Here is a 56144-nt window from a genome sequence, read left to right as displayed (position 1 = left end):
ATGGTTTCAGTCAGGGTATTCCACGCGCCGCACTCGCTGCACTGGCCGGCCCACTTGGGAAAGGTCGCGCCGCACTCCGTGCAGCCGTACATGCGCTTGGCCTTTGCCATTTGAGAACCTCCAACCGAAAAACCGCGATGATAGCTCAGCGCGGCGCCGGGGTCCGGATTTCACCACTGGCCAATCGTGAAGCACTGTTGCCGATCGGGTCCTCGGCGTTGAGATCGGCGCCTTTGGCTTTCAACGCATCCAGCAACTCGACACGCTTGAACAAGCCGGCGTACATGGCCGCAGTCTGCCCGGCGCCATTGCGTTGGTCGGGGTTGCAGTCGGTGGCCAGCAGGCGCTGGGCGATTTTAAGTTCGCCCTTGAAGATCGCGCCCATCAGCGCGGTGTTGCCGCGTTTGTCCTGCACACAGGCGTCGGCGCCGGCGTTGAGCAAACGTTCCACGAAAGGACCCTGGCCGTGGTAGGCGGCGAGGATCAGCGCGGTGTAACCCTTGTCGTCCTGCGTATTGAGGCTGTAGCCGGACTCGATAAAGGTATTGAGCATGTCGAGGTCGCCACGGCGGGCGGCGTCAAAGTAATAATCCTGAAGCTGCGCCTTGAGTGCCGCAGGTTCTGGGGATTCGGCATGGGCGACAAACGCCAGCATGGCCATCAGCAAACCGATAGAAATTCGCATAGGGTTCTCCTGTCAGAGATCGACGCCCCAGGGAGCGTCGATCGGAACCAACGGATCAGTCAGTCAGTTTTTCAGCCAGCGCCTTCACACGCGCCAAGTCACCCTTGGCGACCTTGGCCACGCCGGTGCCGTACTCCGGGTCGGCTTTGTAGAGGAACGACAGGATGATGTGCTTGCTCTCGTCATCGGTGGTGGCCAGGGAGCCGCCAAAGTTTTCGATCAAGTCCTGACGCTCTTTCTTGCTATAGGAGCGGTACAGATCACCGGCCTGCTTGAAGTTCTGCTCACGCTGGATCTTCGCCTGCTGAGTGCTACCTGACAGCGGCAACTGGCTGTAGCGCGCAGTTTGCGGCTCTTCCCGCGGCATCAGGCGGCTCGGCTGGTAGTTCACACCGGTGGTGGTCTTGCCGGTATTCATCGCGCCATCCTGGTTACCGTTGTTGACGGTCACCCGGGGGGCGTTGATCGGCAGTTGCAGGGCGTTCGGCCCCAGGCGGTACATTTGTGTGTCGGCATAGGAAAACACCCGACCTTGCAGCAAGCGGTCTTCCGACGGTTCGATGCCGGGTACCAGGTTGGCCGGAGCCATGGCGACTTGCTCGGTTTCCTGGAACACGTTGGCCGGGTTGCGGTTCAGCACCATTTGCCCGACTTTGCGCTCCGGCACATTCGGCCAGATCTTGGTGGCGTCCAGCGGGTCGAAATCAAACTTGGCCAGGTCTTCGGGCTTGAGCACTTGCACATACAAATCCCACTTGGGGAAATCGCCCTTATTGATATGGGTGACCAAGTCATTGGTCATATGGCTGTAATCACGGCCCTGTACTTCGGTGACTTGCTTGGGATCAAGGTTCTTGATGCCTTGCAGGCTCTTCCAGTGGAACTTGACGTAGTGCACTTCACCCTTGGCGTTAATCAACTTGTAGGCATGTACGCCATTGCCGTCCATTTCCCGGTAACTGGCCGGGGTGCCGGAGTCAGAGTACAACTCGGTCAACGTACGGGTGGACTCCGGTACATGGGAGAAGAAGTCAAAACGGCGTGAGTCGTCGTCCAGGTTAGTGCGTGGGTCCGGTTTGAAGGCGTGGACCATATCCGGGAACTTGATGGCGTCGCGAATGAAGAACGTCGGGAAGTTATTGCCCACCAGGTCCCAATTACCCTCGGCGGTATAGAACTTGGTGGCGAAGCCACGTGGGTCACGCAGGGTTTCCGGGGAATGGTTGCCGTGAACCACCGCAGAGAAGCGCACAAACACGGGGGTGGTTTCACCGGCGGCGAACACTTTGGCCTTGGTCAGGTCGCTGAGGTTATCCGTGACCGTGAAGGTGCCATGGGCGCCGGTGCCACGGGCGTGTACCACACGCTCCGGAATGCGCTCGCGGTCGAAGCGTTGCAGTTTCTGAATCAACTGCACGTCTTGCAGCAGTACCGGGCCGTTGGCGCCGGCGGTTTGTGAGTTCTGGTTGTCACCGACGGCTGCACCGTTGTCACGGGTCAGGTTGGCGGCTTGCACGGAGAGGGAAAGCAGGCTGGCGGTCACCAGTGCCAGCGCACTGCGCGCCGATACCGGCTTGCGGCGAATGAGAGTGTTCATCAAGGTTTCCTCTGGTTTTTTTAGTGCACATTCAGTTGTGCTTACCAGAGGCTAGTGACCTGGGAGTCAGAAGATAAATAGAAAAACGCCACAGGGCCGATTAAGAAAATAATGTGGTAAACCACTGAATTCAGGCGTATTTCGCGCGCGATTGATGGCACTTTGCAAACTAATTACGATTTAATGTGTCGATAAAAGCCGTCAGTGTTAACAGTTGTGTCAAGCAAGCCTGCTGTGACTGACTTACACTGACCTCCACCCTTCTCATCTGTAACAAGGAATAACCTATGGGCGTGATCAGTGAGTTCAAGGCCTTCGCGGTCAAAGGCAATGTCGTCGACATGGCCGTCGGTATCATCATCGGTGCCGCCTTCGGTAAAATTGTTTCCTCGTTTGTAGGCGACGTGGTGATGCCTCCTATCGGCCTGCTGATCGGTGGCGTGGACTTCGCGGACCTGGCGGTGCAACTCAAGGCCGCACAAGGCGGCGCTCCGGCGGTGGTACTGGCCTATGGCAAGTTCATCCAGAGCATCATCGACTTTGTGATCATCGCGTTCGCGATCTTCATGGGGGTGAAGGCCATCAATCGTCTCAAGCGCGAAGAGGCGGTGGCTCCAACCTTGCCACCGACGCCGACCAAAGAAGAAGAGTTGCTCACCGAGATCCGCGACTTGCTCAAGGCTCAGAACAACAAGCCGCTTTAACCGATGCAACCCAAAGGCGCCCTTCGAGGCGCCTTTTTTCTACCAGTAGTTTTCCACGGCCACCTGGCCCGGACGACGGCTCAGGCTCAGTTGCAGATCACGCTGCTTGAGCAATTGGCGTGTGTCGTCGACCATTTGCGGGTTACCGCAGATCAGTACGCGAGAGTGTTCCGGGGTTAACTCGACACCGGCCGCACGCTCCAGCTCACCATTTTCGATCAAGGTGGTGATGCGCCCATTCAGCGCGCCCGGGTGCTGTTCACGGGTGACAATGGGGATATAAGTCAGCTTGTGGGCGTGCTCAGCCAGGTACTCCCGCTCGCCCAGCGTGTGGATCAACGATTGGTAGGCCAATTCCTTGGCCTCGCGGGCGCTGTACACCAGCACGATACGCTCAAATTTCTCCCAGACTTCGAAGTCCTGCAGCATCGACAGGAAGGGTGCCACACCGGTCCCCGTGCCCAGCAGCCAGAGATCACGCCCATCCACAAAGCGGTTCAGGGTCAGGAAGCCGGTGGCCTGACGCTCGACCATCAGCGTATCCCCCACCTGCAAGCGGCTCAGCTCGCTGGTGAATTCGCCCCCCGGGACGACAATCGAAAAAAAGTCCAAGTGCTCGTCAAAGGGCGCAGACACGATGGAATAGGCGCGCCATACGGTGCTGCCATCCGCCTTGGTCACCCCCAAGCGCACGAACTGGCCGGCGGTAAACCGAAAGCCGGGATCGCGCGTGGTGCGCAGGGTAAACAGACTGGGGGTCTGCGACTGCACGTCGAGCAAGGTCTGGCGGGTAAATTTCTCAGCACTGGCCGTCATGGGGAACTCCGTTTTGCACAGAGCCCTAGTGTCCCTCAAAGCAGCGCGCGCAAACACCGCTGATTTGTACTGGCATTGCCGAAGGGGTCGTGATGCGCACCGGTATAGATTGCGTCAAGATCAATAACAGTTGCCGAATAACGGCACATTAGTTCAGACAAACTATTTAGCTATTAGCCCAGTGACCTTCTAACGATAGATGGAACAGCGCCCCAATGCGCCATCAGTCTGACACTATCCACAACTCGTTAAATTCCATAAAGAAGTTGTTGGGGAGAAAACTTCCTGTACAAGCCAACAATAGCCGTACAAGAAAATACTCAACTCACTTCTAGTTAAACAGAACATTTTTTCCACGGATCTGTAGGCGTTGTCCTACACTAATTTTCGTGCAGTGTTGGGAGGAGGACGTACCCACGCCACGCAAAATCCATGGAGAGTTACAAATGGTGAAATGGCGCAATACCCGGCTCCCCAAACTGGAAGGTGAAAACGAGATTACCAGTGTATTTGACATGGTCCTTAACCGTACCAATGAACTCGGCTTCCAATTTTGTTCCTTTACTATGAGTACCCAACTCGCAGACGACCAAACAAAACCTATTCAAGTCAATAACTACCCAGAGAAATGGAACGAGCTGTATCAACAGGCGCACTTCTTCCCCATCGACCCTGTTGTTGCGCACTGTAAACGCTGTGTCCTGCCTATCGTCTGGGACCAAAAGGCATTCGACTCCTCACCCAACTTATGGTCGTTGGCCCAAACATTTGGTGTGGACTGTGCCTGGACGCAGCCGGTGCACGACTTCCAGGGTGTCTACAGCATGCTGACCCTCGCACGCAGCAGTGGTGAAGTGAGCCCGCAGGAGCTGTATGAAAAAGCCGGCCAGGTGTTATGGCTTTGCCATGCAATGCACTCGGTGGTCGCACGCAAGTACACCGATGAGCCCAGTGCGTCGCCCTGCTGCAAACTGACCCCACGGGAGACGGAAATCCTCAAATGGTCAGCCTTGGGCAAGACCGCCGGGGATATTGCGACCATTCTGTGCCTGTCAGAGCGCACCGTAGGCTTTCACATCAAAAGCACGTTCAACAAACTGGGGGTCAACAACAAGATCGCCGCCGTCCTCAGAGCCTCCAAAGCGGGGTTGTTTTAGCCGGCACGGAAACACCGCATGTCATCAGGCTCAAAAAAAAGTACCATTTACGACCCATTCTGAGTGTTGAGCGGCGCCTTCAGGTGTCACCTCGTAGTTCACTCAGACGGTTCCGCCGATGATCACCCAGAGCCTCCCCCGCCATGCCCCTGCTCCACAGCCCGTTCGCCCAGCTCGATCTGATCCGCCAACCCGAGCAACATAACGATCCGCTGCAAGCCTTCGATGCCGCCGACGAGTACCTGCTCGACTATCTGGCGCAGCAGCAGCCGGCGGCAGCCACTCGCGTGCTGGTGCTCAATGACAGCTTTGGCGCCTTGGCTGCCAGCCTCCAGGGGCAGGTGCAAGTGACCTCCAGCGGTGATTCGTTTCTTGCAGCCTTGGGGTTGGAAAAAAACCTGGTGCGCAACGGCAAGACGTTTGATGCGGTGCCGTTCATCCCGGCCAGCCAGGTGCCCACAGGGCCGTTCGACCGGGTGCTGATCCGCGTGCCGAAAACCCTGGCATTACTGGAGGAACAGTTGATCCGCCTGCAGGGTCAGCTGGCACCGGGTGCCGAAGTGATCGCCGGGGCGATGATCAAGCACCTGCCACGGGCTGCGGGGGAATTGCTGGAGCGCTACATCGGGCCGATGCACGCCTCGCTGGCGGTCAAGAAGGCACGCTTGTTGATTGCGACCGTCGAGCAGCGGCCCACCGCCCTCTCGCCCTATCCCACCCGGTACACCCTCGACGCCCCGGCCATCGAACTGCTCAACCACGCCAACGTATTCTGCCGTGAAGGCCTGGATATCGGCACCCGCGCCTTCCTACCCCACCTGCCGAAAAACCTCGGCAACGCTCACGTGGCGGACCTGGGCTGCGGCAACGGTGTATTGGCAATCGCCAGCGCCTTGCAAAACCCCGCTGCGCACTACACCTTGGTGGACGAGTCCTTTATGGCGGTGCAATCGGCCGCCGAGAACTGGCGCGCCGCGCTGGGTGAGCGCGACGTGGAGATACGCGCAGGCGACGGCCTGGCCGGCCAGGAGGCGCAGTCGCTGGACGTGGTGCTCTGCAACCCGCCTTTCCATCAGCAACAGGTGGTCGGCGATTTCCTCGCGTGGCGCATGTTCCAGCAGGCGCGGGAAACCCTGGTCGTCGGCGGTGCTCTTTACATCGTCGGCAACCGTCACTTGGGCTACCACACCAAACTGGCCCGGTTGTTCCGGGGTGTCGAGCAAATCGCCACCACGCCAAAATTCGTGATTATCAAAGCGCGCAAATAAAAAAACCCTGCCACTCGTGCAAATGGCAGGGCTGAAAGCCGGGCCGTGAGGCCCGGATTGGGATGTCAGTGCGTGGTCAAGCCGGCCGCGTTCATGAACAGGCGCATCAGGCTGGCCACGATGAACAGGGCCAGCACGCTGCCGGTCCAGATCATCGCCAACCACCCCAGGCGCCGCCACAACGGCTGTTTCTCGGCCTGTTCAATCTCGTGCAACGTCGGTTTGCCGGACATGGGACGACCCTCCTAGTGGTAACCGTCTTCATGGGTGACCTTGCCGCGGAACACGTAGTAGCTCCAGAAGGTGTAGCCCAGGATGAACGGAATGATGAACAACGTGCCCACCAGCATGAAACCCTGGCTCTGCGGCGGTGCGGCGGCATCCCAGATCGAAACTGATGGCGGGATGATATTTGGCCACAGGCTGATCCCCAGGCCGCTGTAGCCGAGGAAGATCAACACCAGCGTCAGCAGGAACGGCGTGTAATGGGCATTACGTGCCACTGCGCGAATCAGCCCGTACATGGTCACCAACACCAGGATCGGCACCGGCAGGAACCAGAACAGGTTCGGCAAGGTGAACCAGCGCGAGGCGATTTCCGGGTGCGACAGGGGCGTCCACAGGCTGACGATACCGATCACCGCCAACACCACGAAGGCCAATGGCCGCGCCAGGTTGTGCATCTGCTCCTGCAACTTGCCTTCGGTTTTCATGATCAGCCAGGTGCAACCCAGCAGGGCATACGCAACCACCAGGGCGACACCGCAGAACATCGTGAACGGCGTCAACCAGTCCAGCGAGCCGCCGGCGAACTGACGATTCACCACCGGGATGCCGTCAATGAACGCCCCCAGCGCCACGCCCTGGAAGAACGTCGCGGCAATCGAGCCGCCGATAAACGCCTTGTCCCACAGGTGGCGCTTGTGGTCCTTGGCCTTGAAGCGGAACTCGAACGCCACGCCACGGAAGATCAGCCCGACCAGCATCAGGATCAGCGGCAGGTACAGCGCCGACAACACCACCGAATAGGCCAGCGGGAAAGCGCCGAACAACGCCGCGCCGCCCAGTACCAGCCAGGTCTCGTTGCCGTCCCATACCGGGGCGACGGTGTTCATCATGACGTCACGGTCGACTTTGCCCGGAATAAACGGGAAGAGGATGCCGATACCCAGGTCGAAGCCGTCCATCACCACGTACATCATGATGCCGAAGATGATGATCACGGCCCAGATCAGCGGAAGATCAATACCCATCTCAATTCCCCTTGTGCTGGATGTCGGCGTGTTGGTCATCACTGCTGTCATCGGCCGCCGACAACGGACGCGCCGGTGTGCGTTTCTGGCCAGGGCCACCGTGGGTTGGCTCGGTACTTTCGTGAGTAACCGGACCTTTGCGTACCAGACGCATCATGTAACCCAGACCTGCGCCAAACAGCGCGAAGTACACCACCACGAACAACACCAGAGTGATCGTCATCTGCGCCAGGCTGTGTCCGGAGGACGCATCCGCCGTGCGCATCAAACCGTAAACCACCCACGGCTGGCGGCCAATTTCGGTGGTGAACCAGCCGGCGAGAATCGCGATCAACCCGGACGGGCCCATCCACAACGCCAGGTACAGGAACGGTTTGCACGAGTACATTTTGTCGCCCTTGCGCAGCCAGAGGCTGAACAAGCCGGTGAAGATCATCAGGAAACCCAGGCCAACCATGACCCGGAACGACCAGAACACGATGGTCGAGTTGGGGCGGTCCTCAGGCGGGAACTCCTTGAGCGCCGGCACCTGCTTGTCCAGGGAGTGGGTCAGGATCAGGCTGCCCAGGTACGGAATTTCCACCGCGTACTTGGTTTTTTCGGCCTGCATGTCCGGCCAGCCGAACAGGATCAGCGGCGTCGGTTCGTTGCCGACGTTTTCCCAGTGGCCTTCAATCGCGGCAATCTTTGCCGGTTGGTGCTTGAGGGTGTTGAGGCCATGGAAGTCGCCGATGACCGCCTGGATAGGCGCGACGATCAGGGCCATCCACATGGCCATCGACAGCATGGTGCGGATTGCCGGGTTGTCCTTGCCACGCAACAAGTGCCAGGCCGCCGAGGAGCCGACGAAGAACGCGGTGGCCACGAAGGCCGCCGTGGCCATGTGTGCCAGACGGTAAGGGAACGACGGGTTGAAGACCACCGCGAACCAATCGGTCGGGATCACGCGTCCGTCAACGATCTCAAAGCCCTGGGGCGTCTGCATCCAGCTGTTGGACGACAGGATCCAGAACGTGGAGATCAACGTACCGACGGCCACCATCACCGTGGCGAAGAAGTGCAGCTTGCGCCCCACTTTGTTCCAGCCGAACAGCATCACCCCCAGGAAGCCTGCTTCCAGGAAGAACGCCGTGAGCACTTCATACGTCAACAGCGGGCCGGTAACGGAGCCGGCGAAGTCCGAGAAGCGGCTCCAGTTGGTGCCGAACTGGTAGGCCATGACCAACCCGGAGACCACGCCCATGCCGAAGTTGACGGCAAAGATCTTCGACCAGAAGTGGTAGAGGTCACGGTAGGTGTCGTTGTGGGTCTTGAGCCACAAACCTTCCAGCACCGCAAGGTAACTGGCCAGGCCGATGGTGATCGCCGGGAACAGGATGTGAAACGAGATGGTGAACGCAAATTGAATTCGGGCGAGATCTAGCGCCTCCAAACCGAACATAAGTTTTCCTCTGTCAGGTAATACCGGCTGCTGGCGGGAGCCTGCACCCACTGCCCCCACGGATATGGAGCCTGGCGAATTTCAATTCGTTTCTTTTTTTTACCCACCACGCGGGGATTCTGGCCTTGCGGCCGCCAGAACAATTCCGGGGCCGGTTTTGATCTGGATCAAGCATTGCTGAAAGAGTAGTCCCATTTTCGTTGCAGGACGGCGTGGTCTTTTGCCGCGTGACAGACTGCCTCAGCTCAGTTCCTGCAACCATCTGTTACAACTTGATGATAATCTCGGCCTTTCTCCGGCCCTGACCTGAACTCCCGATGCCAAGCGAACCCCTGTTGCTGCTGCGCCATCACCGCCCTTTCATCGCGTTCTGGCTGGCGCGGATCTTTACCGCCAGCGGCTTCCAGATGCTCACCGTGGCGATTGGCTGGAACCTCTACCAACTGACCGGCAACGTGCTGGACCTGGGCTTGGTAGGTCTGGTCGAATTTGTGCCACGCGTACTGTTCATGCTGCATACCGGGCATGTGGCCGACCGTTATGAGCGCCGCAAGGTGGCCGCCATCTGCCAGACCGTGCAGGCGTTGATTGCCCTGAGCCTGGCCATCGGCGGCCTGACCGGCCACGTGACCCGCGAGATGATCTTCATCCTCGCGTTCCTGTTGGGTGCCGCGCGCTCCTTTGAAATGCCCACCACCCAGGCACTGCTGCCGAGCATCGTGCCCAGCGCCTTGTTCCCGCGGGCGGTGGCGTCCTCCCAGTCGGCCCAGCAACTGGCGACCATCGTCGCGCCGGCGCTCGGCGGTTTGCTGTATGCATTCGGCAGCGTGTGGGTCTACGGGCCTACCGTGGTGCTTTACCTGATTGCCTGCACGCTGACCCTCAACCTGCCCGCCCGCCAGACCCCACTCAATAAAGGCAAGGCCACCCTGGATTCGCTGCTGGCCGGCATCCGTTTCATCCGCAGCCGCCCGGACATCCTCGGCGCCATTTCCCTGGACCTATTCGCCGTGCTGCTGGGCGGCGCCACCGCGTTGCTGCCGGTGTTCGCCAAGGACATCCTGCTGACCGGTGCCTGGGGCCTGGGCCTGCTGCGCTCGGCACCGGCGGTGGGTGCGTTGTTGATGTCGTTGTGGCTGGCGCGGTTTGCCGTGGACCGGCACGTGGGACGCGTGATGTTCACCGCCGTAGGCGTATTCGGCGTGGCGACTATCGCCTTCGGCCTGTCGACCTCGTTCTGGTTCTCCCTGGGGGTGCTGGTGGTGTTGGGCGCGGCGGACATGATCAGCATGGTGATCCGCGCCTCGTTCGTACAACTGGAAACCCCGGATGAAATGCGCGGGCGCGTCAGTGCGGTCAACGGCCTGTTCATCGGCGCGTCCAATCAACTCGGCGAGTTCGAGTCCGGGATCACCGCCCACTGGTTCGGCACCGTGCCCGCCGTGGTCATGGGCGGGGTCGGGACATTGCTGGTCACCGGGATGTGGATCAAGCTGTTCCCGACCCTGGCCAACCGCGACCGGATGCATGTTCCGGTCGAAGAGGCCAAGGTTTAAAGCACCTTATCCAGGGTGATCGGGAAGTCCCTGACCCGCTTGCCGGTGGCGTGGTAGACCGCATTCGCGACGGCTGCCGCCACCCCGACAATGCCGATTTCACCGACCCCCTTGGAACCCAGGGCATTGACGATCTCGTCGTGTTCTTCGACGAACAGCACGTCAATGTCACCGATGTCGGCGTTTACCGGGATGTGGTACTCGGCCAGGCTGTGATTCATGTAACGACCCAGCTGATGGTCAACCTGGGTTTCTTCGTGCAGCGCCATACCGATGCCCCACACCACCCCGCCGAGAATCTGGCTGCGGGCCATCTTGGGGTTCACCACACGCCCGGCCGCAACCGCGCTGACCACCCGGCTGACGTGCACAGTGCCGAGGTCTTCGTCCACCCGCACCTCCACGAACACCGCTGAATGGGTGGCGGTGGCGTAGCCTTCGCGCTTTTTGTCGGGCTCGCTGTCGACCTGGACTTCCAACGCCTCTTCACCGCTGTCCTTGACCAACTGCGCCAGCGAAACACTGACATCCCCGCAGTGCAGTTGACCGTCTTCGAAGCGCACCGCTTCAGCCCCTTTAAAAACCGGGTAAGTCTGCCGGGCGATTTTCAGCAACTTGGCGTTCAACGCTTCGCACGCTTGCTGAACGGCAGTCCCGACGGAAGACACAGTAAACGAGCCCCCTTGCAGCGGCGCCGTGGGCAACGATGAATCCCCCAACAGAAACGCCACGTCCTTGACCGCCACCCCACTGGCCTGCGCCGCAATCTGGGTCATCACGGTATAAGTTCCGGTGCCGATATCCGTGGTGGCGCTGCTCACCGTCAGCTTTCCTTGCGCGTCGATCCGCGCCTTGGCGCTGGCCTTCATCTGCATGGCCTCCCACACACCGCCGGCCATGCCCCAGCCGATCAACTGCCGGCCCTCCCGCATGCTGCGCGGCTCCGGGTTGCGCCGCTGCCAGCCGAAACGTTCGGCGCCTTCGCGGTAGCACTCACGCAGCGCTTTACTCGACCAGGGTTTGTCTTCGTTCTGGTTGCGCTCGGCGTAATTGATCAGGCGCAGTTGCACCGGGTCCATGCCCAAGGCACACGCCAGTTCATCCATGGCGCATTCCAGGCCGATCACACCCAGGGCGGCGCCGGGTGCGCGCATGTCCAGCGGGGTGAATACATCGAGTGGCACCAGTTTGTAGGTCAGTTGCACGTTGTCGCAGTGGTAGAGCATGCCGCTCCATTCAACCACGTGCTCACTGAAATCCTCGAAACGCGAAGTCTGGCCGATTGCGGTATGCCCAAGTGCCAGCAATTGCCCGTTGGCGGCGGCGCCCATTTGCAGGCGCTGCAAGGTGCGCGGGCGGTAGCCGAACGTGAACATCTGTTGACGCGTCAGAGTGACCCGTACCGAACGCTTGAGCGCCAGCGACGCCATCACCGCCAGCGGCAATTGATATTGCGGACGCAAGCCCGAGCCGAACGCCCCGCCGACGAAAGCGGCAAAGATGCGCACCTGGCTTTTATCCAGGCCGAACACCTTTTGCACATAGGCCTGGCAGTTCTGTGGCCCTTGGGTTTTGTCATGGATATGCAGGGTGCCATCCGGCTGATACAGCACCGTACTGGCATGCGGCTCCATAGGGTTGTGATGCTCGATGGGCGTGCTGTAGTGCAGATCCAGGCTGACGGCGGCGGCGCTCCACTGCGCCTGAAAGTTGCCACGCGGCTTGGGCGGCGTTTGCGGGGAAGCGTGGGCCTGCTCCTGCATCGCCAGCAAGTCGGTCTCGAAAGCTTCGCGCTCGTACTCGATATGCACCAGCGAACCGGCATGCCGCGCCAGCTCCAGGTTATCGGCGATCACCAGGGCCAATGGCTGGCCGCTATAGAGCACGCGGTCGTTGTACAACGGGCGAAACGGCGAACCGTCCGCGGCATCGGCATCGGCAAACGCGTCGTCGTAACTGGCGAGTTTCGGCCGGTTGAGGTGATCGAGCACCATGACCACGCCGGGCAATGCCAGGGCTCTGGACGCATCAATCCTGACCACTCGCCCCTTGGCGATAGTGCTGGATACCACGCTGCCGTGGAGCAGGTCCTGACCGGCAAACTCACCGGCATAACGTGCCTGGCCCGTCACCTTGAGCAGACCATCGACGCGGTCCAGGGGCTTTCCGATAGCGGTCATGGGCGTTCTCCTGCGACAGCGGCATCGCTCAGGGCGCGGATAATCGCCCGACGCGCCAGCTTGATCTTGAAGGCGTTGTGTTCCAGCGGCTCGGCATCCTGCAACAAGGCGTCAGCGGCACTGCTGAAGGTTTCGCGGCTGACCGTACGGCCGATCAGCGCGGTTTCCACCGCTCGGTCCCGCCAGGGTTTGTGCGCCACGCCGCCAAGGGCCAGGCGGGCGTCGACGATGGTGTCGCCATCCAGCTCCAACGCGGCGGCAACCGACACCAGGGCAAACGCGTATGACGCACGGTCGCGCACTTTCAAATAATGACTGTGGCCCGCCAGACGGTCGGCCGGTAACTCAATGGCCGTGATCAGCTCATCATCGGCCAACAGGTTGTCGCGCTGCGGCGTGTCGCCCGGCAAGCGATGGAAATCGGCAAACTCAATCACACGCGAACCGCCACGCCCCTCCACATGCACCCGTGCCTCCAGGGCGGCCAGGGCGATACACATGTCCGAGGGATGGGTCGCCACGCACTGCTCGCTGGCGCCGAGAATGGCATGAATGCGGTTCAAGCCGGTTCGCGCCGGGCAGCCACTGCCCGGCTCACGCTTGTTGCAGGGCACGCCGGTGTCATAGAAGTAATAGCAACGGGTGCGCTGCAACAGGTTGCCGCCGGTACTGGCCATGTTGCGCAACTGCGGTGACGCACCGGCGAGGATCGCCTGGGACAGCAAAGGGTAACGGGCTTCGATCAACGGGTGCCAGGCCAGGTCAGCGTTGCTGACCAAGGCACCGATCATCACGCCACCACTGGCCGTAGGTTCAACGCCATGCAGCGGCAGGCCGGTGATATCGATCAAGTGTTCGGGCCGGCTGATGTTCTCTTTCATCAGGTCCAGTAAATTGGTGCCGCCGGCAATAAAGCGCGAGGCGGCGCTACTCAGCCGCACCGCTTCATGTACGTCGGTCGGCTTGCTGTACTGGAACGGGTTCATGGTTTGTCTCCCAGCACGACCGCTTCAATCGCGTCGCGGATGTTGCTGTAGGCACCACAGCGGCACAGATTGCCGCTCATCAGTTCCTGGATCTGCGCGGGGTCCTGGGCCCGCCCCTCATTGGCCAGGCCAACGGCAGAGCAAATCTGCCCGGGCGTGCAATAGCCACACTGGAACGCGTCATGCTTGATAAACGCCTGCTGCATCGGATGCAGCTCGTCGCCGTCAGCCAAGCCCTCGATGGTGGTCAACTCGGCACCGTCGCACATCACCGCCAGGGTCAGGCAGGCATTCACGCGTTTGCCGTCACGCAACACGGTGCAGGCACCACATTGGCCGTGGTCGCAGCCCTTTTTGCTGCCGACCAGGTCGAGTTGTTCGCGCAGCAGGTCGAGCAAGGTGGTCCAGGGCAACACGTTCAGCTGGCGCTGCTGGCCGTTCAGGGTCAGGTGTATCGGGTGGCTGACGAACGGTCGGGCCGCCGCGTCATTGGGGATTGCGCTCATAAACACCTCACGGGTTGAAGTCCGTTCGCGGCGTTCGGGAAAGTCGCCGTCTCTGGGGTACGACTACCCGTGGTTATGAGCGTTCAAGAGGATTGATCAGCGGATATTGAGCATCACCTTCAAGGCATTTTGCGGGCCGTTGATCGACGTATTGCTGAACTCGAACCACCCCTGGGCTTCGACATTCAAGTCAAACACATAGATGTAGCCCATCAGCGTGCCCACGCCATTGCACGCCTCGCTGATATTGCCGACCTGGCACACCGGCGTGCGCCGCCCGTCCAGCTCGGCGCCATTGAAGCGACCCATGGGGCTGTTACCCAGGCCGACCTCCATCACCGAAACCTGGGTCGGGCCACGGTGCTCGCACATCTGGGTACTCTGGGCGCCTTCCGGGACTTTCTCGCTGCAACGCGCCGACTCGACCTTGAACACCCGCACCTCGCTCAAGGGCGGTGCAGCTGCGCCCCACGCTGGTGCCGCGCCCCACCACAGGCTGAGACTGGCGATCAGAGCTAGACTCCACGCGTTGGCTTTTTTCATGCTGTTAACGACCCTGCCTTGAACGTCGGCGCAGTATGCCTCAAGGCCATGATCCACAGCCATGCATCGCCGAGCCAACCCCGTGCGCCACACGGCCTCGGCTGCTGGTATGATGCGCCGCTTTTTCCGATCCTCTCTGAAACCACAGGCGCTTGGCGCAGTTTGTGCTTTGACTTAGAGGTCAACAAATAACGACGCAAGATAGCGTCACAGGGAGCCGGCATGCTGGAAAAGCTGTTTCAACTCAAAGCACACAACACCAACGTGCGCACCGAGATTCTCGCGGGTATCACCACGTTCCTGGCGATGGCCTACATCCTGTTCGTGAACCCGAGCATCCTCGGCGAAACTGGCATGGACAAGGGCGCCGTGTTCGTCGCGACCTGCCTGGCGGCCGCCATTGGTTCGACGGTAATGGGTCTGATCGCCAACTACCCGATCGCCCTGGCACCGGGCATGGGCCTCAACGCCTTCTTTACCTACACCGTGGTGCTGCACATGGGCCACACCTGGCAGGTTGCCCTGGGTGCGGTATTCATTTCGGCGGTACTGTTCTTCCTGCTGTCGATCTTCCGTATCCGTGAGTGGATCATCAACAGCATCCCGCTGCCGCTGCGCTCGGCGATTGCCGCCGGTATCGGCCTGTTCCTGGCGCTGATCGCCCTGCATAACGCCGGTATCGTGGTCAGCAACCCGGCCACCATGGTCGGCCTGGGCGACCTGAAACAACCGGCGCCGATCCTCGCCACCCTCGGTTTCGCGCTGATCGTGGCGCTGGAAGCCCTGGCCGTGCGCGGCGCGGTGCTGATCGGCATCCTGGCGGTGACCATCGTCTCCATCGTCATGGGCTTCACCCCGTTCGGCGGCGTGACCTCGATGCCACCCTCGCTGGCCCCGACGTTCCTGCAACTGGATATCAAAGGCGCGTTGGATATCGGCCTGGTCAGCGTGATCTTCGCGTTCCTGTTCGTCGACCTGTTCGACAACTCCGGCACCCTGATCGGCGTCGCCAAGCGCGCCGGGCTGATGGGCAAGGATGGCCACATGCCGAAAATGGGCCGTGCGCTGATCGCCGACAGCACCGCCGCCATGGCCGGTTCCCTGCTGGGCACCTCGACCACCACCAGCTACATCGAGTCCGCCGCAGGCGTAAGCGCCGGTGGCCGTACCGGCTTGACCGCCATCGTGGTGGCGATCCTGTTCCTGCTGGCGCTGTTCTTCTCGCCACTGGCCGCCAGCGTACCGGCCTTCGCCACCGCACCGGCGCTGCTGTTCGTGGCCGTGTTGATGACGTCGGGCCTGGCGGAAATCGACTGGGATGACATTACCGTGGCAGCACCGGTGGTGATCACCGCCCTGGCGATGCCTTTCACTTACTCCATCGCCAACGGCATCGCCTTCGGTTTCATCGCCTGGACCGCCATCAAGCTGCTTTCGGGCCGCTACCGTGAGCTGAACCCGGCACTGGTGATCCTGTCGATTCTGTTCGTGATCAAGCTGGGCTGGTTCAACGCATGACTTTTGACGCCGCACGCTACACCGCTCAACTGCAAGACAAGGTCACGCGCTTGCGTGACCTGCTGGCACCGTTCGACGCACCCGAGCCACAGGTCTTCGATTCGCCGCTGCAGAACTTCCGCCTGCGGGCGGAGTTCCGCCTGTGGCGCGAAGGTGGTGAACGCCACTACGCGATGTTCTCCCAGGACGACAAGCGCACGCCGATCCTGATCGAAGAGTTCCCCATCGCCAGCCACCGCATCAACCAGTTGATGCCGCAACTCAAGGCCGCCTGGCAAGCCAGCGCCGCCCTGAGCCACAAGCTGTTCCAGGTGGAGTTCCTCACCACACTGGCTGGCGACGCGATGATCACCCTGTGCTATCACCGCCCACTGGATGAGCATTGGCACACCGCCGCCAAACAGCTGGCCGCCGACTTGAATGTCAGCATCATCGGCCGCTCCAAGGGCAAGCGCGATGTGATCGGCCATGACTACGTGGTGGAAAAACTCGAAGTCGGCGGCCGTACCTTCAGCTATCGCCAACCCGAAGGCGCGTTCACCCAGCCCAACGGCACGGTGAACCAGAAGATGCTCAATTGGGCGTATGAAGCCTTGGGCGATCGCCCGGATGACTTGCTGGAACTGTACTGCGGCAACGGCAACTTCACCCTGCCGCTGGCCACCTGCGTGCGTAAGGTGCTGGCCACCGAGATCAGCAAAACCTCCGTGAACGCAGCGCTGGCCAACCTCGATGAAAACGCTGTGGATAACGTCACCCTGGTGCGCCTGTCTGCCGAAGAACTCACCGAGGCGCTCAATGAAGTGCGTCCGTTCCGCCGCCTGCAAGGTATCGACCTGAAGAGCTATGAATTCGGCAGCGTGTTCGTCGACCCGCCCCGCGCCGGCATGGACCCGGACACCTGCGAGCTGACCCGGCGCTTCGACAACATCCTGTACATCTCCTGCAACCCGGAGACCCTGGCCGCGAACATCGCGCAACTGCATGACACGCACCGCATTACCCGCTGTGCAATGTTTGACCAGTTCCCGTGGACGCACCATATGGAGTCCGGCGTGTTGTTGACCCGACGCTGACCCGTGCGCCGCCCGTATTCGGGCGGCGCACCTTCTGCAGCGACTGCCCTGGATTAATGGTTCGATAATCGAACACATGCCAACCCGGGCATACTGCCGTCGATTGACCAAATTAACCATTCAGTACATTTTACCTCCACAACGAACAATAATTGTGGAGACACCCCATGCCGCCCCTCATCCTGGTGCTCAACGGCCCCAATCTCAATCTGCTCGGCACCCGTGAGCCGGCCACCTACGGCCATGAAACCCTGGCCGACATCGCTGCCCTGTGTGGCCGCAGCGCTGAACAACTGGGGTTGAAACTGGAGTTTCGCCAGACCAACCACGAAGGCGAACTGCTCGACTGGATCCACGGCGCCCGCGCCCGTTGCGCCGGGATCGTGATCAACCCGGCCGCCTGGACCCACACCTCGGTCGCGATTCGTGACGCACTGGTGGCCAGTGAAGTGCCGGTGATCGAAGTGCACTTATCCAATGTGCATGCGCGTGAGGCGTTTCGGCATCACTCCTTTGTATCGCCGGTCGCCACCGCAGTGCTGGCCGGCTTCGGCAGCCACGGCTACCACTTGGCCCTGAGCCACTTCAGCCAGTTGCTAAAAGGATCGACCCGATGAAACCGCGCATCCTCGCCGGCCTGATCGGCTCGGGCATCCAGGCCTCCCGCACCCCGGCGCTGCATGAGCAGGAAGGTGACGCCCAAGGCCTGCGTTACCTGTATCGCCTGATCGATCTTGCACCGCTGCACCTGGATATCAACGCCCTGCCCGAGCTGCTGCGCGCCGCCGAGTTGATGCACTTCACCGGGCTGAACATTACCTACCCGTGCAAGCAGGCGATCCTGCCGTTGCTCGATGAACTCTCCGACGAAGCCCGAGGCATCGGCGCGGTCAACACCGTGGTATTCAAGGCCGGCAAGCGCATCGGCCACAACACAGACTGCCTGGGGTTTGCCGAAGGGTTTCGGCGCAACTTCAATGATGTCGCGCGCCAACGCGTGGTTCAGATGGGGGCCGGCGGTGCGGGAGCGGCCGTGGCCCACGCACTGTTGGCCGAAGGCGTACAGCACTTGAGTATTTTTGACGTGGAGATCAGCCGCGCCCGCGACCTTGTCGATAACCTTGCGCAGCGTTTCGGCAGCGGGCGTGCCCAGGTCGGCAGCCACTTGGAAAGCGCCATGGCCGAAGCCGATGGGTTGGTCAACACCACACCGATGGGCATGGACAAACTGCCGGGCACGCCGGTGCCGCCCGCGCTGTTGCGGGCTGAATTATGGGTCGCGGAAATTGTGTACTTCCCCCTGGAAACCGAACTGCTGCGCGACGCCCGCGCCTTGGGTTGCCGCACCCTGGATGGCGGCAACATGGCGGTGTTTCAGGCGGTGAAGGCGTTTGAGTTGTTCAGTGGCAAGGCGCCAGACGCCGACCGCATGTTGGCGCACTTCCAGAGCATGAATACCTGACCGGCAAAAAAATCCCAATGTGGGAGCGGCTTGCCCTAATGCCAGTCAGTTAAGCGATAGCGCGGACGATGGTTAACCTGTGGGAGGGGGCTTGCTCCCGATAGCGGCAAGTCAGTCGAAAAACTGCTGACTGGCACAACGCTATCGGGAGCAAGCCCCCTCCCACATGGGTCCTGTTTCAGCCTTAGGCCTGCAAGTAACGCATCACCGAATCACAAATCATCTCGCGGTGGCGCTGCTTGATCGCCTCGTCCGACAGCTCGATCTGAAAAATCTCACTGAACGTATGGCGGTTGGACACCCGGTAAAAGCTGAAAGAGTTGATCAGCAGGTGCACGTCCAACGGCTCCAGCCCCTCGCGGAACAGCCCCATCTCGGCCCCCCGACGCAAAGTGGCGCCCAGCGCTTCAAGGATGTTGCTGTTCATCGCCTTGATCGCATCCGAACGCTTCACGTATTCGGCGTTGTGGATATTCTCGATGCTGACGATACGCACGAAATCCACGTTCTGGTCGTGGTGATCAAAGGTGAACTCCACCAGGCGCCGGATCGCTTCACGGGGCTCCAGCGCGGTGAGGTTCATACGGGTTTCGGTATTACGGATGTCGCCGTAGAGCTTCTCCAGTACTTCGACGTAGAGCTGCTCCTTACTGCCGAAGTAGTAATAGATCATGCGTTTGGAAGTGTGGATGCGCTCGGCGATCGCATCCACGCGAGCGCCGGACAGGCCCTGTTGAACGAACTCGACGATGGCTTCCTGAAGGATGTTTTCGCGGGTCTTTTCCGGATTGTTCTTACGACTCTTGCGCGGTGCTTCGGAGGTCATGGTGCGCTCACGGCCAGTGTTATGCAGGCGGTGATTATGGGCCGCGCCGCCCGCCGAAGGAAGCACCCGACACGCCGTTATAAACGCGCCTGCCGCGCCGCGCCGCTACGGGATTTGGCCATCGCCGCCAGACGTACCGCCACGTTGGCCGCGCCATAGCCGGCGTAACCGTTCTTGCGCTGGATAATCTCGAAGAAAAACCGCCCTTCGAACGCCTCGGTGTACACATGAAACAACTCACCGCCCTGGGCGTCGCGGTCGTACAGCACGTTGTAATACGCCAACTCGCTGAGGAACTCATCGTCGAAATCAAACCGCGCCGCCAGGTCGTCATAGTAGTTGAGCGGGATATCCAGCAACGGCACACCCGCCGCCTTCGCCCGGCTCACCTCGGCGAAAATATCCGCGCAGTCGAACGCAATGTGGTGCACCCCCGAGCCTCGATAGCTCGATAGTGCATGGGAAATGGCGGTGTTGCGGTTCTCAGAAATATTCAACGGCAGACGGATCGAGCTGCAACGGCTACGCAGTGCACGGCTTTTCACCAGGCCGTAAGGGTCGGGCAACACCACTTCGTCATCGGCCTCGAAATCCAGCAGGCTCTTGTAAAACAGCACCCAACTGTCGAGGCTGTCGGCCGGCAAGGCCATCGCCATATGGTCAAGGCGCAGCAGGCCGCCGCTGGAAAGCGCTGCCGGCTGCAGGTTGAAATCAGTGTCGTACAAGTCGCCTTCGCTTGGGTCCACCAGGTAAATCAGGCTGCCATCCGGTGCGCGAACCGCGCCCAGTTCCAGCTCGTTGGGCCCCACCAATCCGCGATACGGCTGGCCTTTGTAGGCCACTGCCCGTGCCATCGCCTTGGCACTGTCCTTGACCCGAATCGCCGTGGCACACAACGATGGCCCATGGGCCTCGAAAAAATTGTGCGCGAAGGAATACGGCTCACAGTTGAGGATCAGGTTGATATCCCCCTGGCGCAACAGGCTCACACTCTTGGAACGGTGCTGCCCGGCCTTGACGAAGCCCAGGCGCTCCAGCCATTGAGTGAGCCTGGCCCCGAGGTTTTCATCCACGGCGAACTCCAGGAACTCGATGCCACCGTATTCGCTGGCGGGCGGGGTATCGAACAGGATATCGACGGGCTGGGCAGGCGCTTGCTGCTGGAGGCGTTCACGGGTTTTCTCTTCCAGGTACAGCAGCGAGCGCAAGCCGTCTGCCGCATTCGCCCGGGTGGGTGCCGCGCGGAAACCATCGTTGAAGATCTCCAGGGATAACGGCCCGGTGTAGCCGCTCTGGATGATCGGTGCGAGGAACCCCGCCAGGTCGAATTCGCCCTGCCCGGGGAAGCAACGGAAGTGCCGGCTCCACTCCAGCACGTCCATGGCCAGGATCGGCGCGTCAGCCATTTGCACAAAGAAGATCTTGTCGCCGGGGATCTGCGCGATCGCGCTCGGGTCGCCCTTGAGCGACAAGGTGTGGAAGCTGTCGAGCAGCACGCCGAGGCTGGGGTGATCGACCTGGCGCACCAGTTTCCACACTTGCTGCCAGGTGTTGACATGCTTGCCCCAGGCCAGCGCTTCATAACCAATGCGCAGGCCACGGCGCCCGGCGTGTTCGGCCAGCAGGCTCAAGTCGTCGAGCAAAATGCGTTCATCGCCCACGCAATCGGCCGAAGCATTACTGCACACCAGCACCAGGTCGGTGCCCAGTTCCTGCATCAAGTCGAACTTGCGCTCGGCCCGTTCAAGGTTGCGCGCCAGGCGGTCGCGGCGGCAGCCTTCGAAGTCGCGGAAGGGCTGGAACAAGGTGATGGCAATGCCCAGGTCGGCACACATTTGCCTGACTTCCCGCGGGCTGCCGTCGTAATACAACAAGTCATTCTCGAAGATCTCGACCCCGTCAAACCCGGCGGCGGCAATGGCTTCAAGCTTTTCCGGCAGAGTACCGCTCAAGGAAACGGTGGCAATGGAACGTTGCATGGGGCGACTCCCGGCAATTGTTGTTTGTGGCAAATTATTCGCCCCCAGCCTACACGCAGCAATTAAAATGTACGAACCGGTTAGTTTTTGGTGCGATTATCGAACACTAAGCCCCTTTGGCGAATTGACGATTTTTTAACCGCTACGCACCATCGTTCTCGCAGCTACACCCGAAAAAGAAGCCCAGCACACACCATAACAATTTCAAAAACGGGTACCACCTCATGCCTTCGCAAAACTCCGTCCTGGCCGCGCGCCCGGGCAACCCGCACGCCGGCATCGGCGACAAGATCCGCGGCGCCCTGGCCGTGGGTAAAACCCGCTGGGGCATGCTGGCCCTGGTGTTCTTCGCCACCACACTGAACTACATCGACCGCGCCGCCCTGGGCGTGATGCAACCGATCCTGGCCAAGGAAATGAGCTGGACGGCGATGGACTACGCCAACATCAACTTCTGGTTCCAGGTGGGTTATGCCATCGGTTTTGTACTGCAAGGCCGGCTGATCGACCGCATCGGCGTCAAGCGCGTGTTCTTCTGCGCGGTCTTGCTGTGGAGCCTGGCCACCGGCGCCCACGGCCTGGCCACCTCGGCGCTCGGCTTTATGGTCTGCCGTTTTATCCTCGGCATCACCGAAGCCGCCAACTATCCGGCCTGCGTCAAGACCACGCGCCTGTGGTTCCCGGCGGGTGAGCGCGCAGTCGCCACCGGCATCTTCAACGCCGGCACCAACGTCGGTGCGATGCTGACGCCGATGCTGCTGCCGTTGATCCTGCACGTGTGGGGCTGGCAGGCGGCGTTCCTGTGCATGTCGGCACTCGGCGGGATCTGGCTGGTGTGCTGGGGCCTGAAGTACTACAACCCGGAAGACCACCCCACCGTTAAACAATCCGAACTGGATTACGTACAGCAGGAACTCGAACCGGAACAACCTCGCGTCCCGTTCAGCCGCATCCTGCGCATGCGTGGTACCTGGGCCTTCGCCCTTGCCTACGCGATGACCGCACCAGTGTTCTGGTTCTACCTGTACTGGCTGCCGCCGTTCCTGAACCAGCAATACAACCTGGGCATCAACGTGACCCAGATGGGCATTCCGCTGATCATCATTTACCTGACCGCCGACTTCGGCAGTGTGGGTGGGGGCATTCTGTCGTCGTTCCTGATCGGCCGCGGGATGAACCCGATCAAGGCGCGGTTGCTGTCGATGCTGCTGTTTGCCTGCTGCATCATCGGTGTGATCATGGCCGCCGGTTCCAGCCAGCTGTGGGTCGCAGTGTTTGCCATTTCCCTGGCCATCGGCGCGCACCAGGCCTGGACCGCCAATATCTGGAGCCTGGTGATGGACTACACGCCCAAGCACATGATGAGCACGGTGTTCGGTTTCGGTGGCATGTGCGCGGCGATCGGCGGCATGTTCATGACCCAGATCGTCGGGCATATCCTCACGGTCACGAACAACAACTACACGGTGCTGTTCACCCTGATCCCGGCGATGTACTTCATTGCCCTGACCTGGATGTACTTCATGGCACCGCGCAGGATTCCTACCGTAGACGTCTGAGCTACCACCCTCTGAACTATCTGCGCCGCTGCTGCCAGGCAGCGGCCAGCCCGCTCATGCAGATCACCCCGATCCCAACCACCGTGGTCAGGTCCGGGGTGTGATTGAACACCAGCCAGCCCAACAACCCTGCGAACACGATCTGGCAATAGCCGAATGGTGCCAGCAAGGCCGGCGCCGCGAAGCGGAACGCCTGGGTCAACAGCAGGTGCGCCGTCATCCCGCACGTACCCAGCGCCAGCATCAGCACTGCGTGCCATAGCGTGGGGATTTGCCAGAAGAACGGCACCATGGCACTCATCACCAGGGTATTGCACAGGCCGGCGAAGAAGTTGCTGGTGGTCGGTGTGTCGTATTGGCTGAGGATGCGCGTGAGCAGTTGGTAGAAGCAGAAAAACAGCGCCGAACACAGCGGCAGCAACACCGCCGGGGTAAACAACTCGCCCCCCGGATGGATGATCACCAGCACGCCGACAAACCCGCAGATCACCGCCAGCCACTGTCCACGCGTGACATGCTCGCCGAGCAGCGGCACGGACAGCGCCGTCACCAGGATCGGCGCGAGGAAGTTCACCGCCGTGGCTTCCGCCAACGGGATGTAATGCAGCGCCGTGGTGAAAAACAGGCTGGTGCCTAGCAGGCACAAAGCGCGCACCACCTGCATCCCTGGCCGTTTGCTGCGCAATACCCGCAAGCCCGATTGCGGCAGGAAGATCCCGGCCATCAACAGGGTGTGCACCAGGTAACGCGCCCACACCACCATCACGATCGGATAGAACCCGGCCAGGTATTTGGACAAGGCGTCGTGGCTGGAAAACAGAAAGGTCGCCACCACAATCAGCAAAATGCCTTTGAAGGGACGGTTGACGCCGGAAAGGGGGGTGCTGACGGTCATTGAATTCTCTTGCATGGCGGGCTGAACGCTGAGCACTGAACATGGCAGCACTCAACCCGGTAATCTAGCAGCCGGGTCGGAGTCTGCCCCAAGAGCATAACCAAACACCGTGCGAACAGCGCACTAAATCACGGTATTCGAGTCCAACGCAGCACGTTTGCCCAAGGGCTGCACACTTTTTGATCAAGGCCATGTCGCTATGAAAAAAATACTCTTTGTTCTGCCTGCCCTTGCCCTGCTCACCGCCTGCAATAAAGAGCCAACGCCCGCGCCCAAACCCGCTCCCGCCTCGGTACAGGCCACGCTGGTACCGGCAACCCCGCCGACCGATAAATGGGTCGGCAAGTGGATCGGCGTCGAAGGCTTGAGCCTGACCATCGCCAAGGACGACAGCATCGGCCGTGGGCACTACCTGCTAACCATGAAATACGGCCTGGATAACGACGACGCCGGCACCTTCAAAGGGGAAGCCAACGAAGACGGCATTACCTTTACCCGCCCCGACGGCCCGCAGCAATTGAGCGCCGGCGACGGCGAGGCCACCGGCCTGAAATGGCTGGCGGATAAAAAGGACTGCTTGATTGTCGATACCGGCGAAGGTTATTGCCGCGATTAACGGCCATACTCTTTCCCAATTAATGTAAGACCGTTTACCGAGAGGATTGCCCCCATGCTATGGAAAAAAGGCCGACGCAGCGACAACGTGGTGGATGCCCGCGATGACAGTGGCGGCGGTGGTGGAGGCATACGCTTTGGTGGCGGCAAGGGCCTGAGCCTCACGGCGATTGTGCTGATCGTCGGCATAGGCTGGCTGACCGGCCAGGACCCGCTGCAGATCCTCGGCCAGTTGACCGGCCAGATGGAACAAGCGCCCTCGGTGAGCACGCAAACCCGCCAGGCCCCGCCGGCCAACGACCAACAGGCTGACTTCGTGCGCGCGGTCCTGGGCGACACTGAGGACACCTGGGGCCAGGTATTCAAGGAAAATGGCCTGGTCTACAAAAACCCCAAGCTGATTCTGTTCCGTGGCCGGGTCAACTCCGCGTGTGGTAGCGCCACCTCGGCCAGCGGCCCGTTCTACTGCCCGGCCGACCAGCAAGTCTATCTGGACCTGGATTTCTTCCGGGAAATGTCGCAACGCTTCCAGGCTGCCGGCGAGTTCGCCCAGGCGTATGTGATCGCCCACGAAGTCGGGCACCATGTGCAAACACTGCTGGGCATCTCCTCCAAGATCCAGGCCGCGCGCCAGCAAGGCCGGCAAATGCAAGGTGACGGCGGTTTGCTGGTACGCCAGGAGCTGCAGGCCGACTGCTTCGCCGGGGTGTGGGCCAACCGTGCGCAAAAACGCCTGAACTGGCTGGAGCCCGGCGACATTGAAGCCGCACTGAACGCCGCCAACGCCATTGGCGATGACCGTTTGCAGCAACAGGGTCAAGGGCGCGTCGTGCCGGACTCGTTTACCCACGGCACCTCGGCACAGCGCGTGCGCTGGTTCAAGACCGGCTTTACCGAGGGGCAGATCACTCAATGCGATACCTTTGCCGCCAAGAGCCTCTAAATGAACCAACGACTGGGTCTACTGCTGGGCTTGATGATCAGCTGTTCCACCAGCGCCTGGGCCGCCGAGCAAGCGCACGGCGTCAAAGTGGTCAGCCCCGAGCGTTTCCATCTGCAGGCGGGTGACCTGAGCCTGGGCCTGAGCCAGGACTGGCGCCAGCCGCTGCCCGATGTCACCCGTGCCCTGATCATCGTGCACGGTCGCTTGCGCAATGCGCAGACCTATCTCAAAAGTGGCGAAGATGCCGCCGCACACGCAGGCGTTGCCAGCCATACCCTGGTGATCGCACCGCAGTTTCTCAACGAGCTGGACGTGCAACGCAATCATCTGGATAAGCAGGTGCTGCGCTGGCACGGCAATGACTGGATGGCCGGCGAACTGTCGACCGGCCCGGGCCAACTCAGCTCCTACGGTGCGCTGGACCAGGTCATCAAGCACCTGGGCAACCGCAAACTGTTCCCGGCGCTGAAAGAAATCGTGGTCGCCGGCCACTCCGGCGGCGGCCAAGTGGTGCAGCGTTTTGCCCTTACCGGCCACGATCACCCGCTGCTGCAAACCGAAGGCATCAGCCTGCGTTACGTGGTGGCGAACCCCTCGTCGTACGCCTATTTCAGCCCGCAGCGCCCAGTGAAGTTCGATGTGGCCAGTTGCCCAAGCTTCAACGAATGGAAGTACGGCATGCAGCACCTGCCCGCCTACGCAACAGGCCAGGGCGCCGAGCAGCTTGAGCAGGCTTACGTGTCACGCGACATCACCTACCTGCTGGGCCAGCAGGACACCGACCCGAACCACCCGGCCCTGGATAAAAGCTGCGAAGCCGAGACCCAGGGCGCGTACCGGCTGGTTCGTGGGCACAACTACTTTGACTACCTCAAGACGCGCCATCCGCAACTGAGCCATAAGCTGGTGGAAGTACCGGGCGTGGGCCATGACGGCGACAAGATGTTCACCTCGCCTGCGGGCGAGAAGGTGCTGTTTACCCAGTAAGCACTGAATAAACCAACTCAAAATGTGGGAGGGGGCTTGCTCCCGATGGACTGCGTAGCAGGCCCATTTTTGAGGCCGCTGCGCGGCCTATCGGGAGCAAGCCCCCTCCCACAGGTTATCCATCGTCCGCTCTATCTCTTAACTGACAGGCATTAGGGCTTGCCCCCTCCCACACTTCGCTTTTTCAGTGGCTGGCCTGGATCATCCGGCGCAATGCCACACAGTCTGCGGCATGCCAATCCGCCAACGCTGGCCACGGGTTCTCCGGCAAGTTCACCAACACCGTCCGGGCTCCCGCCGCCCGGCCGCAATCCAGATCAAAGCGGTAATCTCCCACCATCACCATCCGGCTCGGCGAAACATCCCAGGCCGCCGCCAGCTTCAGCAAGCCGCCCGGGTCTGGTTTGGGCGGCGCATCATCACGGCCTAATACATCCTCGGCGGCAAAGCAGTCCGCCAAGCCAATCGCCTCCAGGGTGATATGCGCCAGCTCCCGCGCATTGCGGGTCAGGATGCCCAGGCGATAACCACGCCCGGCCAGCTCGCGCACCAGCTCCACCGCGCCTGGCGCGGCAACCGAGCCCACCGCCAACTCGCGCTCATGCTCTAGCAACCAGGCATGCTTGGCCGCTGCCACATCGGCCGGCAACGCCGCCAGGTGGGTGAGGATGTCGTCCTCCGGCGGAATGTCCAGGGCCACGCGAATGGCCGCAAAATCATGCACGGCCACCGTGAGGGTGCCGTCCATGTCAAAGACCCAATGTTGGATATGCGCCAGGCTCATGCCCAATCCTTGCGATGACGAATCAAGCCTTCCTGGGTCACCGAGGCCACCAGCTGCCCGGCGCGGTTGTACACGCTGCCACGGGAGAAACCACGGGAGTTGCCCGCCCATGGGCTGTCCATGGCGTAAAGCAGCCAGTCATCGGCACGCAGGTCCGCGTGGAACCACAGCGCATGATCGAGGCTGGCTACCTGCATATCTTTCTGCCACACGGTCTTGCCGTGGGGTAGCAGCGAGGTGGTCAGCAGACCGAAGTCCGAGGCGTAGGCCAGCAGGTATTTATGCAGCGCGGGCAAGTCGGCCAGGGCGCCGTCGGCACGAAACCATACGTACTTGACCGGATCGGACGGCTGCGGGTTGAACGGGTCTTTCTCGGTCACCGGGCGCACTTCGATCGGCTTGGGGCACAGCAGCTTGTCGCGCATGTGCTCGGGGATCAGGTGGGCGCGTTGCTGGGTCAGTTCCAGCTCGGAGGGCAGGTTTTCCGGGCCGACCACCACAGGCATCGTGCTCTGGTGCGTAAAACCTTCCTCGTCATATTGGAACGAGGCGCTGCAGGTGAAGATCGGGTTGCCCTTCTGGATCGCGGTGACGCGGCGCGTGCTGAAACTGCCGCCGTCACGTACGCGGTCCACCGAGTACACCACCGGCAATGCGGCATCGCCCGGGCGCAGGAAATAGCCATGCAGGGAATGCACATGCCGCGCGTCTTCTACGGTCTGGCTGGCCGCCGACAGCGACTGGCCGAGCACCTGGCCGCCGAATAGTTGGCGAAACCCCAGGTCCTGGCTGCGGCCACGAAAGAGGTTTTCCTCGATCGGCTCCAGGGTCAGCAGGTCCACCAGATCTTCCAATACTTGGCTCATAGAGCAACTCCTACAATCTATGGGGCATTCCGGTCTGCTTATCCGTGCAGCGTGTCCAACCATTGGGCGCGGGTGATGCGATACAAAACATGATGGCGCAGCGGGTCATCGGCTGCGACCTTGGGGTGTTCAAAATCTGCCTGGGGATCGTAATGCATACCGATGGCCTGCATGACTTTTTGTGATGGCAGATTGGACTCAGTGGTGAAAGCCAGGATCTCATCCACCTGCAAACGATCGAAGCCGCAACGCAAGGCGGTCCAAGCCGCCTCGCTGGCATAACCCAGGCCCCAGTGTTCGCGGGCCAGGCGCCAGCCAATCTCCACGGCCGGGGTAAAGTCAGCCTCGAAGTTGACATTCTGCAGCCCGGTCAGGCCGATAAACTCGCGAGTGTCCTTGCGCTGCAAGGCCCAAAAACCAAAGCCGTACTCGGCAAAGTGCCCGCGAATCCGCCCGATCAACGCAGCCGTTTCCAGGTGGCTCAATTTAGCCGGGAAATAGCGCATCACCTGCGGGTCCGCGCACATGCGCGCAAATTCCGGCAGGTCGCTGTCGCGCCATTGGCGCAGCACCAGGCGTGCGCTTTCCAATTCCAGTATCGGCTCCATGGGTCCCCTCCCTTGCCATGTGCGTGAGTGTACAACGCGGGTAAGATGCGTCGCAGGTTCCCGTCAGAAAATCCCATGCCCCTGCCATTGATCTATCACGATGACTACAGCCCCGAGTTCCCGGCGGACCATCGGTTCCCCATGGACAAATTCCGCCTGCTGCGCGACCACCTGGTCGACAGCGGCCTGACCGAAGACCGCCAGTTGCTGCGCCCGCAACTGTGCCCACCCGAGATTCTGGCCCTGGCGCATGACCGAGGATATATCGAGCGCTATATGAGCGGCGAGTTGTCCCGTGAAGACCAGCGGCGCCTCGGCCTGCCCTGGAGCGAAGCCCTGGCCCGGCGCACCGTGCGGGCGGTCGGCGGCTCGCTACTGGCGGCGGAGCAGGCATTGGAACACGGCCTGGCCTGCCACTTGGCGGGCGGCACCCATCACGCCCATTACGATTACCCGGCGGGCTTTTGCATCTTCAACGACCTGGCGGTGATCAGCCATTACCTGCTGGCCAGCGGCCGGGTCAACCGCGTGTTGATCTTCGATTGCGACGTGCATCAGGGCGACGGCACCGCGCGTATCCTCCACGACACGCCGGAGGCGATCACGGTGTCGCTGCATTGCGAAAAGAACTTCCCGGCACGCAAGGCCCAAAGCGACTGGGACATCCCGCTGCCCATGGGCATGGGGGACGCCGACTACCTCAAGGTGGTGGACGACGCACTCAACTACCTGTTGCCGCTCTACCAGCCGGACCTGGTGCTGTACGACGCCGGCGTTGACGTGCACAAGGACGACGCCCTCGGCTACCTGAAGCTGACCGACGCAGGTGTCGCCGCCCGCGACGAAAGCGTGATGCGCCACTGCCTGGGCCGTGATATTGCGGTAATGGGCGTGATCGGCGGCGGTTACAGCAAAGACCGCCCCGCCCTGGCCCGTCGCCACGGCATCTTGCATCACAGCGCCCAGCGGGTGTGGGCGTCATCAGGTTGTCATTAAACCCTGGGCGTTACCCACAATGCCTGTGGAACCACCTGTGGATAACTTGAGCGTAAGCGTCTGAACGCTGCTTTACATAAGGCTTGTAGGAAGCTGTATGTTTTTTGATCAGGCGTTTGCGCTGTCGTCGGGTAGAATGCTCGGCCTATTCAAGCGACCGTAGCCCTGCCCCATGCCCGATACCCCTTCCCAACACGTCATCATTATCGGCGGCGGCCCTGCCGGGCTGATGGCCGCTGAAGTCTTGAGCCAGGCAGGCGTGCGGGTCGACCTCTACGACGGCATGCCGTCGGTGGGGCGCAAGTTCCTGCTGGCGGGTGTAGGCGGCATGAACATCACCCATTCGGAAGCGTACCCGGCGTTCCTGTTGCGTTATGCCGAACGCGCCCCGCAAATGGCGCCATTGTTGCGCGCGTTTGGTGCCCAGGCGTTGTGCGAATGGATTCACGGCCTAGGCATACAGACCTTTGTTGGCACTTCGGGCCGCGTCTTTCCTACGGACATGAAGGCCGCCCCGCTGTTGCGCGCCTGGCTCAAGCGCTTGCGCGACCAGGGCGTGGTTATCCACACCCGCCATCGCTGGGTGGGTTGGGCCGCAGACGGCGGGCTGGTTATCCACAGCCCGGACGGCGAAAAAACTGTCCACAGCCCAGCCGTATTGCTGGCCCTCGGTGGCGGCAGTTGGTCGCGCCTGGGTTCCGACGGTGCCTGGCTTAAGCTGTTCGAAGATCAAGGCTTGCCGTACGCCCCTTTGCAGCCGAGCAATTGTGGTTTCGAGGTGTCGGCCTGGAGCGACTTGATGATCAGCAAATTCGCCGGTGCACCACTGAAAAACGTCGCCATCGGCCTGGCGGATGACAAGCCGCGGCTGGGGGAATGTGTGGTCACCGCCACGGGCATCGAGGGCAGCTTGATCTATGCGCTGTCAGCACCGATTCGCGAAGCGATCAATCGCGACGGTTCAGCCACCGTGCATATCGACCTGCTACCGAGCAAGCCGCTGGACAAGGTGCAAGCCGCCTTGGCCAAGCCCCGTGGCTCGCGTTCGATGAGCAAGCACTTGCACAGCCAGTTGGGCCTGGATGGGGTCAAGTCGGCCTTGTTGCGGGAGCTGACGCCAGCTGAACACTTCAATGATCCGACGCAGTTGGCGGTGGCTATCAAGGCACTGCCGTTGACACTGGTTAAAACCCGGCCAATCGATGAAGCGATCAGCACCGCGGGCGGCGTGCCGTTCGAGGCGTTGGATGAGCGCTTGATGCTCAAGCAGTTGCCGGGGGTGTTCTGTGCGGGAGAGATGCTGGACTGGGAAGCACCGACGGGCGGGTACTTGCTGACGGGGTGTTTTGCCAGCGGCAAAGCGGCGGGGCATGGGATGCTGGAGTGGCTCAAGCGCTGAGATTTGTGGTGATTTTAATGCCGCCATCGGGGGCAAGCCCCTCCCACATTTTGAACGGTGAACAGATTCAAAATGTGGGGGCTTGCTTCTGATGAGGCTATCAGTCACGCAGCAAACTACTTCTTCTTACGCGGCCCGGTGTTAAACACCGGCACCTTGCGCACCGGTTTGATCGATGGCTCCGCCGGCGCCACTTCGCCACTGTCCACCCATTTGCCCAGGTTACGTTTGCCGCCACCGCCCGAGGCCTTGGGCTTCTTCGGTTTTTTCGGTTTCTTTACCACTTGCCCACTGGCGTCGGTGTCCGGCACGCGGTGCTCGGGCTCGAAATCCGGCTCGACTTTGCGGGTCAAGGTCTGACGCGTCAGCATCTCGATGGCCGACAGCATGTTCACTTCATCGGCACACACCAGGGAGATCGCCTCACCGGTGTTGCCCGCACGCCCGGTGCGGCCAATACGGTGGATGTAATCTTCGGCGACGATCGGCAGGTCGAAGTTGACCACCAGCGGCAAGTCTTCGATATCCAGGCCACGGGCGGCCACATCGGTGGCCACCAGGATCTGCACCTCGCCGGCCTTGAAGCGGTCCAGCGCCCGTTGGCGGGTGGCCTGCGGTTTGTCACCGTGGATCCCATCGGCATTGACGCCCAGGCCCTGCAACTTATCCACCAGTGCATCCACGCCGTTGCGGGTCTTGGCGAACACCAGTACCTGCTTCCAGCGGCCTTTGCGCATCAGGTGCACAAACAGCTCTGGCTTGCGCTTCTTGTCCACCGGCACCACCCATTGCTTGACGGTGTTGGCGGCGACGTTGCGCGGGCTGACTTCGATACTCAGCGGGTCGTTGAGCATCTGCCCGGCGAGCAGGCGGATGTCATCGGAGAAGGTCGCGGAGAACAGCAGGGTCTGGCGCTTTTTCGGCAGCATGCGGTAGATGTTCGCCAGTTCTTCGGAAAAGCCCAGGTCGAGCATGCGGTCGGCTTCATCCAGCACCAGGGTTTGCAGCTGATTGAGTTTCAGCGCGTTCTGGCGGAACAGGTCGATCAGGCGGCCTGGGGTGGCGACCAGAATGTCGACACCTTTGCGCAGCTTCATCATCTGCGGGTTGATACTCACGCCGCCGTACACCGCATAAGTGGTCAGCGGCAGATGTTGAGCGTACTCGGCGACACTGGCGTGAACCTGCTCGGCCAGCTCGCGGGTCGGGCACAGGATCAGCGCGCGCGCCGAGTTGGGGGCGACTTTCGGCCCTTCCAGGGTCAGCAATTGCAGGAGCGGCACAGCGAAACCTGCGGTCTTGCCGGTGCCGGTCTGGGCCGCGGCCATCAGGTCGCGACCGGCCAGCACCGCCGGAATGGCCTGCGCCTGCACCGGCGTCGGGGTCTGGTAGCCAAGCGTCTCAAGGGCGCGCAGCAAGGGTTCGATCAAGCCAAGGGTGGCGAAAGTCATGTGTCTACCGTAAGAAAATTCAGCGCATGAGCGGGTAAAAAACCGCAATTCGGCGCAGTTTACCTTATTCCGGCCGGGGCTTTCGCCACTGGGGCAGGCTGATCAACAGCACCGCGCTGATGATCACCAGCATTGCCAAGGCTTCTTCCATGCCGATGGTCTCACCGACGAACACGATCCCCAGCAACACGGCCACTGCCGGGTTCACATAGGCATAGCTGGTCGCCGCCGCCGGCCGCACGTGCTTGAGCAGGTACATGTAGGCGTTGAAGGCAATGATCGAACCGAACACGGTCAGGTAGGCCAGCGCCAGCCAGCCTTCCAGTGGCGGCACGGCCTGCAGGCGCTCACCGGAAAGCGCGCTGACCAGCAGCAGCGCCACACCGGCAACCAGCATCTCCGCAGCACTGGCCATGGCGCCCTGGGGCAGCGGCAATTGCCGGCTCCACACCGAACCGAACGCCCACGACGCGGCCGCCACCAACAGCAGAACCGCGCCCATGGGGCTCGACTGCAACGTGCTGCCCATGTTGAGCATGGCAATGCCGATAATACCCAGGATCACCCCGGCCCATTCCAGACGGGTATTACGTGCGCCCCAGAAATACCCACAGAGCAAAGTGAATAACGGCACGGTCGCCACGGCCAACGCCGCCACGCCGGACGACACGCCCATATGTTCAGCCATGCTCACGCCACCATTGCCGATGGTGAGCAACAAGATGCCAATCATCCCGGCCGCTTTCCACTGAGCCCAGGTCGGTGCCGGCACCCCGCGCCACCTGAGGAAGCCGTACATCAACACCCCGGCCGTGCAAAACCGAATCCCGGCCAGCAACAACGGCGGCCAGTACTCCACGCCGACACGAATCACCAGGTAGGTAGACCCCCAGATCACATACAACGCAAAAAAGGCGGCGATCAACGGTAAGGGAAAGCGACGTGGGCCAGGCATTGGACGGCTCTATGGCAGGAGGACAGAAGACATATTCTAAAAAGGCAGGTTGATAAACATAAGTTACAAAACCTGTTTAAAACGCCAATACACTTTTCAAAACACGGTTATGAGGGATATAAACCATAGATTCGAAAGCCACACATTACGGAGCCTTATCATTGGACAAATACGACCGCATGCTCCTCAGTGCCTTGCTCGAAGACGGCCGCGCCTCGTTTGCGCAACTGGCTCGCACGGTCAACCTCTCCGCCCCCGCCGTGGCAGAGCGCGTGGCCAAGCTGGAGGCCAGTGGCGTGATCACCGGGTATCAGGCCAAGGTGGACCTGTCCAAAGTGGGTTTGCCGATTCAGTGTGTGATTGAGCTGCGCCTGACCAATCACGGCAGCCAGAAGGTGTATGACGCCTTATCCGAAATTCCCGAACTCACCGAATGCCACCGCGTGACCGGTGACCCGTGCGTGATCATGCAAGCCGCCGTGGGCTCGATGCCGGAGTTGGAGAACCTGATCAACCGGATCGCAAAATTCGGGTTCAGCAAGACCTCGATCATTTTGTCGAGCGCGATAGAGCGGCGGGTGCCGCTGGGGCAGTTGGAGGCCAGAAATGCTGGATAAACAGCGCAAGGTCATCAGCCTCAGCCACCCGGTCAGCCCACGTATCCCGCTATGGCCGGGCGACCCTCCGGTGGTTTTTGCAGAGGTCGCCGCCCTGGAAAAGGATGGCTATTTCCTGCGACGTTTCAGCATGGGTGAACACAGCGCCACGCATATGAATGCGCCGAACAGCTTCTACGCCGACGCAATGGGGATCGACGGTTATCAACCCGAAGACCTGGTGCGGCCGGCAGTGGTAGTGGACGTGCGCAGTAAAACCCAGGGCAACCCCGATTACGCAGTCAGCCCGCAGGATATTGAAGAGTGGGAACGCCAACACGGGCCAATCGAGCCCGGCTCGGTGGTCTTGATGTACACCGGCTGGCAACATCTTTGGCATGACCCGGTGGCGTTCTTCGGGCTGGACGCGCAAGGCTCGCACTTTCCGGGGATCGGCGAGGCGGCGATTGGTTTTTTGCTTGAGCAGCGTCGGATCGCCGGGGTCGGTATTGATACCCATGGGGTTGATCCGGGGCAAAGCACTGCATTCGCGACCAATCGTGCGGTGCTGGCCAGGAATGGGATTGTGCTGGAGTGTTTGACCCATCTCGACCGCCTGCCGGCCAAGGGTGCAACATTGGTGATAGGTGTCTTGGCGCTCGAAGGCGGATCAGGGTCGCCCGCATCGGTGATGGCGTTTATTCCCTGACGACACTGTGGGAGGGGGCTTGCTCCCGATGGCGGTGGACCAGCCCGCTAATCTGGAGCTGACACACCGCTATCGGGAGCAAGCCCCCTCCCACAGTTGGAGTTTCATTGTCAGGGGCTCAGAACCCGCGGTGCTTCTTCAGGTGTTCGGTGATCTTCGCCGCCGGCACTTTCTGCAAGGTGCACAGCAGGTCGTGGGAGAGTTCGCGCAAGCCGTGAGTCCCGCGCAGTTCCTGGGCCAGGTACGCCGTGAGGTTGGCCGCCATCTCCGCATCCGCCAGCGCCCGGTGAGCCTTGCCGGTGTGGGGCAACTGGGCGTAGCTGTTGAGGGTGCCGAGTTTGTGGTTGGGCGCCGCGGGCATCAGACGGCGGGCGAGTAACAGCGAGCAGGCGAATTTCTGCAGGCGGGTGCGGCGGATCAGGCCCAGCTCATAATCCCAGAACTTCTGGTCGAAGGCCGCGTTGTGCGCCAGCAGTGGCGTCGTGCCGACGAACTCGTTGACCTCGTTCATCACACGCTCGGCCGGCGGTGCGCTGCGCAGCATGGCGTTACTGATGCCGGTGAGTTGTTCGATAAAGCCCGGCACACGCACACCGGCGTTCATCAGGCTCTGGTAGCGATCCACGATCTGGCCGCGCTCGAGGATGACCACCGCGATTTCCGTGGCCCGGCAGTGGCTGCTCGGGGTGATGCCGGTGGTTTCAAAGTCGATGACCGCTATACGTTCCAAACCTGTTCCAACTCCGTCTAACTGTTTATCAAGCCGCAGCGTTCTATTTGAGCAGCAGCGCGCCTTCGATCGGCACATAGCGGCTGGCGGCGCGTATCAGTGAGTTGGCCGTCAACCCCGGGACACCGTAGGCCACGGCTTCGACGCCATGCTTGTGGATAACGCGCTCGAGCAGCATGTCGAAATCACCATCGCCGGAGGCCAGTACGATTTCGTCGACGTGGTCGGCGGCATCCATGATGTCGAGGGTGATGCCCACGTCCCAGTCGCCCTTCGCCGAGCCATCGCTGCGCTGGATGTAAGGCTTGAGTTTTACCGTAAAGCCCAGGTTGCGCAGGATCTGCTGGAATTGCTGCTGCTTGCTGTCGCCACGGTCGATGGCATAGGCATACGCCTCTACGATCTGCCCGCGTGAGCTGATGTCAGCCCACAAGGCGGCATAATTGAAGTGGCAACCATAGGCTTGGCGCACGGTGTAATAGAGGTTTTGTACATCGGCGAACACCGCAATTTTTTTCACCGCACTTCCCCAGGCTTACCACTTGGACGCCGGACACGGAGGTCCGCAAAGGCGCCAGTATGCCAGCCATGGGAAAGTTTCCGAGAAAAATCAGCCCGGGGCGACGAAGCGCCCCGGTTGAATGCAGGTCAGACGTAGGAATCGTCGTCGTCAAAGGGGGAGGAATTGTCGGAATAATCGCTGTCTGCAAAGTTGTCAGCATTGTTGCCGCCCCAACTGTCATTCCCGGCGAAACGCTGGTCGTCATTGCCCCAGTTGCCGTTGTCACTGGCCGGCGCGGGCTCTTCGCGGATGATTTCTTCCACGACCTGCGGCTGTTGAGAGTTGTGGTTGAACAAGCTGCTGATGCCTTCGGCCAGCATCACACCACCGGCCACACCAGCGGCGGTTTTCAGGGCGCCACCGAGAAAACCACTGCCAATCGGCGCTGCCGGTGCCTGTTGCGGCTGTTGATAGTTCTGCGGCGGTGCAGCGTAGTTTTGTTGCGGCGCAGGTTGGCCGAACGATGGCCGCCCCGGCTCACGCCAGCCGCCACCCGTCGACGCCGGCGCGCTCTGAGCCGGTTGCGGATCGCGGGAGCCGCCGCCAAAGATGCTCGACAGGAAACCGCCACTGCTCGGCGCAGGCTGGGCCGCCTGGGAACGGGCTTGTTGCAGCTCATCCTGCAATTGCTGGATCTGCTGTGCCTGCTGCTTGTTCTGCGCGTCGAGACTCTTGATCGCGTGTTCCTGCACCAGGATCGACTGGGTCATGTAGTACCCGGCGGCCGGTTGGCGAGTCATGTGTTCCTTGATCCGCGCTTCGGCCAGGGCGTCGCGGGGGGCTGAGTCCTTTTCGGCTTGTTGCAACCGTGAAAACAGTCCATCGATCAGGGTTTGCTCTTCGCTGTTCATGGCGACCTCGTTAGATTGCCGGTAGAAATCATGGGCCTGCCTGGGACCAGGCAAGCTACGCGACTAGTTATGGGGCTGTTACCAGACGTTTCAATAGTCTTTACCTAAGGTTTACGTTTGCTTAACGCCAGCCCTGATCGGTTAAAGTGTGGGCCTTGCTTTTTGGCCTGCGATGAACCTGATGAATCCGTTAGACGTACTGCGCGACTCCTTCCGTTTCACCCAACGCAACCTGGGCGCCATCGTCCAGCTGTGCCTGCCGCTGGTGATCCTCGAAGCCCTGCTGCAACAGGTGCTGGACCACACGCTGGGGCCGGATGCGTTCCCCGGTTACAGCGTGGTCGTCGGGCTGCTGGTGTATCCGCTGTACACCGGCGCCCTGATCCTGTTTCTGGATGCGCGCACCCGCGGCGAGTCGCCGCGCACCAAGGATGTCTGGGCCATGGCCCTGACCCTGTGGCCACGCTTCGCCCTGCTGACGGCCATGAGCACGCTGCTGATTCTGCTGGGCTTGTCGTTGTACTTCCTGCCCGGCCTGTGGCTGATGGTGGTGCTGGCGTTTGCCGAGTACCTGCTGGTGCTGCGCGGCATGCCGGCACTGGACGCGATGAAGGAAAGCTTTCGCCTGAGCCGTGGGCACTTCTGGCGAATCCTGGTCTGCCTGCTGTGCGTGATGACGCCGCTGTGGTTGCTCAAGGGCGCCAGCGCCGCGGCCTATCCAGACCCGGGTCCGTTACTGGGGCTGTTGATGGACAGCGCCCACAGTTTCCTGCAGTTGTTTACCAGTGTGGTGTTGTTCCGTTTATTCATGCTGATCGGTGGCGACGCCGACGCACGGTGATATGCTCCGTGCCTGTCCTGACACGCTGATAAGCCGAGCCAATGACCCGTTTATTGCGCATCTTCCTGCTGGGCCTGCTGATCATCGCAGGCCTGCTCACTGCCCTGATCTACAGCTTGACCTGGCGCCCTGCCGACAAGCAAACCCTGCCCGTCAGCTGTGGCGCCCCCCGCGCGCCGACCCTGCTGCCGGGGCAGGCGCTCAAGGTGATGACCTGGAACGTGCAATACCTGGCCGGCAAAAACTACGTATTCTGGTACGACACTCCCGACGGCAGCGGCCCGGACGACCGTCCGACCGTGGAAGACATGGCCTACAGCCTCGATGAAGTGGCGCGGGTGATCCGTGACGAACAACCCGACATCCTGCTGCTGCAGGAACTCGACGAAAACGCCAAGCCATCCCACTATCAAGACCAGTTGGCCCTGTTGCAGGAACGCCTGGTCGACCTTTACCCGTGCAGCGCCCAGGCGTTCGACTGGAAAGCCGACTTCATCCCCAGCCTGCATATTTTCGGCAGTGTCGGCCGCAAACTGGCGACCCTGAGCCGCTACCAGATCGAACACGCCGAACGCCTGCAACTGCCGGTATCGCCCGGCAACTTCATCAGCCGCCAGTTCCAACCCAAGCCGGCCTTGCTGCTGACGTACCTGCCGCTGAGCGATGGCGGCCAACTGGCGGTGCTCAATACGCGTCTGGGTCGCGATATGCCTGGGCGCTCGGCGGTGGATGAGCAAGTCAAGGCAACGGTGAAATTGCTGGATAAGCTCGAAGGCCGAGGCACGCCCTGGTTGATCGGCGGGGATTTCAACCTACTGCCGCTGGGGCAGTTCCTGCGCCTGGAAGCGGGCAAGCGCGGTCAGTATTCGCCGGACAGCGAGTTGCATTTGCTGTGGGACAAATACCCGATGATCCCCAGCAACAGCGAAGCCAGCGGCATCGACCGTGCGAAATGGCTGACGCACTACCCCAACGACCCAAGCCTCGACGGCCCGGATCGCACCTTGGACTATCTGTTCTACAGCCCACGCATCAAGCGGGTCGAAGCCAAGGTGCGGCAGGAGGATACGTTGCGCATTTCCAACCATTTGCCGGTGATTGCCCGGTTCCTGCTGCCCGCCGCGCCCTGACAGGCACCACCGAAATAATGTGGGAGGGGGGCTTGCCCTAATGACTGTCAGTTAAGGCTTAACGCGGTCATTGTGGGAGGGGGCTTGCTCCCGATAGGCCGCGCAGCGGCCTCAAAAATGGGCCTGCTACGCAGGCCATCGGGAGCAAGCCCCCTCCCACCATTGTTCTTGGTGGTTGCTACTTGCGGGGTTTGATGCGGGCCGTCGCCTCGGCGACCAACGGATCATCCGGCCAGTAATGCTTTGGATAGCGCCCTTTCAAATCCTTCTTCACCTCGGCATAGGTGCTGCGCCAGAAGTTAGCCAGGTCCTGCGTCACCTGCACCGGGCGCCGCGCAGGCGATAACAAGTGCAGCTTCACCACCTGCCGCCCACCGGCAATGCGCGGCGTATCCGCCAACCCGAACAATTCCTGCAGGCGCACCGCCAGGATCGGCGGCTGTTCGCTGTAGTCCAGTCGCACCGACGAACCCGATGGCACCTTCACATGCTGCGGTGCCAGTTCGTCCAGGCGCTGTGGCAGCGGCCAGGGCAGCAGGTTGTGGAGGAAACTGGAGATATCCAGGTTGGAAAAATGACTGAGGCGCGAGACCTTGCCCAAGTACGGCATCAGCCAGTGCTCCAGGCTGGCGAGCAAGGCGCTGTCGCTAAGGTCGGGCCATTCGCTGGTTTTTCCGGCGTCCAGCTGGCGCAGCAGCATGACACGGGCCTGCCATTGGCGCAGCTCCGGGGTCCAGGGCAACAGCGCCAGCCCCTTGCGGCGGATAAGGTTGACCAACGCCTGGCTGCGGGCGGACTCATCCAGGCCGGTCAGGGGCTCGCGGCTGAGCACCAGTTCGCCGACTTTGCGTTGGCGCTCGGCGCGCAGCACGCCTTCGCGCTCGTCCCAATCCAACTGGTCGACGTTGCGCACCTGTTCGGCCAATACCGTATCGAATAGCGCCGGGTCGAAATCCGCCGCGAGGTAGATGCGCTCTTCCCGCTGGCCCTGGCGGCTGCCGAGGTCGGCGATCACCAGCCAAGGTTGTTTCATCAGGCTGTCAGCCTCGGCGAACAGCGCGGCGCGCCCATTGGCCAGGCGGTATTCGGCGCCACCCGGGCGACGTTGTTGCGCGACGCGGTCCGGGTAGGCCAGGGCCAGCAAGGCGCCGAGCCAGCGCGGGTGGTCGGGATCAGCCACCGCCTGAGTCGCCTTGCCGCGCAGATAACCACGGTACTGCCGGGCCAATTGCCTGGCTCTTTGCACACCACCCTGGGTGCCACGTGCGCGCTCTTCGCCGGACAGCAAGGCCAACCGACTGTGCAAATCGGCACCGCCACCGCGCAGGATATCGCGCTCGCCCAACAGGGCAGCCACCTCACAGGCCGTGGCCGCCAAACCCAGGTCCTGCCCACGCAGCAATAAATGAGCGATACGCGGATGCGCCGGCAACTCGGCCATTTTCTGACCGTGCGGGGTCAGCTTGTCGTCCTCCAGCGCGTCCAGGCGTACCAGCAAGTCCTGAGCCTGGGCATAGGCGGCGGTCGGCGGCACATCCAGCCACACCAGTTGCGTCGGGGCCACGCCCCAACGCGCCAGCTGCAAGGCCAGGCCTGCAAGATCCGCCGCGAGGATTTCCGCGCTGCCATACGCCGCCAGACCTTCATGCTGATCCTCGGACCACAACCGATAACACACCCCCGGCTCCAGACGCCCCGCCCGGCCGGCGCGCTGCGTGGCACTGGCGCGGGAGATGCGCTGGGTATCGAGGCGGGTCATGCCGCTGCCGGGGTCGAAACGCGGCACCCGCGCCAACCCGGCGTCGATCACTACGCGCACGCCGTCAATCGTCAAGCTGGTCTCAGCGATGTTGGTAGCCAGTACCACTTTGCGTTTGCCGGCAGGCGCCGGGTCGATGGCGGCGCGTTGGGCGTTGAGGTCCAGTTCGCCGTGCAGCGGACAGAGCAGCACATCATTGCGCTCGCCCAGGGCGTCCGCCAGTTGCTGGTTGACCCGACGAATTTCCGCCTGCCCCGGCAGGAACACCAGCACACTACCGGCTTCGTCCTGCAAGGCCTCAAGGATGGTCTGCAGCACACGCGGCTCGATAAATTCACCGGCCTGATACGGCCGCCCCCAACGCACCTGCACCGGGAACATGCGCCCTTCGCTGCGCAGGATCGGCGCATCCTCCAGCAGGCTCGCCAGGCGTTCACCTTCGAGGGTGGCCGACATCAACAGGATCTTCAGCGGCTGTTCATCACGAAACAGCTCGCGGCCGTTGAGGCTCAGGGCCAGCGCCAGGTCGGCGTCGAGGCTGCGCTCGTGAAATTCGTCGAAGATCAGCAAACCCACGCCCTCCAGTGCCGGATCGTCCTGCAGGCGACGGGTGAGAATGCCTTCGGTGACGACCTCGATACGGGTGTTCGGGCCGACCTTGCTGTCCAGGCGAATGCGATAACCGACGGTTTCACCGACTTTTTCCCCCAACTCGCTGGCCAGGCGTTCGGCCGCGGCGCGGGCGGCCAAGCGTCGAGGCTCGAGCATCAGGATGGTTTGCCCGGCCAGCCACGGCTCGTTCAACAAGGCCAAGGGCACGCGGGTGGTTTTACCGGCGCCGGGCGGCGCTTCCAGCACGGCTTCATGGCGAATCGCCAAGGCGTCACGCAGGGCGGGTAAAACTTCATCAATCGGCAACGAATTCATACTGGCTCCAGAACAGAGCGGCGAGTATAACGGCGAACTGCCGGATGCCGATGATGGTCTCAACAACACCACGGTTCTGGGCTGTCGACGCGGTCAACTGTGGGAGGGGGCTTGCTCCCGATAGCAGTGGGTCAGTAGCCAAGCAGTTGCCTGACACATTGCCATCGGGAGCAAGCCCCCTCCCACACTTGATCATCGTCGCCTGACAAAACTGGCTTATATTCACCCTTAAAACGTGTTCAGGAGAGTTTCCATGCGTATCGCTTCCCGCATCATCGGCGGTGTCCTCGCCGTCACCCTGTTGAGCCAGCTGACCGCCTGCGGTTCGATCTTCTACCCGGACCGCCGTGGCCAGATCGACGGCAAGATCGACCCGGCGATTGCCGTGCTCGACGCCGTGGGCCTGCTGTTCTATGTAATCCCCGGCCTGATCGCGTTCGGCGTGGACTTCGCCACCGGCGCCATCTACTTCGAACCGGGCAAGACCGCCCAGGTTGACCCGGCAAAACTCCACGAAGCCATTGGCGCAGACGGCAAAGTCGACAACGCCAAGCTGCAAACCATCATCCAGAAAGAAACCGGGCGCAGCCTGCCACTTGATGACCCGCGCCTGATCCAGTTCAAGGGCAGCGTGCAACAACTGGCCGCCCTGGGCCTGCAACCCGCTGCCTAAGGATCGTCCATGACCAGCAGTCCTGAACACGCCAGGCTCCTGCGCCTGGCCACCCGCGCTTCAGTGGGCGTGGCCTCTGCGCTGATTATCACCAAGGCGATCGCCTGGTGGTTCAGCGGCTCGGTGAGCATGCTCGCCGGGTTGACCGACTCGCTGCTCGATGGCGTGACCTCGCTGCTGAATTTGCTCGCCGTGCATTACGCGCTGCGCCCGGCCGATGACGACCACCGTTATGGGCACGGCAAGGCGGAATCGCTGTCGGGCATGGCCCAGGCGCTGTTTATCGCCGGCAGCGCGGTGTTGATCGCGTTCCAGGCGTACCAGCGCTTGCAGCATCCGGAACCCGTCGGCGCGCCGTGGTTGAGCATCGGGGTGATCGTCTTTTCGCTGTTGATGACGGTGGCGCTGCTGATGCTGCAACACCGGGTCATCCGTGAAACCGGCTCCAACGCGGTGCGCGCCGACTCGCTGCACTATCGCTCGGACTTGATGCTCAACGGCAGCATCCTGGTGGCGCTGGTGTTGGCGGGTTTTGGTTACCATCAGGTCGACGCCTGGTTCGGCCTGGGCATTGCCGCCTACATCTTGTGGAGCGCCATCCAGATCGCCCGGGAGAGCTTTGCGGTATTGATGGACGAGGAACTGCCAGTGGACGTGAGCCAGCACATGCTGGAACTGGCCCGTGGCGTTCCCGGTGTATTGGGCGCGCACGATTTGCGCACGCGAATCTCCGGCAGCCACTGGTTCGTGCAGTTGCATCTGGAATTGCCGGGGGAATTGACGCTGTCAGTCGCCCATGGCATCAGCGATCAAGCCGCCGACGCCATTCACCAAGCCTACCCGCGTGCCGAAGTGCTGGTGCACGCCGACCCGCGGGAAGTGGTCACGGGCAATAAAACCTAATACTGCACCTGATAACCGCGACTGCTCAGGCAGTTGCCCTGGGCCTGACGGTAGGTTTGCACCACCGCAGGCGCCGGGGCGTAGGTCACCGCCTGCGGATCAAAACCGCTTTGCTGCACCGCCCAGCGATAGCAGTCATAACCATCCTGTTGCACCTGGCCCGGTGACTGGCCGTTGGCAGGATAGGCCACCACGTCATAACCATTGCCCTGTGGCGCCGGCGGCGGTGTCGGCACTTGGGTCGGCGGTTGCACCACCACGTACTGCTGGGTGCTGCTTTCGTAGGTGTAATAAGCGCCGGCCGCGAGGAAGAACAGCGCACTGCCCACCCACACTTCCCGTGCGTAATCCGGCAGGTATTGCACGCGGATACCGTACGGCGGCGTTACCACCACATAACGCGGGCCTTGCGGGCGATACCAATAGCCACCGGAGTAGAAATAATCCTGGCCACGGTAGGGCACGCGGTAATTACGCTCGGGGAAACGGTCGACGACATAGCCCGGTCGGTATTGCGGGCCTGGGCCCCAGCCGTTGCCGTGCCCATCGGGGCGGCCTGGCCAGCGGTGGTCATCGGGGCGGCCATTGTTGAAACCGCCGCCGGGACGCGGCCCGGGGCCATTACCCGGTTGCCAATGCGGATTGCCGTCATTACGCCGTGGGATGTCCTGGTAGTAACCCTGGCGCGGCTCCTGGGTTTGCCGAACGGTGTCCGGGCGCCCCTGGATCGGCAGGTTATTCGCAGGCTGCGGCGCTGGCCGAGGAGGTTCGGCGCCTTGCGGCCGGCCTTGCCACTGCCCGTGCCCCTGCTGCTCGCCACGCTCGAAATGCTCGTTTTGCGGGCGCGGCGCATTGTTCTCGAAATGTTGATTCTGTGGACGGGGCTGGTTGTTTTGCGGGCGGGGCGGTTCGTTGCCCTGCCGCCCACCCTCCGGCCCTCTTTCATGTTGGCCGCCGCCTTCAGAACGGGGGTCATCAGCCATCACTTGCGCGCTGACGGTGACCATCAGCAAACCTACACCTGCCAAACGCCAGATGCGTTTCATGCTATTCCTCACTGCGGATTAGGGCCTGGATACCCGGCCTCATACATGAGACTGGAAAAGCCTCACCCGGTTCTGAGACAGGTTATCAGTCACGAGAACAATTTTCTCAAGGCAAAGAAAAAGGGGCGACCCGTCGGCCACCCCTTGAGAATTTTGTCCTGGCTCAACGCTTTTGACGTTGGCTCACCTCACGCCGTCTGGTAGACAGTGTGCAGCCTGGAGGCCGGCTCAACCCTGCTGGGGCGGCGGCCGCAGCGTGCCTGATTGGGCTCGCTGGGAGTGGACTGTTGTCCAGGCGGTGATTCTGTTGATAACGATACCCGCGTGTGCCCGACAGATGATTGCGAAGATTGCGTCAATAAACAGTGCTTGCGCAATTTTTAACCCTTCATAGATAATTCACCGCAATAGTTACGACAAAGGCCAACCCAATGAGCAAGCTTGACCGATACGACCTGAGTATTTTGGCGGAATTGCAGCGCGACGCGAGGATCTCCAATCAGGAGTTGGCCGAGCGCATCGGCCTGTCACCGTCGCCCTGCTCTCGCCGAGTCAAGCAATTGGAAGACGACGGCTACATTGCCCGCCAGGTCGCCTTGCTCGACCGCAAGATGCTGGGCCTGAGCCTCACAGCCTATGTATTGATCGGCATGGACCGTCACACGCCAGAGCGTTTCGAGAACTTCGAAGCGGCCATCCGCACCCTGCCCCAAGTGCTGGAATGCAGCCTGGTGACCGGGATGGATGCGGACTATCAGTTGAAAGTCGTGGTGCCGGATATGGACCACTATCAAAAATTGCTGCTGGGCCACCTGACCCGCATCGAAGGCGTGACCAGCGTGCGGTCGAGCTTTGTGCTGAACCAGGTGTTGAACAGCACCGAACTGCCCCTGACCCACCTGCGCACCTGACCCCAGGACCAATCGCGATCCAATGTGGAAGGGGGCTTGCTCCCGATGGCAGTGTGTCAGTTGATGCATCCAGTGAATGACACTCCGCTATCGGGAGCAAGCCCCCTCCCACAGTTGGAACGGACTTCGATCCAGGTCAATATTGCGTCAGTAGCGCTGCCGTATACTCGCCGCCTTCACTGTCGGAAAAATCCCCATGAACAACATCGACCCCGCCCTGTTTGAAGAATGGATGATGACCGGCCTGGTCACTGTCCTGATTATTTTCATGGGCTTTATCGTCTGGGACCTCGCGAAGAAGTCCAAAGCTGGCCGCTTTGGCTCGTTCATCCTGTTTTTCGTACTGGGGCTGGGCGTGGCGGCGTTCATCATCAAAAGCGTGGTGATCGGCCTGATCGAATCCGGCGCCCTATAAACGCGCCGGCACTTCCTTCCACTGGCCTTGATCCAGGCCATCGATCGACCAGCCGCCAATGCGTACCCGCACCAGGCGCAAGGTCGGCAACCCAACCGCCGCCGTCATGCGCCGCACCTGGCGGTTGCGGCCTTCGCGAATCACCAACTCCAGCCACGACGTCGGCACGCTTTTGCGAAAGCGTACCGGTGGGTTGCGCGGCCACAACTGGGGCTCATCCAATTGGCGCGCTTCGGCGGGCAGGGTCATGCCGTCGTTAAGCTCCACGCCGTCACGCAGGCGTTGCAACTGCTCTGGTGTCGGCTCGCCTTCGACTTGCACCCAGTAGGTTTTCGCCAGCTTATGCTTGGGATCGGCAATCCGCGCCTGCAGTTGCCCATCGTTGGTCAGCAACAACAACCCCTCGCTGTCACGGTCCAGGCGACCGGCCGGGTAGATACCGGGGATGTCGATAAAGTCCTTGAGGGTCGCACGCCCACCTTCGTCGCTGAACTGGGTCAGTACATCGAACGGCTTATTGAACAGGATCAGCTTCGGCTCGGCCGGGGGCGCCTTGGCGACACGCCGCGCAGCGGAATACGGAGGTTTCACGCCAGGACGGCGCGAATCGGGGCGAGTGGGACGGGACATGGCAAAAAGAACATCTAACGGTCAGGACCGACAATGCTAGTGGCCTGACCGCTAAATGACCATCCCAACCGCTTAGCGGAACGGTGGTTCGTCGAAGCTGCGCAGTTTGCGCGAGTGCAGCGAGTTGAGCTCGGTGCGCAACAGGTCGACCGCCTCGATGCCGATCTTCAAGTGCTGGCTGACCGCACGCTCATAGAACGCGTTGGCCGAACCTGGCAGCTTGATCTCACTGTGCAACGGTTTGTCCGACACACACAGCAAGGTGCCGTAAGGCACGCGCAAGCGGTAACCCTGGGCGGCAATGGTGCCGCTTTCCATGTCCACCGCCACGGCGCGGGACAGGTTGATCAGCGGCCGTTCCTGGGCCCAACGCAGTTCCCAGTTGCGGTCGTCGTAGGTCAGCACGGTGCCGGTGCGCAGGCGCTTTTTCAGCTCTTCGCCCTTCTCGCCGGTGACATTCGCCGCGGCCTGCTGCAGCGCCAGTTGCACTTCGGCCAGGGCCGGGATCGGAATGTTCGGCGGCACGACGCGGTCCAGAATCCCGTCGCGGCGCATATAGGCGTGGGCCAGTACGTAGTCGCCGATGGTCTGGGATTGGCGCAGGCCGCCGCAGTGGCCGATCATCAGCCAGCAATGGGGGCGCAGCACAGCCAGGTGGTCGGTGATGTTCTTGGCGTTGGACGGGCCGACGCCAATGTTCACCAGGGTCACACCGTGGCCGTCAGCGGCCTGCAAGTGGTAGGCCGGCATCTGATAGCGGTGCCAGACCACACCGGCGGCAATCGCCGAGGCTTCGCCGTGATCCATGCTCTTGTCGATCACCACGTTGCCCGGCAGCACCATGCGGATAAAGCGCGGATCGCTGCGCAGTTGCTCCAGGCCATGCACGATGAACTGGTCAACATAGCGATGGTAGTTGGTCAGCAGAATCCACGGCTGCACATGGCGCCAGTCGCTACCGGTGTAGTGCACCAGGCGACGCAGGGAAAAGTCCACGCGGGCCGCATCGAACAGTGCCAGAGGCAGCGGGTCGGTGTTTTCCCAATCGTAGAGGCCATCGGCAATGCCGTCGGTGGCGGCGGACAGGTCGGTGCTGGGGAATACGCGAGCCAGGGTCGCGGCGGTAACGCCGGAGCCGGCCAGTTCGTCGCCCTGCTCCACCACGTATGGGTAAGGAATGTTCTGCTGGCTGACGCCCACTTCTACCGTCACGGTGAAGTCGTGCATCAGCGGCACCAGTTGCTCCAGCAGATACTTACGGAACGCCGCAGGATGGGTGACGGTAACGCTGTAGGTTCCCGGCAGTTGGACCTTGGCATATGCCCGGGTGGTCTGTGGGACTTCACCGTGGCAATGGTAGGTCAGGCGCAGTTCCGGGTAGCGAAACAGTGCGCGCTGTTCGGCGTCGGGTTCGACGCGGTTCTTGAGGTATTGCTTGAGAGCCTGATTGAGCGCCCCGGTAGCACGCTCATGCAGAGCCGCCAGCCGGTCCACGGCTTCTTCAGCGGTTTGAACGACAACAAAAGCTTCGGTCACGGTAAGCATCCTGTGTTCTGACTTGCAGGCCTTTATCTTGCCTGTATCCCTGCTGGACGGAAACCAAGGATTGAAATGCGTGCAAAATGTGTGGGCTTGACCGAGCGCATCAAAGGGCTGGCGTGGAACGCGCAACAATCGCCTCGACTTCCACCCCTCGCGGCAAGGTGCCATACACGCGGCCGGACGATGCCCCCAGCCGGCTGGCGATAAACCCGTCACTGACCGCCGCATTCCCCGCTTCCAGCAACAGCTTTGCCTGTAAGGCCAGGGCGATATCCTCGGTCAGTTGCCGTGCGCGGTACTGGATATCCTGGGTGTCCATGAACGCCGTCTTCAACTGTTCGATATGCCGCGCCAGTTGTTTATCGCCGTGACCGCTGCCCAGTTCGACGAACAGCGCCTCCAGCACACCCGGCTCTTTGGACAACGCCCGCAGCACGTCCAGGCACTGCACATTGCCCGAACCTTCCCACGTCGAATTCACCGGTGCCTCACGGTACAGACGCGGCAGGATGCTGTCCTCCACATACCCGGCGCCGCCCATACACTCGGCCGCTTCGTTGATCATCGCCGGCGCACGCTTGCAGATCCAATATTTGCCCACCGCCGTGACCAGCCGGGCGAACTTGGCTTCCTGCTCGTCAGCGAGATGGTCCAATGCCCGCCCCATGCGCAGGCTCAATGCCAGGGAGGCTTCGCTCTCCAGGGCCAGGTCGGCCAGTACGTTTTGCATCAGCGGTTGCTCGCTGAGCACGCGGCCGCCGACCGAGCGATGGGCGCAATGATGGCTGGCCTGGGTCAGCGCCTGGCGCATCAGGGCACTGGAGCCGACCATGCAATCGAAGCGAGTCATGGCGACCATCTCGATGATGGTCGGCACGCCACGCCCCTCTTCGCCGATCATCCAGGCCAGGGCGCCGCGAAACTCCACTTCGCTGGACGCATTGGAGCAGTTGCCGAGTTTGTTTTTCAGGCGCTGGATGTAGAACTCGTTGCGCGTGTCATCCGGGCGGTGCCTGGGCAGCAGGAAACAGGTGAGCCCCTTGTCGGTCTGGGCCAGGGTCAGGAACGCGTCGCACATCGGTGCCGAGCAGAACCACTTGTGCCCCACCAGTTCATAGGCTTGCCCGGGGCCGCCCGCGCCCACCGGGTAGGCACGGGTGGTGTTGGCGCGCACATCGGTGCCACCCTGCTTCTCGGTCATGGCCATGCCGATGGTGGCACCGCCCTTGTGCGCGATGCCGACGTTGCGCGGATCGTATTGGGTGTTGAGCACTTTGGGCAGCCAGGTCTGCGCCAGGTCTGGCTGCAGGCGCAGCGCCGGCACGCAGGCGAAGGTCATGGTCAGCGGGCAGCCGGTACCGGCTTCGGCCTGGCTGTGCAGGTAGGTCATCGCAGCGCGGGCCACATGGGCACCGGGCTGCGGATGGGCCCAGGGCAGCGACGGCAGGCCATGTTCGACGGCGGTGCGCATCAGTTCATGATAAGCCGGGTGAAATTCAACCAGGTCAATGCGATGACCATAGCGGTCATGGCTGTTGAACACCGGCTTGTTCTGGTTGGCCAGGAACCCGGCTTCCATCAACGGACCACCGGCCAGCGCACCGTAAGCATCGATACGTGTCTGCGCCCAGCCGGCGCCGAAACGCCGCGACCATTCTTGCAGGGGCAAGTCGACGCGGTAGAGGTTGGTACCGTCCAGGGAGGGCGGCTGGTTGGTGACGTCGTGGGTTTCGGCGAACGAATGCAGGTTCATGGCGGGCCTCCTGAAATAAAGGCCACGTCGATCAAGGCGGTTTACAGGAACGAGCTTGCTCGCTGCTGCACGCTGCCTACCGGTAGGGCCGAAGTTTCAGTTAAGCACCGTCATCGGCCTTTAAAAAGTGGCATAAACGCCGAATGTCCGGCGCTTTCGCCCTCTACCGAGCACAGCACACGCCGCTCCAGCACCGCCTGCAAAGCGTCGAAGCGCACGGGTTTTGACAGGCGGTCGCTGACGCCGACACCGTGGCAACGCTCACGCTCCGGCACCTGCAAAGAGGTACTCAAGGCAATCACCGGCAACTCACCGCACCCCGGCAAGGCACGGATCTGACAGCACAATGAGAAACCACCTTCGGGCACATCCAGCAACACGGCATCGAAGGTTTCGTCTTGCAGGAGCGCCAGGGCTGACGCGCCACTGTCTACGGTTTTCACCCGGTAACCGAGCTTGAGCAACATCCCGCGTACCGCCAGTTGGCCCACGCTGTTGTCGTCCACCAACAGCACCGCGCAATCCTGAGGAGCACGCTGCCTGTCGAGGGCGACTTTCGGTTCAGACGGCACTTTCAGTTCAGACGGCGCCGCGCCGACTTCCATCTCCAACTGGAACCGGCTGCCTTTACGCGGCTCGGAATGATGGGTCAGACGCCCGCCCAGCAACTCGATCAACTGCCGGCAAATCGCCAAGCCAATACCCAGGCCGCCGTATTCGCGGGTGGTCGAACCATCGAGCTGGAAGAAGCGTTGGTACAGCGTGGCCTCGTCCAGAAAGGCGAAGCCCACGCCGGTGTCGGTCACGATAAAGCTCAAGCGCAACCCGCCATCCGCATGTGGCACGCCCACCACGCGCAAGCGCACACTGCCCTCGTGGGTGAACTTGAAGGCATTGTCCAGCAGGCAATCCAGGCACTGAGTGAGTTTGCCCGCGTCACCGATCATGCGGTCCGGCAGTTCATCGGCGATATCGATGGAAAACGCCAGCCCCTTGCTCTGGGCGCTGGCGCTGAACTGCTGGCGCAAAGTATCCAGGGTGCCACGCAGGCTGAATACCTGGGGCTGAGCGGTGAGGCGCCCGGCTTGCAGTTCGGTCAAGGTGAGGATGCCGTTGACCATGCGCATCATGTCCCGCGCCGAGCCGGCAGCCGTTTGCTGGTACTGCGCCAAGTCATCGTCCAGCGGCACGGTGTGCATCAGCTCCAGGGAACCGATCACGCCATTCATCGGCGTGCGCAACTCGTGGGTCAGCGTGGCGAGGAATTCGTCCTTGAGACGGTTGCTGCGGGCCAATTGCTGGTTGAGCACTTCGAGCTTCTGGCTGGCGTCGAAGAGGATCTGCGCCTGTTGCTCACGCATGCCGTTGATGCGATCGGCCAGGGCCAGGGACAGCAACGCCACCTCAATGGCCGAGCCGAGTTGGCTGGCATACATGGTCAGGAACACATTAGGCAGGTAGCCCAGCACCATCATCGTGTTGACCACCCCGCCCAGCAGGAACGCCGACCAGGCAATGATGAAATAACGCGCCATGCGCTGGCCACAGAACCAGGCCTTGATGGCCGTGAAAAAGATGGTCACGGTAAACACCAGCGCCAGGCCGGTCGCCAGGCGCAAGGCCAGTGCATAGCTGGTCAGCAGCGCCAGCACCATCACCACCGCGCCGCAGGCCGCCAACGCCAGCAACAGACGATCAAGCCAGCGGCTGTGCTGCGCCGTGTGCAGGAAGCTGCGTGCGAACAGGCTGCCGAACAGCGCTGCCGAGCCGATCAGGAACGGCACCGCCGCATTCGCCCACCACGGGCTGTTCGGCCAGAAATACTCCATGGCCACGCCATTGACCGCCAGTTGATAGAGGCCGAACGAGGCAATGTAGAGGATGTAATAGAGGTAGCTGGTGTCGCGTACGCTCAAGTAGATGAACAGGTTGTAGACCAGCATTCCCAGCAATACGCCATAAATGGCTCCGAGCACGTAAAGGCGCAGTGGTTGCTGTTCCAGGTAGGCGGTACCGGACCACAGTGTCAGCGGCGCCTGGATCGAACCTTCACTTTGCAGGCGCAGGTAGACGGTTTCCTGCTGGTCGGGCACGAAGTTGAGCTTGAACAGGTAGTTGCTCTGGCGAACCTCACGGCTGGAAAACGGCAGGGCGCTGCCCGTGCGCGCCGTCAGGCGGTAGTGACCGGTGCCGTCCTTCTGGTACAGGTCCACATGGTTGAGCGGCGGATAGGCCAGTTCCAGAAACCAGCCACGCGGGGCGCGGGGGTCTTGGGCGAGATAATGCAGGTCGACCTTGAGCCAGAACACCGAGCGCGAATAGCCGGCATTGAGGGTGGCTTTGTCATGGGTCTTGAACTGGGCAGCGTAAGCCGGGGAACTGACTTCGGCGATGGTGAGGGCATCCGTGGGGTCTTCGAGCACTTGCATGACCCGGCCCAGCGGCAGGCTTCGAGTCTCCTGATCGAAGTCGACGGCGTTGGCGAGCAGCGGCAACCCGCACAACAATAAGATCAGCAAATAGCGCATAGAGCCCCAGCGTGGACTGTCCGGTTATGTCAAAAGCCCCCCATTCCTTTTGAGTAGACGTACACCGGCGATACCGTGAGTTGTTTGAATCCACTCTAGCATAGCCAGTAAAGGCCATTAGACACTATTGAAATAATTTTTTGAAAGCCTCTATCACGAGGCTTTCAGCGCTTTTTCATGGGCTCAGCCAGATCATTGGCGGGGAATATCCAGGTGGTTTTCAAGCCATTAATTCCCCCCACGCCCGACAGCCACGCCAAAAGCGTTTGGTGGTAAGCTCGCGCACCATGAATATCTACAGCTCTCGTCCCGTTGTCCTCTGTCTCTCCGGCCACGACCCCAGTGGTGGCGCCGGCTTGCAGGCAGATATCGAAGCCCTGCTCGCCCAAGGCTGCCATGCGGCCCCGGCCGTCACCGCGTTGACCGTGCAGAACACGGTCAACGTCAGTGATTTCCGCGTGCTCGACCGCGAATGGGTGCTGGCCCAGGCCAATGCCGTGCTCGGCGACTCCGAAGTGGCGGCGGTCAAACTGGGCATGCTGGGTTCCATCGCAATGGTCGACACCGTGGTCGAACTGCTACAGGCGCATCCGCACCTGCCAGTGGTGTGCGACCCGGTGCTGCGCGCCGGCGGTGGTGGCAGCCTGGGCAAGGACGAAGTCGGCTATGCGATGCGTGAGCGCCTGTTGCCGCTGTCGCTGATTGCCACGCCGAACCTGCCTGAAGCGCGCATCCTCGCCGAGTTGCCTGAGGGGACGGCGGACGAATGCGCCGAGAAGCTGTTGCCCTATATCAAGCACCTGCTGATCACCGGCGGCCATGGCGACGAGCACGAAGTGCACAACCGCCTGTACAGCCGTGACGGCAGCCGCCAGACCTTTACCTGCCAGCGCTTGCCCGGCAGTTACCACGGTTCGGGTTGCACGCTGGCCAGTGCGCTGGCCGGCCGCATCGCCCAGGGCGAAGGCTTGGCCAGCGCCGTGCAATCGGCGCTCAACTACACTTGGCGGACCCTGCGCGACGCCGAACAACTCGGCCAGGGCCAGTTCGTGCCGCGCCGGCTGCCGCTGGATTTCTGCTCGTAACTTTTCGTCCTTAAAAGCAAGAGGCCTGCCCGATGAAACTACGTGGCCTGTATGCCATAACCGACAGCCAACTGTTGGCCGGCAAATTCCTCGCCTACGTCGAAGCGGCGTTGGAAGGCGGTGTGAGCCTGTTGCAATACCGCGACAAAAGCAGCGACGAAGCACGGCGCCTGCGCGAAGCCGAGAAGTTGCGAGAGCTGTGCTCGCGCTACAAGACCCAGCTGATTATCAATGATGACGCCGAATTGGCCGCACGCCTGGGCGTCGGCGTGCATCTGGGCCAGACCGACGGCCCGCTGACCCCTGCCCGCGCCCTGCTGGGCTCCAAGGCGATTATCGGCGCCACCTGCCACAGCCAGATCGAACTGGCGGAGCAGGCCGCCAGGGAAGGCGCAAGCTACGTCGCTTTCGGCCGTTTCTTCAATTCCAATACCAAGCCTGGCGCCCCCGCTGCCACCGTCGAAATGCTCGCCCAGGCCCGCACCCGGTTGCAGTTGCCGATCTGCGTAATCGGCGGCATCACCCTGGAAAACGCCGAACCACTGGTGGACCACGGTGCCGACCTGCTGGCCGTGGTGCATGGCCTGTTCGGTACCGACAGCACCCAGGAAGTCACGCGCCGCGCCCGCGCATTCAACGACCTTCTGCGCCTTAAATAGACAACACACCTGAATTCAGAGAGCCCCGACATGTCCCGTTCCGAAACGCTGTTTGCCAATGCCCAGAAACACATCCCCGGCGGTGTGAACTCCCCCGTGCGTGCGTTCAAGAGCGTGGGCGGCACGCCACTGTTCTTCAAGCATGCCGAAGGCGCCTACGTCACCGACGAAGATGACAAACGCTATGTGGATTACGTGGGTTCCTGGGGCCCGATGATCCTCGGCCACAGCCACCCGGACGTACTCGACGCCGTGCGCAAGCAACTGGAACACGGCCTGTCCTATGGCGCGCCGACCGCCATGGAGACCGAGATGGCCGACCTGGTGTGTGCCATCGTGCCATCCATGGAGATGGTGCGCATGGTCAGCTCGGGCACCGAAGCCACCATGAGCGCGATCCGCCTGGCCCGTGGCTTTACCGGCCGCGACAGCATCATCAAGTTCGAAGGCTGCTACCACGGCCACTCCGACAGCTTGCTGGTGAAAGCCGGTTCCGGCCTGCTGACCCAAGGTGTGCCAAGCTCGGCCGGCGTACCGGCGGCGTTCGCCAAACACACCCTGACCCTGCCGTTCAACGACATCGCCGCCGTCGAGCAGATGCTCAATGAAGTCGGCCAAGACGTGGCGTGCATCATCGTCGAACCGGTGGCCGGCAACATGAACTGCGTACCACCGGCGCCAGGCTTCCTCGAAGGCTTGCGCGAACAGTGCGACAAACATGGTGTGGTGCTGATCTTTGATGAAGTGATGACCGGTTTCCGAGTCGCGCTCGGCGGCGCCCAGGCCTACTACGGCGTCACGCCGGACTTGAGCACCTTCGGCAAGATCATTGGTGGCGGCATGCCAGTAGGCTGCTTCGGCGGCAAACGCGAAATCATGCAGCACATCGCACCGTTGGGCCCGGTGTACCAGGCCGGCACCTTGTCGGGTAACCCGTTGGCGATGGCGGCCGGCCTGACCACCCTGCGCCTGATCAGCCGCCCAGGCTTCCACGCCGAGCTGACCGACTACACCACGCGCCTGCTGGACGGCCTGCAACTGCGCGCCGATGCCGCGGGCATCCCGTTTGTCACCACTCAGGCGGGCGGCATGTTCGGCCTGTACTTCAGCGGTGCCGACGACATCGTCACCTTCGATGACGTCATGGGCAGCGATGCCGACCTGTTCAAACGCTTCTTCCACCTGATGCTGGAAGGCGGTGTGTACCTGGCACCGAGCGCCTTTGAAGCCGGCTTCACTTCGATCGCCCATGGCGAAGCCGAGCTGAAACTGACCCTGGATGCTGCCGAGCGTGCCTTCGCCGCGTTGAAATAACAGCGACAACACGTCAGGCGTTGCCTTGGGCGACGCCTGATTTACTACTTTGCCTACAGATTTTTCCTAGTTTTTTCGAGAATCTCCCTGCAATCCGGCAGATAACTTGCCCTCGCAGCAGAAAATCGAGTAAAGACTTTGTAAGCAGGGGCCTGCTTATTTCATAATGCGCGCTCATTGGACTCCCCGAGGGTCCGCGCGCCCCGTCAGAGGTAAGTCGATTCCCATGAAACGCACCGGCCGCACCCTGGTACTGGGCTGCCTGTTGCTCCTTCAGCCGCTGCTGGCACATGCACAAGCAGGCGGCAACTCGTTGTTAATCCCAGCGATGGGTCGTTGCACCCTCAATACACAGCCAGACAGCCAGGCCGAAGCCCTGAGCGCGTGCCAGAAACAGGCCGACGACGGTGATGCGCAGGCGCAATACGAGTTGGGTGAGTATTACCACGACAGTAAAAACCCGGCCCGCGACCTCAACAAAGCCTTGAGCTACTTCGAGAAAGCCTCGTTGCAGGGCCACGCCCAGGCGCAATTCCAGCTGGGCACCATGTTCTTCAAGGGCGAAGGCGTACCGGCCAATAACGTCCAGGCGTATATCGTGCTGAAAATGGCCGCGGTCAACGGCGCCGAAGACGCGCTGGACACCGCCGACGAAGTCGCCGAACACATGCAGCGTGATGAGTTGGAAGTAGCCACCCAAGTGCTGGGCCAGATCTTCCGCAATTACCTGCAGGAATTGCAGAGTGCCGATGGGCGCTCGCCCTTCTCCCCCCTCCCCTGATCAGAACCTGTAGTGAGCGGGCTTGCCGCTCTGGGTGGCAAAGCCGCCCCAACAAGTACGCCACGGTGCTTCAGAAAAACCGAGGTGGCCGGTTTTGGGGCGGCTTCGCCACCCAGCGCGGGTGTAGAACCGTAGACATCGTTTACATCTGAAACCGGGGACATCGTTTACACATTTGAAGCTTGGAC

The 56144-nt window shown here is 61.6% G+C and carries 54 protein-coding genes (1 of these 54 running past the window's edge); 26 read left to right on the top strand and 28 right to left on the bottom strand.

Features of this window, described 5'->3' with window-relative positions; translation table 11 throughout:
- The 3 genes in view from radA to katB are tightly spaced (at most 55 nt apart) and all read right to left on the bottom strand, a layout consistent with a single transcriptional unit that may run on beyond the window.
- On the bottom strand, positions 1-110 hold the start of the coding sequence (radA, locus tag ACQRBV_RS26985) for a DNA repair protein RadA (protein ID WP_060752310.1). 1258 nt of this gene lie to the left of the window's left edge; only the first 110 of its 1368 coding nucleotides appear in the window; it begins with the start codon at positions 108-110; the stop codon falls past the left edge of the window.
- A gap of 35 nt (positions 111-145) precedes the next feature.
- Positions 146-685 carry an ankyrin repeat domain-containing protein gene (locus ACQRBV_RS26980; protein WP_060752311.1) on the bottom strand — a complete coding sequence of 180 codons (540 nt, stop codon included), beginning with the start codon at positions 683-685 and terminating at the stop codon, positions 146-148.
- Positions 686-740: 55 nt separating this feature from the next.
- The gene (gene katB, locus ACQRBV_RS26975) at positions 741-2282 is read right to left on the bottom strand and encodes a catalase KatB (RefSeq protein WP_411985798.1); all 1542 of its coding nucleotides are present in this window, start codon (positions 2280-2282) and stop codon (positions 741-743) included.
- 287 nt (positions 2283-2569) lie between these two features.
- Here katB and mscL point away from each other — a divergent pair, with 287 nt between their 5' ends.
- On the top strand, positions 2570-2986 hold the full coding sequence (gene mscL / locus ACQRBV_RS26970; RefSeq protein ID WP_060752313.1) for a large-conductance mechanosensitive channel protein MscL: 417 nt from the start codon (positions 2570-2572) through the stop codon (positions 2984-2986).
- 39 nt (positions 2987-3025) lie between these two features.
- Here the strand turns inward: mscL and ACQRBV_RS26965 are convergent, their stop codons facing one another.
- Positions 3026-3802, bottom strand: a complete 777-nt coding sequence (locus ACQRBV_RS26965) for a ferredoxin--NADP reductase (RefSeq protein ID WP_411985799.1) — start codon at positions 3800-3802, stop codon at positions 3026-3028.
- Between the two features lie 446 nt (positions 3803-4248).
- Here ACQRBV_RS26965 and ACQRBV_RS26960 point away from each other — a divergent pair, with 446 nt between their 5' ends.
- Both ACQRBV_RS26960 and ACQRBV_RS26955 read left to right on the top strand, forming a co-directional pair.
- The gene (locus tag ACQRBV_RS26960) at positions 4249-4959 is read left to right on the top strand and encodes a helix-turn-helix transcriptional regulator (RefSeq protein ID WP_411985800.1); all 711 of its coding nucleotides are present in this window, start codon (positions 4249-4251) and stop codon (positions 4957-4959) included.
- Positions 4960-5102: 143 nt separating this feature from the next.
- Entirely contained in the window at positions 5103-6227 is a 1125-nt protein-coding gene (locus ACQRBV_RS26955; protein ID WP_411985801.1) for a methyltransferase, read from the top strand.
- 65 nt (positions 6228-6292) lie between these two features.
- On the opposite strand, the gene ACQRBV_RS26950 is transcribed toward ACQRBV_RS26955, so the two are convergent.
- From ACQRBV_RS26950 to ACQRBV_RS26940, 3 genes are read right to left on the bottom strand one after another with little or no spacing between them, the layout of a single operon-like run.
- Positions 6293-6460 (bottom strand): DUF2474 domain-containing protein, encoded by a 168-nt coding sequence (locus tag ACQRBV_RS26950; protein WP_081086932.1) that lies wholly within the window; start codon positions 6458-6460, stop codon positions 6293-6295.
- Between the two features lie 12 nt (positions 6461-6472).
- Positions 6473-7480, bottom strand: coding sequence for a cytochrome d ubiquinol oxidase subunit II (gene cydB / locus ACQRBV_RS26945; RefSeq protein WP_060752317.1), 1008 nt, complete (start codon positions 7478-7480; stop codon positions 6473-6475).
- Position 7481: 1 nt separating this feature from the next.
- On the bottom strand, positions 7482-8921 hold the full coding sequence (locus ACQRBV_RS26940; RefSeq protein WP_411985802.1) for a cytochrome ubiquinol oxidase subunit I: 1440 nt from the start codon (positions 8919-8921) through the stop codon (positions 7482-7484).
- A 317-nt stretch (positions 8922-9238) separates the two neighbouring features.
- Between ACQRBV_RS26940 and ACQRBV_RS26935 the strand changes: the two genes are divergently transcribed.
- The gene (locus tag ACQRBV_RS26935) at positions 9239-10477 is read left to right on the top strand and encodes an MFS transporter (RefSeq protein ID WP_411985803.1); all 1239 of its coding nucleotides are present in this window, start codon (positions 9239-9241) and stop codon (positions 10475-10477) included.
- On the opposite strand, the gene ACQRBV_RS26930 is transcribed toward ACQRBV_RS26935, so the two are convergent.
- The 4 genes from ACQRBV_RS26930 to ACQRBV_RS26915 all read right to left on the bottom strand — a co-directional run bounded on the left by ACQRBV_RS26930 (position 10474) and on the right by ACQRBV_RS26915 (position 14692).
- Positions 10474-12657, bottom strand: coding sequence for a xanthine dehydrogenase family protein molybdopterin-binding subunit (locus ACQRBV_RS26930; protein WP_411985804.1), 2184 nt, complete (start codon positions 12655-12657; stop codon positions 10474-10476). The two genes, ACQRBV_RS26935 and ACQRBV_RS26930, sit on opposite strands and share 4 nt — an antisense overlap.
- Positions 12654-13643, bottom strand: coding sequence for an FAD binding domain-containing protein (locus ACQRBV_RS26925; RefSeq protein WP_411985805.1), 990 nt, complete (start codon positions 13641-13643; stop codon positions 12654-12656). The genes ACQRBV_RS26930 and ACQRBV_RS26925 overlap by 4 nt, the downstream gene beginning before the upstream one ends.
- Positions 13640-14149: a (2Fe-2S)-binding protein gene (locus ACQRBV_RS26920; protein WP_090365703.1), complete on the bottom strand. Its 510-nt coding sequence runs from the start codon at positions 14147-14149 to the stop codon at positions 13640-13642. Before ACQRBV_RS26920 ends, ACQRBV_RS26925 begins: the two co-directional genes overlap by 4 nt.
- Before the next feature lie 96 nt (positions 14150-14245).
- Complete coding sequence (locus tag ACQRBV_RS26915; protein ID WP_411985806.1) at positions 14246-14692, bottom strand: DUF4879 domain-containing protein; 447 nt, start codon at positions 14690-14692, stop codon at positions 14246-14248.
- 222 nt (positions 14693-14914) lie between these two features.
- Here ACQRBV_RS26915 and ACQRBV_RS26910 point away from each other — a divergent pair, with 222 nt between their 5' ends.
- The 4 genes from ACQRBV_RS26910 to ACQRBV_RS26895 all read left to right on the top strand — a co-directional run bounded on the left by ACQRBV_RS26910 (position 14915) and on the right by ACQRBV_RS26895 (position 18748).
- Positions 14915-16210, top strand: coding sequence for an NCS2 family permease (locus ACQRBV_RS26910; RefSeq protein ID WP_034100857.1), 1296 nt, complete (start codon positions 14915-14917; stop codon positions 16208-16210).
- Entirely contained in the window at positions 16207-17286 is a 1080-nt protein-coding gene (gene trmA / locus ACQRBV_RS26905; RefSeq protein WP_411985807.1) for a tRNA (uridine(54)-C5)-methyltransferase TrmA, read from the top strand. Before ACQRBV_RS26910 ends, trmA begins: the two co-directional genes overlap by 4 nt.
- Before the next feature lie 167 nt (positions 17287-17453).
- Complete coding sequence (gene aroQ, locus ACQRBV_RS26900) at positions 17454-17903, top strand: type II 3-dehydroquinate dehydratase (RefSeq protein WP_060752326.1); 450 nt, start codon at positions 17454-17456, stop codon at positions 17901-17903.
- Entirely contained in the window at positions 17900-18748 is an 849-nt protein-coding gene (locus ACQRBV_RS26895; RefSeq protein WP_411985808.1) for a shikimate dehydrogenase, read from the top strand. The genes aroQ and ACQRBV_RS26895 overlap by 4 nt, the downstream gene beginning before the upstream one ends.
- Before the next feature lie 184 nt (positions 18749-18932).
- Here ACQRBV_RS26895 and ACQRBV_RS26890 read toward each other — a convergent pair whose 3' ends face one another.
- Positions 18933-19574 (bottom strand): TetR/AcrR family transcriptional regulator, encoded by a 642-nt coding sequence (locus ACQRBV_RS26890; RefSeq protein ID WP_060752328.1) that lies wholly within the window; start codon positions 19572-19574, stop codon positions 18933-18935.
- Between the two features lie 77 nt (positions 19575-19651).
- Entirely contained in the window at positions 19652-21553 is a 1902-nt protein-coding gene (quiC, locus tag ACQRBV_RS26885) for a 3-dehydroshikimate dehydratase QuiC (RefSeq protein ID WP_411985809.1), read from the bottom strand.
- Positions 21554-21777: 224 nt separating this feature from the next.
- On the opposite strand from quiC, the gene ACQRBV_RS26880 reads away from it, so the two are divergent.
- Positions 21778-23112 (top strand): MFS transporter, encoded by a 1335-nt coding sequence (locus tag ACQRBV_RS26880; protein WP_060752330.1) that lies wholly within the window; start codon positions 21778-21780, stop codon positions 23110-23112.
- 16 nt (positions 23113-23128) lie between these two features.
- On the opposite strand, the gene ACQRBV_RS26875 is transcribed toward ACQRBV_RS26880, so the two are convergent.
- A complete protein-coding gene (locus ACQRBV_RS26875; protein WP_090365694.1) occupies positions 23129-24007 on the bottom strand; it encodes a DMT family transporter in 879 nt (292 codons plus the stop codon).
- Positions 24008-24206: 199 nt separating this feature from the next.
- Between ACQRBV_RS26875 and ACQRBV_RS26870 the strand changes: the two genes are divergently transcribed.
- The 3 genes from ACQRBV_RS26870 to ACQRBV_RS26860 are packed head-to-tail and all read left to right on the top strand — an operon-like array spanning position 24207 to position 26552.
- The gene (locus tag ACQRBV_RS26870; RefSeq protein WP_060752332.1) at positions 24207-24623 is read left to right on the top strand and encodes a membrane lipoprotein lipid attachment site-containing protein; all 417 of its coding nucleotides are present in this window, start codon (positions 24207-24209) and stop codon (positions 24621-24623) included.
- 54 nt (positions 24624-24677) lie between these two features.
- Complete coding sequence (gene ypfJ / locus ACQRBV_RS26865; RefSeq protein WP_411985810.1) at positions 24678-25565, top strand: KPN_02809 family neutral zinc metallopeptidase; 888 nt, start codon at positions 24678-24680, stop codon at positions 25563-25565.
- Positions 25566-26552, top strand: a complete 987-nt coding sequence (locus tag ACQRBV_RS26860) for an alpha/beta hydrolase (RefSeq protein ID WP_411985811.1) — start codon at positions 25566-25568, stop codon at positions 26550-26552.
- Between the two features lie 184 nt (positions 26553-26736).
- Here ACQRBV_RS26860 and ACQRBV_RS26855 read toward each other — a convergent pair whose 3' ends face one another.
- Genes ACQRBV_RS26855 through ACQRBV_RS26845 form a run of 3 tightly spaced genes read right to left on the bottom strand, consistent with a single transcriptional unit; the run spans position 26737 to position 28810 of the window.
- Positions 26737-27336, bottom strand: a complete 600-nt coding sequence (locus tag ACQRBV_RS26855; protein WP_244385040.1) for an HAD family hydrolase — start codon at positions 27334-27336, stop codon at positions 26737-26739.
- The gene (gene tesB / locus ACQRBV_RS26850; protein WP_060752336.1) at positions 27333-28202 is read right to left on the bottom strand and encodes an acyl-CoA thioesterase II; all 870 of its coding nucleotides are present in this window, start codon (positions 28200-28202) and stop codon (positions 27333-27335) included. The genes ACQRBV_RS26855 and tesB overlap by 4 nt, the downstream gene beginning before the upstream one ends.
- 38 nt (positions 28203-28240) lie before the next feature.
- Entirely contained in the window at positions 28241-28810 is a 570-nt protein-coding gene (locus tag ACQRBV_RS26845; RefSeq protein WP_060752337.1) for a GNAT family N-acetyltransferase, read from the bottom strand.
- A gap of 75 nt (positions 28811-28885) precedes the next feature.
- Here ACQRBV_RS26845 and ACQRBV_RS26840 point away from each other — a divergent pair, with 75 nt between their 5' ends.
- Both ACQRBV_RS26840 and ACQRBV_RS26835 read left to right on the top strand, forming a co-directional pair.
- A complete protein-coding gene (locus tag ACQRBV_RS26840; RefSeq protein WP_060752338.1) occupies positions 28886-29806 on the top strand; it encodes a histone deacetylase family protein in 921 nt (306 codons plus the stop codon).
- 172 nt (positions 29807-29978) lie between these two features.
- Positions 29979-31205 (top strand): TIGR03862 family flavoprotein, encoded by a 1227-nt coding sequence (locus tag ACQRBV_RS26835; protein WP_411985812.1) that lies wholly within the window; start codon positions 29979-29981, stop codon positions 31203-31205.
- Between the two features lie 116 nt (positions 31206-31321).
- Here ACQRBV_RS26835 and ACQRBV_RS26830 read toward each other — a convergent pair whose 3' ends face one another.
- Both ACQRBV_RS26830 and yedA read right to left on the bottom strand, forming a co-directional pair.
- Positions 31322-32656, bottom strand: a complete 1335-nt coding sequence (locus tag ACQRBV_RS26830; protein WP_104996045.1) for a DEAD/DEAH box helicase — start codon at positions 32654-32656, stop codon at positions 31322-31324.
- Positions 32657-32720: 64 nt separating this feature from the next.
- Positions 32721-33611, bottom strand: a complete 891-nt coding sequence (gene yedA / locus ACQRBV_RS26825) for a drug/metabolite exporter YedA (RefSeq protein ID WP_090365686.1) — start codon at positions 33609-33611, stop codon at positions 32721-32723.
- Between the two features lie 161 nt (positions 33612-33772).
- On the opposite strand from yedA, the gene ACQRBV_RS26820 reads away from it, so the two are divergent.
- Entirely contained in the window at positions 33773-34228 is a 456-nt protein-coding gene (locus ACQRBV_RS26820; RefSeq protein ID WP_090365685.1) for an Lrp/AsnC family transcriptional regulator, read from the top strand.
- Positions 34218-34916 carry a cyclase family protein gene (locus ACQRBV_RS26815; RefSeq protein WP_411985813.1) on the top strand — a complete coding sequence of 233 codons (699 nt, stop codon included), beginning with the start codon at positions 34218-34220 and terminating at the stop codon, positions 34914-34916. The genes ACQRBV_RS26820 and ACQRBV_RS26815 overlap by 11 nt, the downstream gene beginning before the upstream one ends.
- Before the next feature lie 118 nt (positions 34917-35034).
- On the opposite strand, the gene ACQRBV_RS26810 is transcribed toward ACQRBV_RS26815, so the two are convergent.
- From ACQRBV_RS26810 to ACQRBV_RS26800, 3 genes are all read right to left on the bottom strand, one after another.
- A complete protein-coding gene (locus ACQRBV_RS26810; protein ID WP_104996048.1) occupies positions 35035-35646 on the bottom strand; it encodes a 3'-5' exonuclease in 612 nt (203 codons plus the stop codon).
- A 43-nt stretch (positions 35647-35689) separates the two neighbouring features.
- Positions 35690-36166 carry an NYN domain-containing protein gene (locus ACQRBV_RS26805; protein WP_060752345.1) on the bottom strand — a complete coding sequence of 159 codons (477 nt, stop codon included), beginning with the start codon at positions 36164-36166 and terminating at the stop codon, positions 35690-35692.
- A gap of 128 nt (positions 36167-36294) precedes the next feature.
- Positions 36295-37059 (bottom strand): DUF2076 domain-containing protein, encoded by a 765-nt coding sequence (locus ACQRBV_RS26800; protein WP_411985814.1) that lies wholly within the window; start codon positions 37057-37059, stop codon positions 36295-36297.
- Between the two features lie 181 nt (positions 37060-37240).
- On the opposite strand from ACQRBV_RS26800, the gene ACQRBV_RS26795 reads away from it, so the two are divergent.
- Both ACQRBV_RS26795 and ACQRBV_RS26790 read left to right on the top strand, forming a co-directional pair.
- Entirely contained in the window at positions 37241-37900 is a 660-nt protein-coding gene (locus ACQRBV_RS26795) for a YciC family protein (protein ID WP_126870832.1), read from the top strand.
- A 41-nt stretch (positions 37901-37941) separates the two neighbouring features.
- Positions 37942-39030, top strand: coding sequence for an endonuclease/exonuclease/phosphatase family protein (locus ACQRBV_RS26790; RefSeq protein WP_060752347.1), 1089 nt, complete (start codon positions 37942-37944; stop codon positions 39028-39030).
- A gap of 178 nt (positions 39031-39208) precedes the next feature.
- Here the strand turns inward: ACQRBV_RS26790 and hrpB are convergent, their stop codons facing one another.
- Positions 39209-41716, bottom strand: a complete 2508-nt coding sequence (gene hrpB / locus ACQRBV_RS26785; RefSeq protein WP_411985815.1) for an ATP-dependent helicase HrpB — start codon at positions 41714-41716, stop codon at positions 39209-39211.
- A 253-nt stretch (positions 41717-41969) separates the two neighbouring features.
- On the opposite strand from hrpB, the gene ACQRBV_RS26780 reads away from it, so the two are divergent.
- Together ACQRBV_RS26780 and ACQRBV_RS26775 are read left to right on the top strand one after the other, a co-directional pair.
- The gene (locus ACQRBV_RS26780) at positions 41970-42389 is read left to right on the top strand and encodes a hypothetical protein (RefSeq protein WP_060754700.1); all 420 of its coding nucleotides are present in this window, start codon (positions 41970-41972) and stop codon (positions 42387-42389) included.
- Positions 42390-42398: 9 nt separating this feature from the next.
- A complete protein-coding gene (locus ACQRBV_RS26775; RefSeq protein WP_411985816.1) occupies positions 42399-43292 on the top strand; it encodes a cation diffusion facilitator family transporter in 894 nt (297 codons plus the stop codon).
- On the opposite strand, the gene ACQRBV_RS26770 is transcribed toward ACQRBV_RS26775, so the two are convergent.
- Positions 43289-44338, bottom strand: a complete 1050-nt coding sequence (locus ACQRBV_RS26770) for a DUF6515 family protein (RefSeq protein ID WP_104996054.1) — start codon at positions 44336-44338, stop codon at positions 43289-43291. The two genes, ACQRBV_RS26775 and ACQRBV_RS26770, sit on opposite strands and share 4 nt — an antisense overlap.
- A 431-nt stretch (positions 44339-44769) precedes the next feature.
- On the opposite strand from ACQRBV_RS26770, the gene ACQRBV_RS26765 reads away from it, so the two are divergent.
- Complete coding sequence (locus ACQRBV_RS26765) at positions 44770-45249, top strand: Lrp/AsnC family transcriptional regulator (RefSeq protein ID WP_003194418.1); 480 nt, start codon at positions 44770-44772, stop codon at positions 45247-45249.
- Between the two features lie 205 nt (positions 45250-45454).
- Positions 45455-45664: a DUF2788 domain-containing protein gene (locus ACQRBV_RS26760; RefSeq protein WP_032884769.1), complete on the top strand. Its 210-nt coding sequence runs from the start codon at positions 45455-45457 to the stop codon at positions 45662-45664.
- Here the strand turns inward: ACQRBV_RS26760 and ACQRBV_RS26755 are convergent.
- The 4 genes from ACQRBV_RS26755 to ACQRBV_RS26740 form a co-directional block, all read right to left on the bottom strand.
- The gene (locus ACQRBV_RS26755) at positions 45659-46294 is read right to left on the bottom strand and encodes a pseudouridine synthase (protein ID WP_090365671.1); all 636 of its coding nucleotides are present in this window, start codon (positions 46292-46294) and stop codon (positions 45659-45661) included. The genes ACQRBV_RS26760 and ACQRBV_RS26755 overlap by 6 nt on opposite strands.
- A gap of 72 nt (positions 46295-46366) precedes the next feature.
- A complete protein-coding gene (amn, locus tag ACQRBV_RS26750) occupies positions 46367-47839 on the bottom strand; it encodes an AMP nucleosidase (RefSeq protein ID WP_161548420.1) in 1473 nt (490 codons plus the stop codon).
- Positions 47840-47939: 100 nt separating this feature from the next.
- Complete coding sequence (locus ACQRBV_RS26745; protein WP_104996055.1) at positions 47940-49589, bottom strand: acyl-CoA dehydrogenase family protein; 1650 nt, start codon at positions 49587-49589, stop codon at positions 47940-47942.
- 110 nt (positions 49590-49699) lie between these two features.
- A complete protein-coding gene (locus tag ACQRBV_RS26740; RefSeq protein ID WP_161548421.1) occupies positions 49700-52117 on the bottom strand; it encodes a hybrid sensor histidine kinase/response regulator in 2418 nt (805 codons plus the stop codon).
- Positions 52118-52404: 287 nt separating this feature from the next.
- On the opposite strand from ACQRBV_RS26740, the gene ACQRBV_RS26735 reads away from it, so the two are divergent.
- From ACQRBV_RS26735 to ACQRBV_RS26720, 4 genes are all read left to right on the top strand, one after another.
- Complete coding sequence (locus tag ACQRBV_RS26735; RefSeq protein WP_060754707.1) at positions 52405-53202, top strand: hydroxymethylpyrimidine/phosphomethylpyrimidine kinase; 798 nt, start codon at positions 52405-52407, stop codon at positions 53200-53202.
- A 32-nt stretch (positions 53203-53234) separates the two neighbouring features.
- A complete protein-coding gene (gene thiE, locus ACQRBV_RS26730) occupies positions 53235-53861 on the top strand; it encodes a thiamine phosphate synthase (RefSeq protein ID WP_411985817.1) in 627 nt (208 codons plus the stop codon).
- 30 nt (positions 53862-53891) lie between these two features.
- Positions 53892-55175, top strand: a complete 1284-nt coding sequence (gene hemL / locus ACQRBV_RS26725) for a glutamate-1-semialdehyde 2,1-aminomutase (RefSeq protein ID WP_161548422.1) — start codon at positions 53892-53894, stop codon at positions 55173-55175.
- A gap of 226 nt (positions 55176-55401) precedes the next feature.
- Positions 55402-55956, top strand: coding sequence for a tetratricopeptide repeat protein (locus ACQRBV_RS26720; protein ID WP_411985818.1), 555 nt, complete (start codon positions 55402-55404; stop codon positions 55954-55956).
- Positions 55957-56144 lie beyond the last annotated feature (188 nt).

The organism is Pseudomonas sp. R11F (assembly GCF_050312575.1).
GTDB lineage: Bacteria > Pseudomonadota > Gammaproteobacteria > Pseudomonadales > Pseudomonadaceae > Aquipseudomonas > Aquipseudomonas palleroniana.
Note: the sequence above shows the minus strand (reverse complement) of the source record. Positions and strands in the feature narration are given on the sequence as shown.

Coding starts and splice junctions, on each gene's coding strand:
- ACQRBV_RS26780 (WP_060754700.1), top strand. CDS start 41,970: ATGCGTATCGCTTCCCGCATCATCGGCGGTGTCCTCGCCGTCACCCTG.
- ACQRBV_RS26890 (WP_060752328.1), bottom strand. CDS start 19,574: ATGACCTCCGAAGCACCGCGCAAGAGTCGTAAGAACAATCCGGAAAAG.
- ACQRBV_RS26770 (WP_104996054.1), bottom strand. CDS start 44,338: ATGAAACGCATCTGGCGTTTGGCAGGTGTAGGTTTGCTGATGGTCACC.
- ACQRBV_RS26795 (WP_126870832.1), top strand. CDS start 37,241: ATGAATCCGTTAGACGTACTGCGCGACTCCTTCCGTTTCACCCAACGC.
- ACQRBV_RS26980 (WP_060752311.1), bottom strand. CDS start 685: ATGCGAATTTCTATCGGTTTGCTGATGGCCATGCTGGCGTTTGTCGCC.
- ACQRBV_RS26720 (WP_411985818.1), top strand. CDS start 55,402: ATGAAACGCACCGGCCGCACCCTGGTACTGGGCTGCCTGTTGCTCCTT.
- ACQRBV_RS26955 (WP_411985801.1), top strand. CDS start 5,103: ATGCCCCTGCTCCACAGCCCGTTCGCCCAGCTCGATCTGATCCGCCAA.
- hrpB (WP_411985815.1), bottom strand. CDS start 41,716: ATGAATTCGTTGCCGATTGATGAAGTTTTACCCGCCCTGCGTGACGCC.
- ACQRBV_RS26835 (WP_411985812.1), top strand. CDS start 29,979: ATGCCCGATACCCCTTCCCAACACGTCATCATTATCGGCGGCGGCCCT.
- ACQRBV_RS26965 (WP_411985799.1), bottom strand. CDS start 3,802: ATGACGGCCAGTGCTGAGAAATTTACCCGCCAGACCTTGCTCGACGTG.
- hemL (WP_161548422.1), top strand. CDS start 53,892: ATGTCCCGTTCCGAAACGCTGTTTGCCAATGCCCAGAAACACATCCCC.
- ACQRBV_RS26870 (WP_060752332.1), top strand. CDS start 24,207: ATGAAAAAAATACTCTTTGTTCTGCCTGCCCTTGCCCTGCTCACCGCC.
- ACQRBV_RS26950 (WP_081086932.1), bottom strand. CDS start 6,460: ATGTCCGGCAAACCGACGTTGCACGAGATTGAACAGGCCGAGAAACAG.
- ypfJ (WP_411985810.1), top strand. CDS start 24,678: ATGCTATGGAAAAAAGGCCGACGCAGCGACAACGTGGTGGATGCCCGC.
- ACQRBV_RS26755 (WP_090365671.1), bottom strand. CDS start 46,294: ATGTCCCGTCCCACTCGCCCCGATTCGCGCCGTCCTGGCGTGAAACCT.
- ACQRBV_RS26960 (WP_411985800.1), top strand. CDS start 4,249: ATGGTGAAATGGCGCAATACCCGGCTCCCCAAACTGGAAGGTGAAAAC.
- ACQRBV_RS26875 (WP_090365694.1), bottom strand. CDS start 24,007: ATGACCGTCAGCACCCCCCTTTCCGGCGTCAACCGTCCCTTCAAAGGC.
- ACQRBV_RS26925 (WP_411985805.1), bottom strand. CDS start 13,643: ATGAACCCGTTCCAGTACAGCAAGCCGACCGACGTACATGAAGCGGTG.
- ACQRBV_RS26775 (WP_411985816.1), top strand. CDS start 42,399: ATGACCAGCAGTCCTGAACACGCCAGGCTCCTGCGCCTGGCCACCCGC.
- ACQRBV_RS26930 (WP_411985804.1), bottom strand. CDS start 12,657: ATGACCGCTATCGGAAAGCCCCTGGACCGCGTCGATGGTCTGCTCAAG.
- ACQRBV_RS26745 (WP_104996055.1), bottom strand. CDS start 49,589: ATGAACCTGCATTCGTTCGCCGAAACCCACGACGTCACCAACCAGCCG.
- ACQRBV_RS26830 (WP_104996045.1), bottom strand. CDS start 32,656: ATGACTTTCGCCACCCTTGGCTTGATCGAACCCTTGCTGCGCGCCCTT.
- ACQRBV_RS26845 (WP_060752337.1), bottom strand. CDS start 28,810: ATGGAGCCGATACTGGAATTGGAAAGCGCACGCCTGGTGCTGCGCCAA.
- katB (WP_411985798.1), bottom strand. CDS start 2,282: ATGAACACTCTCATTCGCCGCAAGCCGGTATCGGCGCGCAGTGCGCTG.
- yedA (WP_090365686.1), bottom strand. CDS start 33,611: ATGCCTGGCCCACGTCGCTTTCCCTTACCGTTGATCGCCGCCTTTTTT.
- mscL (WP_060752313.1), top strand. CDS start 2,570: ATGGGCGTGATCAGTGAGTTCAAGGCCTTCGCGGTCAAAGGCAATGTC.
- cydB (WP_060752317.1), bottom strand. CDS start 7,480: ATGGGTATTGATCTTCCGCTGATCTGGGCCGTGATCATCATCTTCGGC.
- amn (WP_161548420.1), bottom strand. CDS start 47,839: ATGCTTACCGTGACCGAAGCTTTTGTTGTCGTTCAAACCGCTGAAGAA.
- ACQRBV_RS26800 (WP_411985814.1), bottom strand. CDS start 37,059: ATGAACAGCGAAGAGCAAACCCTGATCGATGGACTGTTTTCACGGTTG.
- ACQRBV_RS26895 (WP_411985808.1), top strand. CDS start 17,900: ATGAAACCGCGCATCCTCGCCGGCCTGATCGGCTCGGGCATCCAGGCC.
- ACQRBV_RS26860 (WP_411985811.1), top strand. CDS start 25,566: ATGAACCAACGACTGGGTCTACTGCTGGGCTTGATGATCAGCTGTTCC.
- ACQRBV_RS26855 (WP_244385040.1), bottom strand. CDS start 27,336: ATGAGCCTGGCGCATATCCAACATTGGGTCTTTGACATGGACGGCACC.
- ACQRBV_RS26935 (WP_411985803.1), top strand. CDS start 9,239: ATGCCAAGCGAACCCCTGTTGCTGCTGCGCCATCACCGCCCTTTCATC.
- trmA (WP_411985807.1), top strand. CDS start 16,207: ATGACTTTTGACGCCGCACGCTACACCGCTCAACTGCAAGACAAGGTC.
- thiE (WP_411985817.1), top strand. CDS start 53,235: ATGAAACTACGTGGCCTGTATGCCATAACCGACAGCCAACTGTTGGCC.
- ACQRBV_RS26840 (WP_060752338.1), top strand. CDS start 28,886: ATGCCCCTGCCATTGATCTATCACGATGACTACAGCCCCGAGTTCCCG.
- quiC (WP_411985809.1), bottom strand. CDS start 21,553: ATGCAACGTTCCATTGCCACCGTTTCCTTGAGCGGTACTCTGCCGGAA.
- ACQRBV_RS26910 (WP_034100857.1), top strand. CDS start 14,915: ATGCTGGAAAAGCTGTTTCAACTCAAAGCACACAACACCAACGTGCGC.
- ACQRBV_RS26880 (WP_060752330.1), top strand. CDS start 21,778: ATGCCTTCGCAAAACTCCGTCCTGGCCGCGCGCCCGGGCAACCCGCAC.
- tesB (WP_060752336.1), bottom strand. CDS start 28,202: ATGAGCCAAGTATTGGAAGATCTGGTGGACCTGCTGACCCTGGAGCCG.
- ACQRBV_RS26915 (WP_411985806.1), bottom strand. CDS start 14,692: ATGAAAAAAGCCAACGCGTGGAGTCTAGCTCTGATCGCCAGTCTCAGC.
- ACQRBV_RS26940 (WP_411985802.1), bottom strand. CDS start 8,921: ATGTTCGGTTTGGAGGCGCTAGATCTCGCCCGAATTCAATTTGCGTTC.
- ACQRBV_RS26815 (WP_411985813.1), top strand. CDS start 34,218: ATGCTGGATAAACAGCGCAAGGTCATCAGCCTCAGCCACCCGGTCAGC.
- ACQRBV_RS26765 (WP_003194418.1), top strand. CDS start 44,770: ATGAGCAAGCTTGACCGATACGACCTGAGTATTTTGGCGGAATTGCAG.
- ACQRBV_RS26920 (WP_090365703.1), bottom strand. CDS start 14,149: ATGAGCGCAATCCCCAATGACGCGGCGGCCCGACCGTTCGTCAGCCAC.
- ACQRBV_RS26790 (WP_060752347.1), top strand. CDS start 37,942: ATGACCCGTTTATTGCGCATCTTCCTGCTGGGCCTGCTGATCATCGCA.
- ACQRBV_RS26735 (WP_060754707.1), top strand. CDS start 52,405: ATGAATATCTACAGCTCTCGTCCCGTTGTCCTCTGTCTCTCCGGCCAC.
- aroQ (WP_060752326.1), top strand. CDS start 17,454: ATGCCGCCCCTCATCCTGGTGCTCAACGGCCCCAATCTCAATCTGCTC.
- ACQRBV_RS26740 (WP_161548421.1), bottom strand. CDS start 52,117: ATGCGCTATTTGCTGATCTTATTGTTGTGCGGGTTGCCGCTGCTCGCC.